The sequence below is a fragment of the Nonomuraea sp. NPDC048901 genome (genome assembly GCF_040649695.1).
In the GTDB taxonomy this organism is placed as follows: domain Bacteria; phylum Actinomycetota; class Actinomycetes; order Streptosporangiales; family Streptosporangiaceae; genus Nonomuraea.
In genome coordinates this window covers 1-44,875 of the sequence record NZ_JBEZFW010000039.1, presented here as the reverse complement: position 1 = coordinate 44,875, position 44,875 = coordinate 1, and the positions used below count along the sequence as shown (strand labels likewise).

The window sequence follows — 44,875 nt, the reverse complement described above, 5'->3', positions numbered from 1 at the left end:
AATGCACAGTCCCGTCACGTTCGAGAGCCTCTACCGGCCCTCAGACGCCACTGAGTGACCTCACCTCAGGTGTCCGTGCAACGGGGGGAACCTCAGAACGGCCATACCACCGCATCAAACCATCAATCCGGAAGCATCGTGTTATTTCTTTACGGCTTCGGTGGATCACACACGTCTGGACGATGGTGCGCGGCCAGACCGCCTCCACCGCCTGAGGCAAGCCCTTGAGGCCGTCGCAGACCAGCATGAGGACATCGTCCACGCCGCGGTTCTTCAACTCGGTCAGCACCGCCAGCCAGTGTTTGGCGCCCTCGCCGCCGTCGCCGGCCCAGATGCCGAGGATGTCGCGGTGACCGTCGACGGTGACGGCCATGACCAGGTAGATGGGCCGGTTGGCGACATGACCGTCCCTGATCTTGACGTTGATCGCGTCCACGAACAGGACCGGGTACACGCGATCGAGCGGCCGATTCTGCCATTCGGCCATGCCGTCCATGACCTTGTCGGTGATGGTGGAGATGGTCTGCTTGGAGACCTGGGCACCGTACACCTCGGCCAGATGCGCGGAGATCTCGCCGTGCGTGAGGCCCTTGGCCGACAGCGACAAGACCATCTCATCCACTCCGGACAGCCGGCGCTGCCGCTTGCGGACCAGCTGGGGCTCAGAAGGTGCCGGCCACATCGCGTGGTACCCGCACCTCCACCGGGCCGACGTCGGTCACCACGGTCTTGCTGCGGGTGCCGTTGCGGCTGTTGCCGCTGTTCTTCCCGGCCGGGTCGTGCCGGTCGTAGCCGAGGTGATCGGTGATCTCGCCTTCCAGCGCCGACTCCAGTACCCGCTTGGTCAGCTGCTGCAGCAACCCGCCCTCACCGGTCAGCTGCAGACCCTCGCTGCGGGCTCGACCCACCAGCATCGAGATCAGTTGCTCGTCCGTCATTGAGCGGTCCGGCTCGGCAGGCACTTCGTTCATAGACAGCGACTCCACGGCAGTCTCGGACATCAAGTGTGTCTCCCTTGATCATCAGATCCGCCGTTAGTTTTACAGTCCCCCTGGACAGCGTCCGCGCTGCGGTATCTGGCCCGACACGCGTTCGAGCGGGCCGGCGCATCCGGGGTAGCCGCCACCAGGCTCCCGGCGGGGAGACCGCGTGTTTCATTCACGCACGCATGCGGCGCGTCATCGACACCGTGACGACTCGCCACCCGGGCGCGACCATCGTGCTGGTCAGCCATGGGACGTTCTTGCACATCGGCCTTACCGAGCTCCTGCGAAACGTGTCCCCTGAGTGGGCCGAAGGATTCCCCCTCGTGAACGCGGGCACAATCGTGGCGCTGCACGGACCGGATGGCCTTCGGTGTGAAACATGGTGCGGAGCGGTGCCGCCCGGCGACTCCTAATCAGGTCGTTGTGGCGAACGGCCGATGCTCGGCCGGCTACATGGGCGTGTCAGTACGTTCCCGGACACCCCTTCGGCATCCTGGCCCCACTGGCCACGAGCGTTCTCAGCGTGGTGGTTCCTGGCCTGAAATGACCTCAGCACCTCAGCACGGCGCAGCTCCGGGCTGGCTTCTGGTCGGCCCGCGGGTTAGCCCAGGCGGAGTCGCGAGGATCCCGCAGGTGTCCCGAAGCATGTCCAGAACCAGGGACGCCCCGTGTGGCCGGAGTTATGCGGTGCGGTTGCCACCACATGGGGCATTATGACCGGCGACCGGAGCGGGTTGGCCGTAAGGCTGGGAACAAGCTGCGCACCCCGGGCAAGCGCTACCGCCAGGCCGGCCAGCGTGTGCGGACGGCGTGGGCCATCAGCCGTCGCCGGGCCGGGCTCCCCGTCGCGGTGCAGCAACTGGTCGTAGGCGGCGGAGTGGCAGTTGGTGGAGCCGTTCTTGCCGGTGGGTGAGCGCGGGCCCTACCCAGCTTTGCGTCGGCCGTTGATGCCGTGGTGTGGCGATTTCGGACCGGGAGCCCGTGGCGGGATGTGCCTGATCGCTACGGGTCCTGGTCAACCGTCTACAACCTCTTCCGGCTGTGGGTGACCGCGAGTACCTTCCAGGCGCTGATGGACGAGATGATCGCTGAGGCCGCGGCCCGGGAACAGGTCGACCTCAGCCTGGTCAGCGTGGACTCCACTGTTGCCCGCGCCCAGCACGCAGCCGGAATGGTCGTCGACTCTGAGCTGCAACAGGCGCTGGAGCAGGCCGTCGCAGAGGAAAAGGGGATCCACCAAAGAGGCAAAACGGGCCGTGAGCAGCGGTCGAGGACCCCGGTGAGGCGGTGCGGCGAAGAGCGCCGACGCCAAGCGCTCCACACCCACCGTAATACCGTCGAGCGCTGCATCAGCAAGATCAAGCAGTGGCGCGGCATCGCACCCGCCACGACAAGACTCCCGCGAGCTACCTCGCTGGCCTCCACCTCCGCAGCGCCATGCTGTGACTCCGCGACCTTCAATCCCCCACTACGGGAACTAGGAACAGGCCCAAGCGGCTCTCGGCGGACGGCCGCGAGCGCCACGGCCGCGCCCGGACGTGTCAGGCGGCGGTGTAGCAGGCGAGGACGGCGGTGACCCCCTCGACGTCGCCGAGCAGAATGCGTCGCACCAGGCGTACAGACTCACGGCCGCGACGCCCGCAGTGAGCCTGCAGGACGGCTCCGGCAACCGCCGCCGCCCTGCCCGCCACCGCAACCATCACCCGGACGCGGGCCGGCGCGCCGGGCGGACACCCGGGCCGGGCGGGGGTGCGCCGGCCCCAGACGGCACCCCGGCGACCGAGACCCGCATGATCGGCCAGTGCACCTGCAGGGCGATCGGTGGGTGCGGCGGAGTATGGATGACAGCCTGACCCTTCAACAGGAAGACACTCGCCGATGACAGAGAAAGTGACGTGACCGCCAACGCGGATGAGCAGGTGTCCGACAGCGATCTCGGCGCCCGCTTGCGGTCAGAGCCGGAGCTGTTCACGGTCGTGCACCATCGCTACTTCCAAGCCATCTACCGCTACGCCGCCGGGCGGCTGGATGCACAGACGGCCGAGGACATCGCCGCCGACACCTTTTTGACCGCCTTCGACCGGCGTGATCGGTTCGATCCAGGACGTGGCAGCCTGCGGCCCTGGTTGTTCGGCATTGCCACCAATCTGATAGCTGGGCACCGCCGCAAGGAGGCCCGCCACTACGCGGCGTTGTCGCGTATCGCGCCCGAACCGGACGTCGAGGGACCCGAGAACCGTGTCGTCACCTTCGTCGCCGCCCAGCGGATGCAGCCGCACCTGGTCAAAGCCATGGCCGCGCTGTCACCGGGAGAGCGCGACGCGGTGCTGCTCGTTGCGCTGGGCCAGCTCAGTCACGAGGAGGTAGCCGAGGCTCTCGGTATTTCCGTCGGCACGGTGAGCTCGCGGATCAGCCGCGCTCGAGCCAAACTCCACAACACCTTCGACAAGGAGGCACTTCATGGATGAACTGCAGACCCTTGCCACATTGCTGGCCGCGCCCGAGTCACCCCAGGCGGCCGAACGCAGCCTGCGCCGAATCCAGCAGCGGATGCGCCGTCCCTCGCGGCCGAGCCGCAGAGCATGGTTTGCAGCTGGCGTGAGCTTGGCAGCTGCCGCTGCCGCTGCCGTCGTGGTCGTCTCCGGTACGGCTGCACCCACGGCCGCTCCGAACGGCCCGCCGCCTACCGCGGCTCAGCTAACGGCCGGTGGGATACTGCTCGCCGCTGCCACCACTGCGGAACGCGAGCCTGAAGGCTCGGGCGCCTACTGGCATGTCAAGACAAGCTACAGCGGCAATGCATTGGAGAGCTGGACCGCTCGAGACGGACGCACCTGGTGGCGGGGCGACAAAACGGCTGGCAAGGTGGTCAAGCTCGCCAGATCTACCCCCTTCCGGCTCGGCGGCCTGGAGGTGAGCTTCGAGCAGCTGCAAAAGCTGCCCGCCGAACCCGACGCGCTGAAAACCTGGATCAGCGACGGCCTGGAGCACAGCGATGTCAAAACCAGCGCTGGGCGACTGGACGCCGCAGGGCAGGCCCGCTCGGTCTTCAGCGGACTGGTCTCCCTGGTCTCGCAACTCCCGGCCTCGCCCGAGGTCCGAGCCGCAGCCTTCCGGGCGCTGGCCTCCTACCCCGAGGTCAAGAACCTGGGCGCGGTCGATGGCGGGGAGGGTCTGCTGATCCCCTTTGCCGAATCACCAGTACAGCTGGTCGTCGATCCTGCGACCTCCCAGGTGCGCAACACCAACTTCTACGTCACCGCCGACGGAGCAGAAGTCACTGTCCAGGACAAGCCGGTGACGATCGACGCTGGATGGACCGACACGCTCCCCGCTGGCGACTAGACAGTGCCTGATAAATGATCAGCGCCGGTGCGGTTGAATGATCGGTCACGGTAAGGCGTGGCGAGCTGACCGATAAAGCCTGGCAGCGGATCGAGCCGCTGCTGCCCGTCACGGACGATCGTGGTCATCCGTGACGGGATCTTGTGGCGGTTACAGGCAGGAGCGACCCGGCGTGACATCCCCGAACGGTACGGTCCCTGGCAGACCTGCTACGAGCGGCTCACCCGCTGGGACCAGGACGGCACCTGGGCCCGCTTGCTGGAGGAAGCCCAGGTCAAAGACGACTCGATCGGCAACGTGGAGTGGAGTTTCACCATCGGCTCCACCATCGCCCAGGCACACCAGCACGTGGCCGGAGCTCGAAAAAGGGGGAGACGCGGAAGGGACGATGGATACGAAGCAATCACAAAACGGCAGCCGCTCGACCGGTCCCGAGCAGGGCTCACCACCAAGCTCCACCTGATCACCGACGCCTGCGGCCTGCCCATGACCCTCCACCTGACACGCGAAACGTCGTGGACTGCACCGCGTTCGAAGCGGCCATGGCCAAGCCGCGACTGCCTCGCAGCGGCAAAGGCCGACCTACGGGTGGCACCGGAATACGGCAGAAACGGGCCGCGAGCTTGATCACCGGTCGTTAGGATCTGAGGGTTCGCGCTGATTGGTGACGGTTTCCGGGGGTTCGGGTGGCGTCGATCGATCGGACGGCCTACCCGAGGTTCGCGCGGGCGGTGTCTGCTCGGGAGCTGGCGGAGGTGTTCACCCCGTCGCTGGCTGAGGTGGAGTGGGCGCGTGGCAAGACGCAGGACGATCAGCATCTGCTGGCGCTGCTGGTGTGGTTGAAGGCCTACCAGCGGCTTGGGTACTTCCCGAAGCTCGGGGACGTCCCGCCGGTGGTGGCCGAGCACATCTGTGGTGTGGTCGGATTGGCAGAGCAGGTCGTGCTGACCGATGCTGCGGAGCGGTCGGCCAAGCGGCATCGGAGCTTTGTACGCCAGCGCATGGGTGTGGTGTACGACGCGGCCGGCGTACGGGCGGTGGCGGCCGAGGCCATCCGCAAGGCGGTGCAGGCGAAGGACAACCCGGCCGATGTGATCAACGTGGCGTTGGAGGAACTGGTCCGCGCGCAGTGCGAGCTGCCCGGTTACACGACGCTGGACGAGCTGACCAAGAAGATCCGTACCGAGGTCAATCGCGGCTTCTTCACGCTCGTGGCGGGCCGGGTCGACCCGGCCGCACGCGCCAGGCTGGCCCGGCTCCTGGTGGTCGATCCGGTCACCCGGCGCAGCGAGTACGACGGCCTGAAGGACGTGGCGCAGGCCGCGTCCCTGGGCAAGTTCAAGGCACGCTTGGCGTTCTTGCAGAACCTGGACGCGCTCGGCCCGACAGAGAAGTGGGTGGAGGCGATCCCGCCGGGGAAGGTCGCGCATTTCGCGGGCGAAGCGCGAGTGACCGACGTCGCCGACCTGCGCAAGGTACTGGATGAGGACAAGCGGCTCACTCTGATTGTCAGCCTCTTGCACACGGTGCGGACCGGGGTCCGCGACGACGTGGTGACGATGTTCTGCAAGCGGATCGCCGCGATCCACAAAAGGGGCCGCGACCAGCTGGAAACGCTGCGGGAGACCCACCGTGCCGAGTCCGAACGGCTCCTGGGCGTGTTCGGCGACGTCCTGGACGGCGTCCGCGAGGCCATGACCTCCGTGGAACAGCAGAACAGTGAGGACGATGCCGTGGGCACACCGGACAACGGCGATGGCCGGGAGGCGGTGACCGAGCGGGCGGGCCGGTTGGTGCTCAAGGCCCTGGACCAAGCCGGAGGTCTGGAGGCGCTCAAGACCGCGCACGAGGCGGTCTCTGCCCATCACGGCAACAACTACCTGCCGCTGCTGGACCAGCACTACCGCTCGCACCGCTCAGCGTTGTTCACCTTGGTGGAGTCGATCGACCTGGAGTCGACCAACGCCGAGCGCAGCGTTCTGGCTGCGGTGGAGTACGTGATGGCCCAACGCGGCGCCCGTTCCGCGTTCGTCCCCGAACGCCTCACCGTGGAGCGGCAAGATTCCGATGGCGCCCCGGTGACTGTGACGCTGTCGGTGGCTGTCGACGCGTTCGCTTCGGGGATGTGGCGGAAGATCCTCAAGGATCCGGCCCGGCCAGGCATGCTGGTACGCCGCCATCTGGAGGTGTGCGTGTTCTCCTACCTCGCCGCCGAGTTGCGATCAGGCGATATCGCGGTGGCCGGGTCGGATTCCTACGCCAACCTGCACGACCAGCTCATGCCCTGGGAGGAGTGCGCGCCCCTGGTCGAGAAGTTCTGCACCGAGGCCGGGTTGCCGACCGAGGCCCGCGACCTGACCGGCCACTACAAGAAGCTCTTGGCCGACACCGCGGCGAGCGTGGACGCCGGCTATCTGGGCAACACCGACCTCCTCCTGGAGGGTGGCCGGCCCGTCCTGCGCCGCCGCAAGGGTGCCGAGCGGAGCGCAGAGGCACTCAAGCTAGAGGAGGCGGTGCATGATCGGCTGCCGCAGCGCGATCTGCTGGACATCCTCACCCGCACTGCCTACCAGCTGGGATGGCACCATCACTTCGGGCCGGCCTCCGGCTCCGACCCGAAGATCAAGGAAGCGCTCGGCCGGTATGCGCTCACGGTGTTCACCTACGGCACCCTGCTCGGTCCGGCCCAGGTCGCCGCGCACATGCGGGGAAAGGTCAGCGCCGCCGAGCTCGCCCTGGCCGCGAACAAACACGCCACCAGCGAAAAGATCGCCAAAGCCTCCACCACGGTGATCAACGCGTTCAACCAGCTCGACATCGCCTCGGTATGGGGTGACGGCAAGACCGTTGCCGCAGACGGCTCCCAAGTCGAGACATGGGAGAACAACCTGCTCGCCGAGTCTCACATCCGATACGGAGGCTACGGAGGTCTGGCCTACAGACACATCTCCAACACCTACGTCGCCTTGTTCAGCCACTTCATACCCTGCGGGGTGTGGGAGGCGGTCTACATCATCGAGGGCCTGCTGAAGAACGCCTCGGAGATCCAGCCGGACACCATCCACGCCGACACGCAAGGCCAGTCGCTGCCGGTCTTTGGCCTGGCCGCACTTCTGGGATTCGATCTGCTGCCCCGCATCCGCAACTGGCACGACCTGATCTTCTACCGGCCTGACACCGAGACCCGCTATGAGCACATCGACTCGCTGTTCGGCGACGAGGCGATCGACTGGCGGCTGATCGAAACGCACTGGACTGACCTGCTGCGCACCGCGATCTCCATCCGCCAGAACCGGATCTCCTCGGTCACCCTGCTGCGCAGGCTCGGCAACCACTCCCGCAAGAACCGCCTCTACCGCGCCTTTCGCGAACTCGGCCGCGCGGTGCGCACCATCACGCTCCTGCGCTATCTGTCGGATCCCGACCTGCGCGAGCAGATCACCCAGGTCACCAACCGCAACGAGGCCTTCCACGGCTTCGCCGACTGGCTCATGTTCGGCGGCAAGCTCATCGGCCACAATGACCCCGACTACCACGAGAAGATCGTCAAGTTCAACGAGTTGCTGGCCAACTGCGTCATCTATTCGACCTCCTGCGACATCACCGACGCCGCCAACGCCATCGCCGCCGAAGGCCGCCCCGTCGATCACGACGACCTGGCCACCATCTCGCCCTACATCACCCACGTGATTCGCCGGTTCGGCAACTGGATCCTCAACCTCAATACGCCAGCCGCTCCCACCACCCGCCTCGACCTTGAATCCCGCGTCCTGTTCGCCCCATGAGGGGACCGGCGATCATGCTTGGTCCACTTTCTGGATAGACGTTTCTGGACGGCATCGTGCCTGGTCGCTACGGTGTTCAGAAAGGTAGACGTTTCTGGACGCTGCTGGAGATAACCAGTGACAGTTTGGGCGTACGCACGAGTCTCGACGCGTGACCAGAACATGCAGCTCCAGCTCGACGCCCTGGCGGCCAGCGGCTACGACGAACTGGTCATGGAAAAGGAGTCGGGCAAGCGCGGTGTCGCGCGGCCGGCGTGGGAGGCGCTCATGGCGCTGCCCAGGCGGGCGACACACTGAAGTTCTGGAAGTCCGACCGGTGGGGCCGCTCAGCGGGACACGTGCTGGCCACCGTCAACGAGCTCCGCGACCGTAGCATCACGGTGGTGTCGCTGACGGAGAACTTCGATCTGGGCACCAAGGAGGGCCGGTTCATGTTCGCGGTCCTGGCCGCGGCCGCGGAATACGAGCTGGAGCTACGCGCCGAGCGCCAAGCCGAGGGGATTGCAGCCGCCAAGCGACGCCAGGCCGCTGGTGCCATGCTGCCCGGCAAGAAGAAGACCGGCCGGCCCCGCGCTATCGGCCCCGCCGAACTGGCCACACTGCGCCGTCTGGTCGACGATGGCGTCTCAGTCACCGAGGCCGCCCGTACTCTCAAGATCGGCCGCTCCACCGCCTACGCGGCACTCGCGAGACGCTGACCAGCAGCTATCCCACCCGCATCCTGCTCCCGCCCGTCGGCGTCCCTCATGGATGTGTTGAGCCTTCTGGATGATGGTGCCCACGTAGCAGTTGGCCGCTGAGCAGGACCGCGCAGGACCCGACGGTCAGCAGCCCGCCAGCGAGGAAGGTTCCCCGTACATCGGCGAGTGGCAGGACCAGTCCGCCAAGTGCGGCACCCGCCGCGATGCCGGCGTTGTAGGCGCCGGAGTTCGCTGCGAGGGCGATGTCCGTGCGGCCCGGCGCGCAGTGCAGCATCGCGTTCTGCGTGGTCATGAACACCGGCCCGAGTGCACCGCCCATCAGCATCAGGAACACCACCGCCGCCATCTGATGAGCGCCGAACGCGTACAGGCCGAGCATGCCCACCGCCTGCGAGGCGACGGCGGTGGCAAGCGCGGACTGCGGAAAGCGGTCCAGAAACGCCCCGGTAATGCTCACCCCGGCCAGACACGCGACACCGAAAACCATGAACAGGACGCTGACCGCGCTCGGGGAAAACCCGCTCACATCGCCCAGGAACGTCACGATGTAGGTGTATCCCGTGAACGCTCCGGTGGCGGACAAGGCTCCGGCCGCCAGCACCGTCCCGAACCGCCGTACATCGGGACTGCTCGCGTACGCGGCGGGCTCTTCTTCCGGGCGCGAAGTCGGCAGCAGGACGGCGATCGTCACCAGAGAGATGAGCCCCAGAGCCGCCAGCGTGGCGATGGGCACCTGCCAGTCACTCTGATTGCCTAGCCAGGTCCCAGCGGGAACGCCCAGCACGAGAGCCAGCGAACCAGCGACGGATAGCGCCCCCACCACCCTCCCCCGGACCTGAGGCACGAACAGACCCACCGCGACCGGCCCCATCACGGACCAAAAAAGCGCCTGGGCAAGCGCGGTCAGCAGCCGCGCCACGAGGAGCAGCCAGTAGGAGGCAGCCAGTGCCGCAACCAGACTCGACACCACGAGCGCAGCAAGCAGGCCCACCAGCACATAACGTCGGGGCACGGCCCGCACGACGTGGGCGAGTGGCACAGACGCGAGGGCCACCGTCACGCCGTAACCGGTAACCAGCAGACCAACCGCTGACAGGGACACCCGCAGGTCTTCGGAGATGAGCTCCAAGAGGCCGACCGGCAGGTTCTCCGCGGTGTTGAAGGTGAGAGCGGCCAGCATCAGGGCCCCGAGCACCGCCAGCCTGTGCCATGGAGCCGGTCGCCGCGTGCTCGTACTGTCTTGCCCTGTCCTCGTGCGTTGTACCTGCTCAGTAGCACCGTCCATGCAGGTACCCCACCAGGCGCGTCAGTCCCGCCGCAACTGGATTCATGTGGCTTCGCGGCCTTGCGGCCCGTTTCTGCCGTATTCCGGTGATACCCGACCTACACCCGCCCGGACCCAAGTACTGAAACGACATAAACCGTGACGGTATGAGATCGATGACCGCCTACCAGCCGGTACACCTAAACCGAGATCAACTCGTCCGCGACGCTCGGCCCGCAACTCCCTGACCTGCGGCGGAGGCTTATCGCTCAATTCCGACCTCACCAGTACCAGGCCCCAGCCGGCTGCGTGCTAGGTCAGCCGGGCCTCCAAGCCAGCGATCATCTGCGTCAGCAGGCTGGTCGGACTACCTGCGAGCCGACCTTGTCGAGACCGGCGACCTTGGTGATGCACTCGTCGGCGGCCTGGGCCATGGTGGCGAACTCCTGGCGCGCGATCGAGTGGGGGTTGGCAGCCTCGTAGGTGGTGGCGCGGTGCATGTCCTTGACCGAGGTCATCGCCGCGCGTGCGGCCGACATCGCGTCGCGGGCGCTGAATTCGTCGCCGTGCCCCTCGCGCATGTAGCGGGTGGTCCAGACCCGGCGCCGGGCAGAGTCACGCCGGGTGGGGTCGGCCGACGGCTGGAACCCTTCCAGGCGGTCGCCTCGGTTGGCCGCGATCACACGGACGACCTTGACGGCCCGCCGCAGGCGGGCGCCGTCCTTGCCGCCGGCGTCGGCGGCAATGTCGGCGTAGCTGAGCTCGCGGCCGTGGTTGCTGCGCAGCCAGATCATCACCTCGGCGACGTGGTCTCGGCGCGAGTCCAGCCCAGCTCATCACGGCGTCGGCTCACAGGAATTTCCCGTTCTCATCCATGAAAGCCGCGAGCGCGGCGTCGTCCAGAGCAGCGCCGGTGGCCATGTCACGGACGGCGGCGATAGCCGCTTCGGCGCCGTCACATAGCTCCGCGATGGCCTCCGCGCGGTCCGATGGCACCGGCACCATGCTGTGCTTCCTCTCGGTCGTGGCTGGCCCAATTTTGTTCGATCCGACAGTCCGAATGAATCGATATCCGACGAGAGATGTTTGCGCGGGCTTCATCAAATGTCCCTCACAGGACGCTGAGATCGAGTCGCGAAGTATGCCCTGCCCAACTGATGTAGGACGTTGAGGTCCGAAGATTCAACATTGGTTGCTTGTATAGCGGAGGCCAGCCGCGCAGGGTGTTCTCACCACTTCACGTGACCCTCTGGGCGCGGCGAGCAACTGGTTATCCGATCAACACGTGGTCATGCGACTGGAGCAGATCACCTATAGGCAACTGCAACATGGAGGGTGTCATGGAGAAGCCGGTTCCACCGGTGAGCGGAGAGCGCCTGATCCGGTTCGATCATGATTTTTCCCGACGAGACGCTCTGCGCCTGCTCGGTTGGGGCGGAGCGTTGTTCACTGTCCCCGGCCTGGTCGGATGTGGGGCCAGTGGTGGATCCGCTGCTTCGGACTCGCGCATCGCGCGACAAGGGTCGGACAAGCCCATCCCCAAGCTGACCTGGGCGGTGGAATCGGGTCCACGGAGCCTCGATTTCAACCACGCCTTCGACGGGTATTCCTGGGTCGTCTTCAGCGAACTGGCGGAGCCGTTGGTCGCCACCAGTCCCCAAGGAAAGCTGCTTCCGAAGCTGGCGGTCTCCTGGGAGCAGCCGAACCCGAACAGCATCGTGGTCACACTGCGCCAGGGCGTCAAGTTCTGGGATGGCAAGCCACTCACGGCCGAGGACGTGGTCTGGTCGCTGAACCGCACGGGGGATCCAAAGGTCGCCTCCGAATTCGGCCCGAACTGGCAGAACGTCGACTCGATGCAGGCCACGTCCGCAGACAAGATCACTATCAGGTTGAAGGAACCCGACAACACCTTCATCTACAATCTGCGCTTCCCGGTGATCTATCAGAAGGAGCACGGCATTGCCGCCGGCGAGAACTTCGGGAGCCCAACAGGTTTGATCATGGGCACTGGCCCATACCAGATCAAGGCTTTCTCGCCCGCCACCGGTGCAACCATGACCCGCTTCGCTGGGTATTGGGGGACTCGACCCCTTGCGGAGCAGATCGAGGTAAAGGTCATCTCCGACCCGGACACACTGCGCCTGGCGATCCAGTCAGGTGACGTCGCCGGGACGTTCAACGTTCCCCAAACCAATGCGTCCGCATGGGACACCATGACGTCGGCGAGCGTCACGTATGGGCCATCGCCCAGTGTCACCCTTCTCATCCTTGATCCCACCCAGGCGCCGTTCAACGACGTTCACGCGCGGCAGGCCATCGCCTATGCCTTGGACCGTCCTGGCATCGTCAGAGCTATCGGGCACGGTCACGGGTCGCCCGCCAACAGTGTCTCCAGCCCTTTCACGTGGCAGAACGCGGCGTCGGCGGCTGAGGTGGACGCGTTCTTCTCGACGCTGCCGAACCTGACGCTGGATCTGGCGGCGGCCAAGGCCGAGCTGGCCAAGTCCGCCACTCCCAACGGGTTCTCCGTTACGGTCCTGGTGCCCAGCAACGCGTTCACCGAACTCAGCTTGATCATGCAAACGCTCAAGGAGAACGTGAAGGGCCTGGGCATCACGATCGACGTCAAGGAGGTGCCGCTGGCGGACTGGGCCGGCTCGGTGCGCGGCAAGAAGAAGCCGCCGATGAGCATCGCCGGACTCAGCCCGCTTTCGCCGGACCCGCTTTCGCTGGTCGGGTCGCTCCTCACGGGCGGCTTCAGCACTTACGCCCCCTCGGGGATGACGTCGGATCTGGCCAAGTACAAGTCGGCTGCTCCCGCCCGCCAGCTGGAGATCGCCAAGAAGGTTGTCACGCAGTTGTCGGCGGAGATGCCCTTCGTGCCCATCGTCTACGGCACCGCCAGCATCGCCTTGGGCAAGGACTTGGTCTTCACCAGCGATATCACTGGCAATACGTCTACCGGCGGTGGGTGGGCCCAGTTCATCAAGTTGACCTCGTGATGCCGGTCCCGGTTCACGACACGATCGGCGCTGCCCGCTCTGTTCCCACCACCGACCAGTGGCGGGAACGGTGGGAGCCGTGGGCAGAGGGGGAACGTGAGTGAAGGGTCTGTGGTGGGTGGGGCGGCGGCTGCTGACCATCGCGGCACAGCTCCTGATGGTCTCAGTGGCGATCTTCGCGGTGCTGCACCTGACGCCGGGGAAGCCGGAGCAGATCCTGCTGGGCACACAGCCGTCCACCCCTGCAGCGCTTGAGGCGATTCGGGCGAAATATCACCTGAATGAACCGTTGGTGGATCAATACTGGTTGTGGCTGCAGAAGGCGGCCCATCTGGACTTCGGCCGGTCTATCCAGACCGGTCAGACCGTGACCGGCGTGATCGGCGAGCGTCTGCCCGTCACGCTCTTTCTCGCGGTCTACGCGTTGGCTCTCGTGGTCTTGGTCGCGGTACCTCTTGGTCTGGTCGCCGGGGTGCGTACTGGTACGGTCGTCGACCGGATCGTCACGACGATCACCACGGTGGGGTTCAGCGCTCCGGCGTTCGCGGTGGGTATCGCGTCGTTGTACGTCTTCGGCGTCACGCTGGGTTGGTTCCCGGTTTATGGCTCGGGCGATGGCTTTGTCGACAGAGCCTGGCATCTCAGTCTCCCGGCGGGAACGCTGGCCCTCACGGTCATCGCCCTGATCGCACGGCAGGCCAGGGCGTCGGCCATCAAGGTCAGCGATCAGGACTTCATGACCTTCGCCATGGCTCGGGGGCTGCCGCGCCACCAGGTGTGGGGGCGATACCTGTTGCGCAACAGCTCGCTGCCGATCGCGACGTCCATCGGCCTGGTACTCGGTTACTTCCTGACCGGGGCAGTGATCGTCGAACAGACCTTCGCGTTGCCAGGTATCGGATCGGTGATCTTGAGCTCTATCAGTACCAAGGATCTCCCGATGGTGCAGGGGCTGGGTTTGCTTGCAGCGCTGTTCGTCCTGCTCGCCAACCTGCTCGCCGATTTTTCCTACACGATTCTCGATCCGCGGTTGCGCAGGGAGATGTTCGCATGAACCTGAACGTCCTCACACAGAAACCGTCGAAGCCACCGGGATCGGCAGGACGGCGACTGCCGGTTCTCGTCCCGCTTTCGTGCTGTTGCGTGCTGGCTTTGGCGTTCGCCGCGGTGTTCGGGAGTTGGCTGGCGCCCTTGGATCTGTCCCAGCAGAACCTGCTCGAAGCGGGACTGCCTCCGGCGGGTGGACATCTGCTGGGCACCGACCAGTTCGGGCGCGACATTTTGTCACGGGTGCTGGTGGGCACAAGGGCGGCGATGGAGGGACCGCTGGTGGTCGCCCTGTGTGCGACCGCCGTAGCCGTCACACTCGGGCTGCTCGCGGGGTTCAAGGGCGGTTGGACCGACGCGGTCATCATGCGTGTGATGGACATGTTGTTCGCGATCCCGGGCTTGCTCGTGGTCACCGTGGTCGTGGGTCTGTTCGGTGGCGGGTACTGGCTGGCCGTGATCATGCTGGTCGTGTTGACGGCGCCAGGTGGGACGCGGGTGATCCGCTCGTCGGTGCTCGCGCAACGCAATCTGCCCTACATCGAGGCCGCGCGCACCCTGGGGGTGCCCACCCGAAAGCTGATGTTCATCCACATCCTGCCGAACATCCTGCCGAACGTGGTGGCTGCGGCTTTGCTTGACTTCGTGGGTGGGCTGATCTCCCTGTCGTCTCTGTCGTTCCTGGGCCTCGGCTCGCCCCCGGGGGCGTCGGACTGGGGGCGGATGCTCGCCGAGAACCGTGGCCTGCTGGGGCAGAACCCATGGGCCGCGATCGCTCCTGCCCTGCTGCTGATCGTGGCTGCGTTTTCGGTGACCGTACTGGGTGACTGGGCCTACGCCCGGCTGGAGGAGGGACGGAATGTCCGCGACTAGCGGGATGCGACCGGACGCCGCACAACAGGCAACACCACCGGGAGTGGAGCCGGACGAGCTGCTGAGGGTGCGGGACCTGAGGATAGCCAACACCCGCTCCGGGCGCACGCTGGTCAATGGCATCGGCTTCACCGTTCGGCGTGGTGAGACAGTCGCCCTGGTCGGGGAGTCCGGGTCGGGCAAGTCGCTGACGGCCAAGGCACTGGTGGGCCTGCTCCCCAAGGGACTGAGCTGCTCGGGTTCGGCGATGCTGGGAAACGACGACCTGCTCACGGCTTCCCCGCGACGGCTGCGGCAACTGAGGGGCAGCGGTGTCAGCATGTTGCTGCAGGACCCGTTCACCATGCTCAACCCGCTGATCCGGGTGTCAACGCTGCTCGGCGAGACGCTTCTCGCCACGCCCTCTGGCGCGCCGAGACGGTCCAGGACCAGGTTGACTGCCGAGATCGACAGACGGCTGGCCGAGGTCGGCATCACCGCCGCGGGCGCATCGCGCAAATATCCATGGGAGCTGTCGGGCGGGATGCGTCAGCGTGCGGGCATGGCCGCATCGATAGCGAAAGACCCAGGTCTGCTGATCGCTGATGAGCCCACCACGGCGCTGGATGCCACGATCCAGCGCGAGGTGCTGAGGCTGCTCCACCGCATCCAAAAGGACCGCGGGATGGGGCTTTTGCTGATCACACACGATCTTCGAGTCGCGTTCTCGATGAGTGACCACGTGCTGGTCATGTCGGACGGCAATCTACTCGAACAAGCCGACCCGCAGACTTTGCGCCAGCACCCCAAGACCGACTACACCAGGAAACTGCTCGCGGCCGATCTGCCCTTGCATCGCCGCCTTGAGCAACTGCACCGAGAAGCCCTCACCCCCGAACCGAGCAGCGGAGATTCAACCACGGTCTCTCCCACCACGAGAGCGCCTGACGCCGCCCCGATAGTGGCCAGCGGCCGGGACGACAACGGCCCCGGCGCCTTGCTCCAGATCCGAAATCTGAAAAAACGCTTCGGCTCGCCCTCGCCCGAAGACCAAGCTGAGAATCTGTGGGCGCTCAACGGCGTCGACATCGAACTACGCGACGGCACCAACGTGGGGATCATCGGCGAATCCGGCTCCGGCAAGACCACCCTCGCGCGATGCCTGCTCGGACTGGAGACACCGACATCGGGCAGCATCGAGGCCGCCGGGTTGCGACTGGACGACCGTTCCACACTTGACCGAAATCAGTCCGGCCGCGCGCGCCGCCTGATCCAGTGTGTCTTCCAGGACCCCTACTCGTCCCTGAACCCCGCCCACGGAGTCGGCTACATCCTCGGTGAGGCGATTCGTCTCCGATCGGGCGGCGAGCTGGACAGCAGGTCGGTAAAGGCGGAAATTGAACGACTACTCACAGAAGTCGGCCTGCCCGCCGATTTCGCTGGCAGACGGCCTGCGACGCTGTCGGGCGGTCAGCGGCAACGTGTCGCCATCGCCCGCGCGCTGGCGATGCGACCCAAGATCCTCATCTGTGATGAACCTGTGGCCGCTCTCGATGTCTCCGTGCAAGCACAGGTCCTGCAAGTCCTGCGCGATGTTCAAGCGCAAGGCGTCAATCTACTGTTCATCACCCACGACCTGGCGGTCGTACGGCAGATGACCCAAGAGCTTGTCGTTCTTTACCACGGCGAGATCGTCGAACGTGGCGCCACCGCCGAGGTGATCGACAGCCCTCGGCACGACTACACCCGGCGACTTATCGCGGCTGTTCCCACCGGAACCCCCGACTGGCTCGCCGACGACCGAACCACCAGCAGGTAGCCGCCGGCTCAGCCGAAACGGCGCGACGCGCACGTCGTGCCTTCTCCGAGAGGCCCGAGGCAGATGACTTCCACCGTCCACCACGACAGGAGCTATCCATGACCGCTTCGATGGAGCGATCACACGACTTCACCGATCTGACCGGCCTGCGCCATGCGCTGCACCAAGTTCCCGAAGTGGGCTTGGATCTGCCGCTTACCCAAGCGATCGTGCTGGACGCGCTGTCGGGCCTCGACCTGGAAATCACCACGGGGATCAATTGTTCATCGGTCGTCGGTGTGCTGCGAGGTGACAGGAACGTTCCCGATGCCGACCGGCGAACGATATTGCTCCGCGCAGACATGGATGGCCTTCCGCTTCGCGAAGAAGCGGATATCTCCTTCCGATCGCGGCACGACGGTGCCATGCACGCCTGCGGTCATGACGTCCACACCGCGATGCTGATCGGTGTCGCGCATGTCTTGGCTGCGCAACGGGATCGCCTACCCGGCGACGTCATCTTGATGTTCCAGCCGGGCGAGGAGGGCTTCGACGGCGCCAGCGTGATGATCGAGGAGGGTGTGCTGAGCGCAGCGGGACGGCACCCGGACGCGGCGTGGGCTCTCCACGTGATGTCCGGGCTGGTGCCTCGTGGTGCAGTCACCGCCCGGCGCGGGCCGATGCTGGCCTCAAGCAATGCGCTGCGCGTCACGGTCCGCGGAGCCGGCGGGCATGGATCGGCGCCGCACCGGGCCCGGGATCCGATACCTGCCGCGGCGGAGATGGTGACAGCTCTGCAGACACTCGTGTCGCGGACCACCTCTGCGTTCGATCCGGTCGTCGTGACGGTGGGAGAGTTTCATGCGGGAACCAAGGAGAACGTCATCCCCTCGCATGCCAGATTCTCGGCGACCATCCGGTGCTTCGATGGAGACGTCCTCAACCGGCTGGAAACAGATTGCACGCGCCTGTGTCATGGCATCGCCACCGCACATGGGCTCCAGGCGGATGTGCAATTCGAGCGCATGTACCCGGTGACGGTAAATGACCCGCACGCGGTCGGCCTTGCCGAGCAGCAGGTCGACAGGGTCTTGGGCGGCGAACGGTGGCATGCCATGCCGAATCCCGTCGCAGATGCGGAAGACTTCTCGCGAGTGCTCCAGGCGGTTCCCGGCGCCATGCTCTTCCTGGGCGCGTCCGTCACCGATGAGTGGAATGACGCGCCGGACAACCACTCTCCCCACGTGCTCTTCGACGACGCCGTCATGTCTGATGGCGTCGCTCTTCTCGGCGAGCTTGCGCGAGTGTCACTGTTCCGATCCCATGCGAGCGACAAGGTCTTGGGATAACCGTCCCGCGACCCCCATCTTGGGGTCCACTGGTCTGGAGACACAATGTCATCAACTACGGCTGACGTGGTCATCGTCGGCGCAGGCGTCATCGGTTCTTCCGCAGCCTTGGAACTGGCGAAGCTCGGACTACGTGTCGTCGTCGTTGACAAGGCCGGAGGGGTCGGTCATGGGTCGACCAGCGCCTCGAGCGCGGTTGTGCGTTTCAACTACTCCACCTGGGACGGCGTCGCGACCGCTTGGGAGTCCAAGCATTGCTGGGACGATTGGGCCGACTACCTCGAGTTCCGCGATGAGGTTGGCCTGGCGGCGTTCGTCCGCGCCGGCATGGTGATGCTCGACGCGCCGGTCGCGCCGCGCGGGCGCGTGACCGGATTGTTCACCACCATTGGTGTCCCGTACGAGGAATGGGACAGCAGAACCCTCAGCGTGCGTCTCCCGGCGATTGATACAGGAAAGTACTGGCCACCGAAGCCGGTGGATGACGAGAGCTTCTACGCCGATGCGACCGAACAACTCGGCGCGCTGTACACCCCTGACGCCGGTTTCATCGATGATCCTCAGCTGGCCGCCCACAACCTCGCCGCGGCTGCGCAAGCCCGGAATGCGATGTTCATCTTTAATCGGTCGGTGGTCAAGGTCGTCCGGGACGCCGGACGCGTCCGCGGTGTCACTCTGTCGGACGGATCCCGGCTTTCGGCCCCCGTGCTCGTCAATGCCGCAGGGCCCTGGTCGAGTGCGTTGAATAGGCTCGCCGGGGTCGGAGCCGAGTTCACCATCGGCGTCCGCCCGATGCGCCAGGAGGTGCATCAGGTCACCGCACCGCCGGACTACGGAGAAAACGGCGGGTTTGGGCCGTTGATCGGCGACCTGGATTTGGGTGTCTACCTGCGTCCGGCACCGGGTGGTCAACTTCTCGTCGGAGGGACCGAACCCGACTGTGACCCCCTGGAATGGCTTGATGATCCCGACCAGGCCAACCTGAATGCGACCGCGCCTCGCTTCGCGGCACAGGTCACCCGTGCCGCACGGCGCCTGCCCGGCCTTACTGTCCCGAACACCTTCACGGGAATCGCCGGTGTGTACGACGTCGCGGATGACTGGACGCCGATCTATGACCGCACCGACCTTGACGGCTTCTACGTGGCCATGGGTACGAGCGGAAACCAGTTCAAGAACGCCCCTCTCGTCGGCCGATTCATCGCCGCCCTCGTCAAGGGCGTCGAAGACGGCCACGACCACGATACTGAGCCGCTTCGCTACCGGGGCGAGCACACCGGGCACGACATCAATCTTGGTGCTTTCTCTCGAAAGCGGCCCGTCAATACAGATTCCTCGCAATCGGTTCTGGGGTGACGTGATGACAAGAACGCCGGGTGACCCCGACGCGGCGAGAGTCGCCAAGGCCGCCGAGGACTACTGGCAACTCCTCGCGGCGCATGAACCGGAGATCCGCTCGCGCGCGGGCCTGCCGGTGGAACGACTGCCCACCCGTAGCCACGCTGAGGTGACGAACCGGGCAGCCAGGCTACGCCAGATCGTGGAGCAAGTCGCTGATCTCGATCGAGCTCAACTCAGCGGAGCAGACGCGGACACCCTGAATTCGCTGGTTTTCCTGACCGATTCCGCCTCCGGTGAGGCGGACCATTTCTGGTTGACGCCCGCCGCCACGCCCTATCAAACCTACGAGCTATCGCGCTACCGCAGCACGGTCTTCGCCGCCCATCATTTCGCATCAGCGTTTGACGTGACCCGCTATCTCGATCTCGCGGCCCAATACGCCCGCCGCTTCCATGCGCTGGCCGCGACCCTGCACGGCCAGCGGACGCGAGGGATCTTGATCGCCAGGCCGGCACTTGGATCCGCCATTTCCACGATCAAAGCGCTCCGGGAATCCGCGGCTGAGACCCTGAACGTCAATGGGGCCCGATTGACCGAGCTGGATATCGCCGCCGTGGGGCGCCTCACCGGCGGCATCGCGCACCTGCTGGACAGAGAGGTAGTCCCGGCGATCGAACGAGTGCTGGCGATCATAGATTCGGCCGACTACGCGGATCGGGCACCCGCCGGCGTCGGCCTGTCCATCTATCCCGGTGGGGAGGAGGCCTATCGCTTCATGGTCCGGCGCGACACCAGCCTGGACATAAGCCCTGAAGAGCTGCATCGGCTCGGCCTGGAGCAGTGTCAGCAACTCGGCGAACGCATGAGAGGCATCCGGTCCGTGCTGGGATTTAACGTCGACGAGCCAGAATTCAGGAACATATTGAAAGCGCAGAGCCATCTCTATGCGAGCTCACCGGCAGAAATAGAGGAACGCTATAGCTCATACATGTCCCAGGTGGAACCACTGATCGGCGACTACTTCGGCGTCCTGCCATCCGCACGGTACGGAGTGACCCGCATGGAGGAGAGTCTGGAATCCGGATTGACTTTCGGCTACTACGAGTTGCCCACCCCCACACAACAACTGGGACGCTACCGATACAACGCGGCAAACCCGGCCGAAAGCTCCCTACTTTCCGCCGCAGCGCTGATCTACCACGAACTGGTGCCGGGGCATCACCTCCAACTTGCCCGGCAACTCGAAAACACCGAACTACCGCCCTTCAGAAGATATCCGCTGGACTTCACGGCATTCATCGAGGGTTGGGCCGAATACGCAAGCGGCCTCGGCTGGGAGATGGGGCTCTACGAGAACCCCTGGGATGCCTACGGCCGTCTGTCGAACGAGCGGTTCACAGCGGCAAGACTGGCTCTGGACACAGCTCTCAACTGCGGTTGGTGGACCGAAGAAGAAGCGCTCGCGTTCATGCGCCGCAACATGTCCGAGTCCGAGACCCAACTGCGGTCGGAACTGCTGCGCTACGCAACGGACAGACCTGCGCAGGCTCTCAGCTACCGCACCGGCTTCCTCGCGATCACCCGAATGAGCGCCGAGGCGGAATCACGGGCAGGTGGCCACTTCAAGATCCGCGAGTTCCACGACGCGATCCTCAGTGCCGGAGCATTGCCCCTCACCGCACTCGACAGCCGGCTGACGCGCGAGCTATGGCCGTTCGGCCGGTAACGACCGTAGATCCACTAACGACGTGAACGATCAAATGTGCCAAGCCAAGCGGCGGGAAACGCATCCACGGCATGGTGACCGCAGCCCTCAGTTGGCGAGCGCGACTGCGTCGTCGGACACCGTAGGCTTACGCCGTGGGGTCTGAACTGCAACGACTCGTCGAAAATCTCGGCAGGCGCCTCGGCCGATCGGTCGCGGTCGATGATCCGGCCCTGCATCTGCTGGCCTACAACCCCCATGCCGGCACCATAGACACAGCCCGTACCGAATCCATTCTCAAGCGCGCGGTCCCCCGTGAGGTCGTCCAATACGTCTATGACTGCGGAGCGGCCACAGCCGAGGATCTGTTCACCGTCCCTGCCCGTCCTGACATGAGCATGGACATAGCCCGGATCGGCATGCCCATCCGCCACCGGGGCGCGCTTCTGGGATTCATCTGGCTGCTGGCCTCCGACGGGCCCGTTGGCGATGATCACGCAGATGCCGTACGCCGATCAGCCGAGACAGTCGCCATGATCATGCATCGCGAATACCTGCTCGGCGAACTCAGCCGTGGTCGCGAACGCGAACTGACCCGCGATCTTATTTCTGGTCATGCCGAGGTCCGCACGCAGGCAGCCGATCAACTGGTCTCCGAGAATTTGTTCTCAGCCGGTCCTGCCCTGGCCTTGGTCGTCAGCTTGACGCGGACCGGTGCACCTCTCACCGATTCCGACCGGATCGCGCTGGCCGCAGGCGTCGACTTCGGCCGGAATCGTCGCCCGCAGCGCACAGCCCTCACGCTTGAACGTCCCGACCATGCCATTCTGTTGCTGGCCCAGCACGACGCTATCGAGCGCCAAGCGATCAAGGATCTCGCCGGTTCCATTCGCGAACGCGTGCTGGCCGAAACGGAGACCGGAGGACACTGCTGGGTCGGCATCGGTGAGGCCCGGGCAGCGCTCAGCGATGTCCACCACTCCTACGCCGATGCCCGCCGCGCGGCCGATGTCGCACGCATCGTCCATGTGCTCGGTACGGTCGTCCGGTACGGCGAACTCGGGGTGTACGGCATGCTCGCCGAACTTCCCGCCGACAGGCTCGCCGACAGCCTGCATCCAGGCCTACGGGCGCTGTTCGAACGGCACAGCGCCGGTGACGACGCGCTCGTCGAAACGATAGAGACGTTTCTCGACAACGCGGGCCATGTCAAAAAGACCTCCGACCGGCTGAGAATCCACCGCACAAGTCTGTATTACCGCCTCAGAAGGGTTGAAGAGATCACCGGGCTCGATCTGTCTCTGGGCAATGACCGGCTGACTCTGCACCTGGGCCTCAAGATGGCTCGACTCATTGAAATACGCTGATGCACGTTCCATCGCCTGCCGGACTCATCGCGGAGCCCCTCGTCTGAATCAGCTTCTCCTGGGCATCATCGGGTGAGCGCTTGTCGACACATGTCGAAGACAGCGGCGACCAATCCCATCGATAATCCGATGTGCCACGTGCTTACCGAATCTACTGTGTAGATGCCCGCCCCAACGGCCTCCACCGACGAATCACCATGCGTAAGCCACAAAAGGAAATCAACTAGTCCTCCCGGAATCTACGGCTTTCGCGAGGATCAGCTGAACCTCGGCCCGAACCTCGCCTGCCCGCATCATTGAGCATCCACATCTCGGGAACCACTATGACGTTGAGCGCATTTGACCTTTTCAGCATTGGCATCGGCCCTTCCAGTTCACATACCGTCGGCCCGATGCGAGCAGCGCTGCTCTTCATGGAGAGCCTGAGCCTGTCCGGCACACTGCAGCGAGTTGCACGAGTACGGGCAGAGCTGTTCGGCTCGCTCGGCGCGACCGGCCGCGGCCATGGCAGCGACAACGCGGTCCTGCTGGGACTCTTGGGGGAGCGACCCGAGGACGTGGACACCGATGCCGCCCCCGACCTCGTGGCCCAGATCCGCGCTCGAGGACGGATCCTCCTGTCGGGCGGGCACGAGATCGCCTTCAACGAGCACGCCGATCTCACCTTGCACCGCCGCAAAACCCTTTCGGCACACCCTAATAGCATGACTTTCCATGCCTTCGACAGCGAAGGCGGAATACTCGCCACGCGCACCTACTACTCCGTCGGCGGAGGTTTCGTCCTCGCAGATTCCCCAGCGAACAGGCCCATGATCGTGCCGGACCCGACCCCTGTACGTCACCCCTTCCGTACCGCGGCGGAACTGCTGGGACACTGTCGTCGAGAACAAGTTCCGATCAGCGCGGTGATGCGACGCAACGAACACTACTGGCGTGCAGACCAGGAGATCGATGCAGGCCTGATGCACATCTGGCAGGTCATGACCGACTGCGTACGGCGGGGTTGCGCCCGCGACGGCGTGCTGCCGGGAAGTCTGAAGGTCCCGCGGCGGGCCAAGACCTGGCACGACAAGCTCTCCACCGAGGACGTCGACGGCGATCCCCTGGCCGTGACGGACTGGGTAAGCCTGTACGCGCTCGCGGTCAACGAGGAGAACGCCTCCGGCGGTCGCGTCGTGACCGCGCCGACTAACGGAGCTGCCGGGATAATCCCCGCCGTACTGCACTACTACCGGCGGTTCGTGCCCCACGCCAACGACGAGGGGGTCGTACGGTTCCTGCTCACAGCGGCCGCGGTCGGTGTGGTACTGAAGGAGACTGGATCGATATCGGGCGCCGAGGTGGGCTGCCAGGGCGAAGTCGGGTCGGCCTGCGCGATGGCCGCCGCTGGCCTCACAGAAGTATGTGGTGGCAGTCCAGAACAAGTGGAGAACGCCGCCGAGATCGGATTGGAGCACCACCTCGGGCTGACCTGTGACCCTGTCGGCGGACTGGTGCAGATTCCCTGCATCGAACGTAACGCCGTGGCAGCCAACCAAGCGATCAACGCCAGCCGAATCGCCCTGCGTGGCAACGGTAGGCACATTGTGACACTGGACAAAGCCATCAAGACCATGCGCCAAACCGGTGCCGACATGAAAACCAAATACAAGGAAACCGCCCGCGGCGGGCTGGCAGTCAACGTCATCGAATGCTGACATCCAGCAGAGGCCAATGCCCACGCGGTCGCTATCCCCGCCCGTACGGCGCCTCAGTGCGGCCCCCCCGGACCCGACATTCGATGGATCCTGTGCACGAATGTCTCATCCAATGTCGGATAACTGCGGCCGGCCTGTTGGGCAAGATGAGCTGCGACAGCAGTGATGGAACATCAGAGGGAAGTGAAGAGTGGCGGCAACCCACGACTGGGAGCGATTTCGCCGATTCCTCACTTGGAACGAGCTAGTCGCCGGCGGCACCGTCACCCAGCCGTGCATCACCGGGAACGGAGCTGTCCGGTGGACAGACGGCGATGGCGTGACATGGCATCTAGACCCCATCACCGGTCGGCGTGGCGTCAGTGACGACCCCGACGGACAGAACCCGCAGCGGGATGCGCGGTGGGGACCACGGGAGATACGACCGCCCTCGTCCGAGGGGGCGCCGGCAGTGGGCGAGGCGCTTTCCCCTGACGGCATGCACGTCCTCACCGAGATCGACCACGAATTGGCCGTCCGTGATATCAGGACCGGCGCCACCCGCATACTCACCAGCGGTGGCAGCGCCGATCTGCCGTGGCGTGTCGACGCCCAGGCGGAGTCCCTGATCCCGGCACCTCCGGTGTGGTCCCCCGACGGATCGCGGGTCCTATCACTGCAGGCTGATCTGACCGGGCTCGACCAGTACCCACTCGTTGACTGGTCGACCTATCCCCCGGCGATCCAGATGCATCCATACCAGGTGGAAGGACGCCCCAGAAGAGCGCTCTCCCGAGCCGCTTTCGTGTCCGTCGCGACCGGTGAGATCGTGTTGGCCAAGGTGGAGGATGGAGCCCGGTTCCTGCCGTTGCGGTGGACTACCGATGGGGATGCCTTTCTCGCCATCACCTACATGCCCGACGGCATCCTCTCGGTGATCCGCCTGGACGCCGCCGACGGCACGAGCGAGACGATCGTCCAGGAGCGCATCATCGCACTCCACGCCTACCTGCCCGCGGCGTTGAGCGCTGCCCTCACACCAGTGCCGGATTTCGACGGGTTCGGCTGGACCTCAGACCGCGACGGCACGCTCCGGCTGTATGTGGCGCGCAGCGGTGGCGGCGACATGATCGCGGTGACCCCTGAGGGGACGCAGGTATCGCGGGTCGTCGGTCCCACCGCGGACGGCGGTGTCCTGCTGCTTGCACGCACCGATCCGAACCGGCCATACGACCTGCACATCTGCCGGACCGACGCGCGAGGCGCCTTCAAGGTGCTGACCGATCTGCCTGGGACACATGATGCCACCCTGCTCGGGGACGGCTCGCTCTTCCTGGACGCGCACTCGAGCCTGGACCGTCCACCGCGCACGGACCTGTGGAACGCCGATGGGACGCATGTCGCCGTCCTCGAAACGGCGAACATCGCCGGAGTGAAACAATTGGGGCGCGGCGCTGCCGAGAGTTTCGTGGTGAAGGCCGCCGATGGAGTCACCGACCTCTATGGGGTGTTGTTCCAGCCACCCGGATTCGATCCGCGCCGCAGCTATCCGGTGATCGACTGCATCTACGCCGGGCCGCAGACGATCTCGCATCTCAATCGCTACAGTGATCCGCCCAAGCCGAGCGGGTCGGTCTGGACCTCCGCCGCGACCCTCGCGGAGGCCTTCGCTCAGCTCGGCTTCGTCGGCATCGTCCTGGACGCGCGAGGAACACCTGGCCGTGGCCGCTCCTTCCAGGAAGCAGCCGCCGACGAGTTCGGCACCATCGCGGTACGCGATCACGTGGCCGCCATCACGGGCCTAGCCGCCGAGCGACCGTGGCTGGATCCGACTCGCTGCGGCGCCATCGGACTGTCCTTCGGCGGCTACCACGCCGCCCGCTGCGGACTGCTCGCACCGCAAGTCTTCCGCGCGATCGTCGCGGCCGCAGGTCCCTATGACCTCGAGGTCATCGCACCCGGATGGTTCGAACGCCTGCTCGGCGCGTCCTACTCGGCCGACCCGCAGCGCTTCGCCGACGCCGGCCTCGTAACGCACGCAGCGGATTTCCGGTCCGAGCTCATGCTCGTGCACGGAACTCACGACGTCAACGTCCCCTTGGTGCACACTATGAGGTTCTCCGACGCGTTGATGCAGGCGGGAAGGCAACACGAACTGGTCATCCTCCAGAATGAGTCGCACCAGATCACCGGCACTCACCAGTTGTACGCACTCGAATCAGCGGCCAGGTTCTTCCTGCGCCATCTTCTGGCCTGAAATGCCGCTGACGGAGGAGACGACATGCAACGCGGCTACCAAGAACTCTTCATCGACGTGGGCCATGGCATTCACATCGCGGTGCGCGACTACCCTAGCAACGGCAGGCCACTGGTGCTATTGCATGGTGCCGGACTGAACCTCGCCCTGTGGGATGCCGTCGCCGACGTACTCGCCCACCGCTACCACTTGGTAGCACTCGACTTCCTCGGGCACGGCGCGTCATCCGTACCCGAGGGATTCACCGTCGAGGCCGATCTCGCCGCGTTGGAGCGCGTTATCGCCGAGCTCGGGCTGTTCCGGCCAGCCGTGATCGGGCACTCCTACGGAGGGATGCTCGCCGTACGGTACGCCGTCGACCATCTGGAGTGTCCGATAGTCATCAACATCGACGGCCACGGCGACGGACGGGCCGAGCACTACGCCGGCAAGACCCCGGAGGAGGTAGGGCGGTTCTGGACACAGCAGTACGAGGCGCTGCTCGCCTACCTCGACGGCGAGGATTCCGGATCGCATGAGCTACGCGAGACGCACCTGGCCCGCATGGGAGCCTACGCCGAGGCGCACGGCGTCGCGCCGGAAACGATATCCGCGTTGGCGAAGCGTTCGATCCAACGCGATCGCAGGGGCGGCTGGAACCGTAGGCCCGGAGCCGACTTGAGCGTGGACATGTATCGGCAACTGTCCCGACTGGACATGTTCGGGCTCTACCTGAAGGTACGGTGCCCGGTGGTTCTCGTGCTCGCGTTGAAACCGCCGTTGATCCCCGAGCCGGATGCGGACTTCATACGCGCGCATCGAGCAGGAATCGATAAAGCCTTCACTGAAATGGCGGCGACCATGCCCAACCTGCGACTGCTCCGGACCGACGCTCGGCACCTGATGCCGATGGAGCGCCCGCACGAACTCTGCCAACTGATCGTGGACTGTTACCCCTAGCATCAATGTGCCCCCGTGGGTCCGCGGGCGGTCGGTATAGGCGCGGTCGACGGCGAGGGTGTCGGCGGGGAGGCCGAGCGGGGCGCCGGATGTGCGCCATAGCGGGCGGGTGTTCGCCGATCGCCGGATGCTCGTGCCGCCTTCTTCACGGCCGACAGTCGATGACGCTCGCCAAGTACGAGCTGATCGACGCGGAGAAGGCTTGCCATGCGATCGCCCGGATGTGCGCCTGGCCTGCTCCAGCCCGACGCTGTGTTCCACACCGACCGCGGCTCGAACTACACCTCGGATGAGTTCGGCCGCTTCCTGGCCGGCCTGGCATCCGCCGCTCGGTCGGCCGCACCGGCGTCTGCTACGACTACGCGATGGCCGAGTCGTTCTTCAGCGCGATCAAGAACGAATGGTTGCACCGCTTCGTCTTCACCACCCGAGCCAAAGCGAAACGGCAGGTCATCCGCTGTCCGGAATCACCATGGCCCCTCACCTCACCCGGGCACCACACCAACGCCGGCATCATCGCCAGCTGAGCCTGTGACGCAGCGTCGCAAAGGACCTGCTTGCAGGTGCCCTCGAACGGCCCGGCCGCGCAGTGCGGATCATTCGCGCGGCCGTTGCGCACAACGCCGATTATCGGCGTACGGATTCACGTGCACAGCCGCGTACCAATGACCATTCGTACGCGGCTCCGCACCTCGATATGTACGCCGACACCGATGGCAACTGAAGTCCGAGCAGTCCTGGCCCTGCACTCCTCGGAGCGGGAAAGAAGCCCTCGCCGGAGACGAAGGGATGGGGGCGGAGTTGATCCGCAGTCATGAGTCGATGGGGTTTAGGCCCGCCCGCGGAAACGGAACGATGGACTCTGACGCGTCAGGCTGTCGATCTTCGCTGGAAGGGAGCGTGCGATGGCCCGCAACGGTGGCGGTGACACAGTCCGACGAGCAACCGCCGAGGTAGACGCCGTTGAAGGGTTGTTCCCATACGCCGGAGCCCGGCCGCGATGGCCAGCAGCGTCGCGCTTGGTGACAAGGCCCAGAGCCTATCGACCGATCCCGGGCGACTTAGGCGGTCCCATTCGTCGTCAGGTGTGAACGCCGCGCTGGACCCCGGGCTTGTCCGGGGTCCAGCGCTTGTCGTGTCTGGAATCAGCCGGGATGTGCTTCGGCGTCGGCCTCACCGTGCTGCCTGCTCGGGGGGTCGAATCGGCGGGGGCGCAGAGGGGTGCCGAACGCCAATTCGCCGCCGATCCAGGCTGCCCTCGCGGTGAGGTCCTCATCCAGCCAGACCAGGTCGGCCTGCGCGCCGACCGCGATGCGGCCCAGGTCAGGGCGGGCAAGCAGGTCGGCCGGGCGCGTTGCGGCGGCGGTCACCGCGTCGGGAAGTGGCAGGCCCAGCCGGACTGCGTTGGCGAGCGCGCGGTCCAGTCGCAGCGTGGAGCCGGCGAAGGCCCCGTTGGCTGAGGTGGGTGGGCGGTCTGCCGTCGTGTGGATGGTCTGGTTGCCGAGTTGGTACCGGCCTGGCGTTGTGCCCGCTGCGGCCACGGCGTCCGTTACCAGGACCAGGCGTGAGGCCCCCGTGGCGAAGGCCAGCTGCGCGGCCTGAGGACTGAGGTGGTGGCCGTCGAGGACGAGGCTGAAGGACACTCGGGGGTCGACCAGGGTTTGGCCGATCACTCCGGGGTCGCGGTGATGAAACGGGCGTTGCGCGCTGTACAGGTGGGTGACGCATCGTGCGCCTGCGTCGATGGCGGCATGGGTTTGCGCCGCGGTCGCGTCGGTGTGCCCGAGCGAGACCAGGACGCCTGCCGAGGCGAGTTCTTCGATGGCTGTGAGCGCTGAGACCCTTTCGGGCGCGAGCGTGATCGCTGCCAGGGTTCCGGTCGGTGCGGCGTTGAGAAGAGCGCTGATTTGTTCCGGTTCGGGATCGCAGAAGAAGCTGGGGTTGTGGGCGCCCGCGTGCGCCGGGGAGAGAAACGGTCCTTCGACGTGGGCGCCGAGCAGGCGGGCCCGCGGAGTGCTCGACGGCGTGTTCATCGCCGTGTGGCACCGGCCGAGGGCTTGCGTCAGGTCCGGTACGGGCGCGCTCACGAACGCCGCAGCGAAGGAGGTCACGCCTGTCTCTGGCAGCCGCTGTGCGATGTGCTGCCAGCCGGCGGGGTCTGCGTGCGAGAAGTCGATGCCATGGTAGCCGTTGACCTGGAGGTCGATCAGGCCCGGGATCAGGGTTCCGTCTTCCAGTACCACATCCGCTTCTGCCGGATCGGCGGAGTGGCGTACTTCGGTGAAGGCGCCGTTTTCGATGGTCAGGGCCGTCGCAGCCCATTCTCGGCCGTCCACGATCGCGCGGCGGGCGAAGATCTTCTGCATGAATGCTCCTTCGTGGGTGGTCGCCCGGCTGGCTATTTGATCGCGCCTGCGGTCAGGCCGCCGACGAGGTGTTTCTCGATCATGGCGAACAGGATGACGACCGGCACGATCGCGATGACGGAGGCGGCGAAGAGCTGGTCCCAGTGTTGCTCGTAGCCGGTGACGTACGAGCTGAGTCCGACCGTCAGCGGCTTCTTGTCGTCGTCCTGCATGAGCGTGAGGGCTACCACGTACTCGTTCCATGCCGCGATGAAGGTGAAGGTGATCGCGGTCACCACGCCGGGCAGGACCAGCGGCAGCATGACGCGGAGAAGTGTCGCTGGGCGGCCGCAGCCGTCGAGCTCTGCGGCTTCCTCCACCTCCTGCGGGACCGAGGCGAAGAACCCGTGGAGGATCCAGATCGCGAACGCCAAATTGAAGGCGGCGTTGGTCACGATGATCGCGAAATAGGTGTTGATGAGGTTGACCTCGAAGTACTCGCGGTAGATCCCGACGACCAGGGACGCCGGCGAGAACATCTGTGTGACCAGCACTGTGAAAAGGAACGCGCCGCGGCCGGGGAAGCGGTGGCGGGCCGTGAAGTAGGCGGCCGGGACGGCGGCCAGGAGCACGATGGCGGTGGACGCGGCGGCGACGATGAGGGAGGTCTTGAGCCAGTTGCGAAAGCGTGCGTCGGTGGCTATGTCCGTGTAGGCCGCGAATGTCCAGTTGCGGGGAAAGAGGGTCGGCGGTGTCTGCAGCACGTCCGCGCTCGGGCGCAGCGAATCAAGGATCATGACCAGGTAGGGGCCGAGGAAGGCGACGGCGACGGCGAACCCGGTGACGGCGAGCACATAGCGGCGGGCCCTCTTCCACCCTCCTCTCGCCGGCGGGGCTGTGGGCGCGGCCGTCATGCCTCGGTCTCCTGCCATTTGACGATACGAAGGTAGGCCACGACCACGACGAGGATCAGCAGCACGTTGAAGACCCCGGCGGCGGCGGACTGGCCGATGTCGCGTTCGGCGCTCTTGAAGGCCAGCTTGTACATGAAGGTGATGGTCGTGTCGTGGGTGAAGCCGGGGTTGCGGTCGTTGAGTGTCCAGATGACGGGGAAGGAGTTGAAGAGGTAGATGACGTTGAGGACGATCGTGACGATCAGGGCCGGGCGCAGCAGCGGCAGCGTGATTCTGCGGTAGATCCTCCACGCGCCCGCCCCGTCGATGTGGGCGGCCTCGTACACGTCGCGGGGGATGGTGTTGAGCCCGGCCAGCAGCACGTACGTGCTGAACGGGATGGAGACGAAGACCCCGACGGCGATCATGGACGGCATCGTCCAGCGATCGTCGCCGAGGAAGTCGATCGGGCGGTCGATGATACGTGCGCCCATCAGCAGCCGGTTGAGGATGCCGTGGTAGTAGTCGTAGATCAACGTGAAGAGTCGGCCGGTGATCACCAGCGAGGCGGCCCACGGCACGATGACGGCCCACCGTACGAAGCGCCGGCCACTGAACTCCTTGGCGAGGAACTGGGCGAGGGCCAGGCTGATGACGATGGTGAGGGCGACGACGCCCAGGACCCAGACCACGGTGTTGGCCAGGACGGTGGGCAGAGCCGGCTGCTGGAGGACATGCGCGTAGTTGGCGGCTCCCGCGTCGCCGAGATGCAGTCCGGTGATCGAGTAGCGCGACAGCGATGCCCGGACCAGCTCGTAGGCGGGGTAGAGGACGACGCCGCCGATGAGCAGCAGCGCCGGTCCCAGCCAGAGAACCGATCTGAGCGGTGATACGCGACCTCGGGGCCGAGGTCGGCGCCGGCGGGCGGGCGGCGCCCGGTGCTCCTTCGGCCGATCCGTTGTGCGTGAGGCCTGGCCTGGCTCAGCCACCGGACTTGGCCAGCTTCTGCAGGTCGCCCAGCACGGCGGCGGGGTTGCCGCTCGGGGCGACCGCGGTTCCGATGTTCTGCTGTACCGCGATCTTGATCTTGTCCCACGTGGGGTCGTCTGTGGGGGTCAGGTGGATGTTGGGCAGGGTGTCCAGGTAGACCTTGAGGCCGGCGTCGGAGGCGAATGCCTTGAGTCCCGATTTGGTCACCGGGAGGAAGCCTTCGGCTTTGATCCAGGTGTTCACCTGGTCGGGCTGGTAGTACAGCTCGTAGAACTTCTTGACGGCGTCCTGGTTCCCGGCCTTCTTGAAGGCCATCAGGTAGTCCGTGACGCCGTAGGTCTGGGGCGGGCCGCCGTCCTTGGTCGGCATGGCCGCCACCCCGTAGTTGATCTTCTTGTCCTGGTCCAGGCTGGTGGCGAACTGCGAGAGCCCGACGACCATGCCGGCTTTGCCCGAGGAGAAGAGTGAGAAGGCGCCGTCGGTGCGGTTCGTCTTGCCGGGGTTGTTCTGTGTGACCCGGTTTTTGGTCGACAGGTCCTTGAGGAACTGCAGTGTTTCGACGTTCCTGGCCGAGTTGATCGTCCAGTTGCCGTCGGTTTTCCAGGCACCGCCGTTGTTGAAGGCCCAGATGGAGAACTCCGCTTGCGCCTCTTCGGGACCGAGAGGCAGGGCGTAGCCGACTGTTCCGTCACCGATGGCGGTGATCTTCTCGGCCGCCGACACGAACTCCGTCCAGGTGGTCGGAGGTGCCGTGATACCGGCCCGCCGGAACAGGTCCTTGTTGTAGAACATCGCTCGACTGGACGCGAGGTCGGGGAAGCCGTACATCTTGCCGTTGTAGGTTCCGCTCTTGACGAAGGCGTCGATGAGATCGGCCTTGGTCGCGGCGGGCAGTACCTCGTCGGAGTTGTAGAGCAGCCCGTCCTTGGCGTAGCTGGCGTAGGCGTTGAGGTTGAGGATGTCCGGCGGGCTGCCGTTCTGAATCATGGTGCTGGTCTGCTGGTCGATGTTGTCCCAGCCGATGATCTGCAGATTGATCTTGATGCCGGTCCGGGTCTGGTATTCCTTGGCGAAGGCGTCCCAGAACGTCTTCGTGTGGTCCTTGCTGTATTCCGCGATGACGACCTTCAGTTCCTTGACGCCGGCATCGCTGCCCGCGGGTGAGACATTGCCGGATCCGGTGCCGCCGCTGCACGCGGTGAGCAGAACCGATGCCGCGGCTGCGGCGAGCAAGGGGATGGCACTCTGCTTCTTCATCTGTTTCTCCTGTTCAGTTACGGGGGTGCTGCCGGGTGAGGGCGGCTGCGCCGGCGATGCCGGCATCGATGCCGAGGGCTGCGGGGACGATGTCGACCGCCGTCGTGCTTGGCAGGCCGCTCCCGTGGAAGGCATCGCGCAGTGGCGCCCAATAGGCTGGGCCGATCTGGGAGACGCCGCCGCCGACCACGACCCGTTGCGGGTCGATGACCGTGGCCAGCCCGGCCAGGGTTCTGCCCAGAGCTTCGGCCCCTTGGTTGAGCACAGTGATCGCGGCGGTATCGCCGCGACGTGCACGTTCGGCCACGTGCCGCAGGTCGAGAGGGGGGTTGCGGCGGGTCAGCCGGGCGTACGCGGCAGCCATCGCCGGGCCGGAGGCGACGGTCTCCAGATGTCCTGTCCGTCCGCAACTACAGGCATCGCCGCCCGCTGCGGAGACCGGGACGTGACCGAGTTCGCCCGCGCCGTGATGAGCGCCGGTCAACAGGCGGCCGTGGAGCACGAGTCCGCCGCCGACACTCGTTCCGACGCTGGCATACAACACGTCGGATGCGCCGCGGCCGGCTCCGTAGCGGTGCTCCCCCAGGGCGAAGGCGTTGACGTCGTTGTCGACGACGACGTATCTTCCCGAAGCCCGGCCGAGATCGTCGGCGAGCTCGGTTCCAGCCCAGCCGGGCATGGTGTCCGTAGCGGTGACGACGGACCCGCGACGGGAGTCGATCACGCCCGGGCTGCCGATACCGATCGGCAGGTGCGAGCCTGCGGCTCCGGCGCCAAGAGTGCGGCACGTGTCGGCGATCAGGCCGATGATCGCCGATGGCCCCTGTCCGTGGGGTGTAGGAAGAGACATCCGGCGATGTACGAGGCCGCGCTCGTCCACGAGTCCCGCGGCGATTTTGCTGCCGCCGAGATCGACACCGATCGCGAACACGTCAGCCATGCGACCTCCCGTTCCGCCGGCCCACGACCGATGCCAGGGCACTGGCCAGGTGGTGCAGGCGTTATGCACGATTGCGTGCATCGCAGCATGCAGTCGGCGGATAATGTGCGTCAAGTGCTACATTGTGTGCATTTCTGGGTGCACGTAGGGAGAAGGTCATGCAGTCTGCGGCTCGTCGGCGTGCCTTGCTCGAACAGCTTCGGGCAACCGGTTACGTGGCGACGGGCGGGCTGGCACGCCAGTTCGGCGTCGACGGCTCCACCATCCGCCGCGACCTGGCGCACCTGGAGCGGGCGGGACTCATCAGACGCACGCGCGGCGGACTGCTCCCGGCCGAGCCGGCCGCCGCCATCGACGTGCCCTACGACGTGCGGCGTACAGCGGATCTGGCGGAGAAGGCCGCCATCGCCGAGGCAGCGGCCGATCTTGTCGAGAACGGCCAGTCCGTGATCCTGGACAGCGGTTCGACGGCTTACCAGCTTGCTCTGGCACTGCGCCGGCAGAAGAAGGCGATCTTCGTCGTCACCAACGATCTGATGATCGCCGTATGTCTCGCCAACGACCCCACGATCCGCGTACATGTGACGGGCGGATCTCCCATCGACACGGCGTACACGCTGGTCGGCCCATCCACAGTGACGGAGCTCGAAGGCCTGCACGCGGACTGGGCATTCCTCGGTGCCGAGGCGGTACATCACGAGGCCGGTATCACGAACATCAACATGGTCGAACTCCCGGTGAAGCGCGCCATGGTCAACGCCGCCGAACGGGTCGCCGTCATCGCCGCCAGCCCCAGATTCGGCAAGCGGGCCCTGGCGCCGGTGTGCTCTCTTGACGCCATCTCCTTGTTCATCACGGACGACGGGATCGCCGACGACGAGCGCGCGCACTATGGATCCCGGCTGCGCATGGCTCCCGTAGCCACCGGACACGCCGACACACCTGCAGAGGGGTAGTGACCTCCGGGAACGCAGACGATCATGATGCGTGCAGCCGAAAGTGCACGCATCTGCCTTATTGACGCACGCTTCCGTGCATGATGTGGTGTTCACGCTGACCAAGACCGGTCGCTGGTGACGCCCACCGCGCTCGCATACAGCCACAGCGCGCAGTGGGCCACATACCCGAGGAGACAGCCCACATCGTGTCCCAACACATTCGTCTCGGCGTCATCGGATGCGGACGCATCTCCCAAGCCGCTCATCTGCCGGCCATCGCGAAAGCCGAGAACGTCGAGCTCACGGCAGTGTGCGACGCGAGCGTCGCGGTGGCGGAGGCCATGGCCCGGCGCTACAGCGCGAGAGCCTTTTCCCGGCTTGACGACTTGCTCGACGCGGGTGTCGACGCCGTACTGATCGCGATCCCCGACCGATTCCATGCCGAAGTAGCGCAACTCGCGCTGCGGGCCGGCAAACACGTCCTCATCGAGAAGCCCATCGCCGGCACCATCGCCGAGGCCGAACAGGTGCGAGACCTGGCCGCTTTGACGGGCCTCGAGCTGCAGGTGGCGAGTATGAAGCGGTTTGACCCCGGCGTGCAGTACGCCGCCGAAGCGGTCGCCAAGATCGGCCCTCTGCGCAGCGTCGTCGGCTGGTACCGCGTGATGTCACGGCTACGCGCGCCGATCGAAGCGACCCTCTTCCCTCCGTTGATCGTCGACCCCGCCGTGCAGTCACGCGAGCTGGAGTACAAGGCGGCCCACCGAGCCGAGCATCTGCTGGCTACCCATGGCATCCACACCGTCGACCTGCTGCGTTACCTGGCGGGCGATTACGAGATCCACAGCGCGGTTCTGTCCACCAACGAGCGGGACTACAGCTGGCATGCCCTGGGCCGCCTGCACGACGGAGCCGCGGTGAGCCTGGAGGTGACGGCCAGCGTCCATGCCGAATGGTCCGAAGGTTTCGACCTCTACGGCGACCGCGGTCATGTCCGGCTGCGCTGCCCCTTCCCCTTCACCAAGCAGCCCAGCACCGTCAGGACCTTCGACGAGGCCACCCAGACCTACTCCGAACCGGTGTTCGGCGACAGCGACCCGTACGAGCGCCAGGTCGAGTCCTTCGCCCAGGCCATCCTCCTGGGCAGAAGTGCCGACCCCACCGCCGGCGATGGCATCGAAGCCCTCAAGATCATCGAGGCGATCCGGGACGCCGCCGGCCAGCCTGAGGACCATCGATGACACTCCGCGAGCCGCAAGGGGCGGCGCTCCCCGAGGTCGGCGTCTTCGCCCGCACGTTCCCCCGCGACACCGCCGCCGAGGTCGCGGACGCCGTCGCGGCGGCCGGCTTCACCCTCGCCCAGTTCAACTTCTCCGCGGTCGCAACGCCAACTCTCGCACCGGATGTCTCCGCTGCGACCGTCGCCTCCGTGGGGCAGACCTTCCGTGACGCAGGAGTCAGCCTGTGGGGGCTGTCGGCCACCTACAACATCATCAACCCCGATCAGGCCCGCCGCGCCGAGCAAACCCATGACGCGGCACGGCTGATCAGACTCTCACCCGCGCTCGAGGTCACCGCGGTGACGCTGTGCAGCGGAACGCGCAACGCCGACAACATGTGGGCAGACCACCCGGACAATCGATCCCCCGCAGCCTGGGCCGACCTGCGCACCACCCTCGACACCCTCCTGGAAGCCGCCGCCGAGGCGGGTGTCACACTCGGCATCGAACCGGAACCAACCAACGTCATCGACTCCGCCGAACGCGCCCTGCGGCTCATCACCGAACTCGGAGCGGACGCCCGCCACGTCGGCATCGTCCTCGACCCCGCCAACCTCGTCACGGCGCGAACCCTCGACCACCAGCGCGACATCTTCGACGAAGCCTTCGACCTGCTCGGCGAGCACATCATCGGCCTGCAGGCCAAGGACCTCACCGCCGCCGGGCCCGCACCGCTGGGCCGCGGTGACCTCGACCACTCGCTCATCTGCGACCGCGCTCTCCAACTCGACCATCCGGTACCCATCATCATCCAGGACACCGCCGACCACGACGCCGCCCGAGCCGGGACCTACCTCCGCGAACAGCTCGACGCCGCAGGTCGAACACGGAGAGATCCGTGAGCACGCTCTCGTCCGCAGACAGCTACGTCCAAGCAGCCCAGGTGACACATATACCTGCAAGCGCGCCGACTGCCGGCACCATCGTGCTGGTGCACGGCCTGGGCGGCGACACCACACAGTTCGACGCCTTCCTCCCCCATCTGACCAGGCTCCCCTACGATGTGCTGCTGCCGGACCTGCGCGGCCACGGCAAGACCACGCTGACCGGAGACGCGGGCGACTTCACCTTCCAGCAGTTCAGCGCCGACCTCGCGGCGCTGCTGACCGCCCGCTCCATCCCCCGGCCGCTCGTCGGCGTCGGCATCTCCATGGGTGCCGGAGTCCTGGCCGCGCTGGCGATCCAGGAGCCCCAGCTGTTCGGTGGGCTCGTCTTCATCAGGCCCGCCTGGGAGGACCGGCCCGACCCCGGCAACCTGCGCGCGTTCAGGGTCATTGCCGACCTTCTCGCCACGCGCGACAATGCCGCCGCCGCTGCGGAATTCGCCCGATCCGCCGTCTACCAGGCCATACGCCGGGAATCCGAGACCGTTGCGAACAGCCTGATGGACCAGTTCGCCGCCCCGCACGCAGCCGCGCGGCACGTTCGGCTCGCGCGGATGCCCATGTCCGCCCCCTTCGCCGACCTGGCCGATCTCCAGCGCATCCGGGCGCCTGTCGCGGTCATCGGAACCCGGCACGACCCGCTGCATCCGCTGGATATCGCCCGCGACTGGGCCGATTCGTGCCACACCACGCTGCACGTCGTACCGCCGAAACAAGCGTCCGACGACCGTTACGTCACCGAATCCGCCGCGATCATCGCGACCGTCGCCGGCCAAGTCCGCGACTGCTCTTCGAAAGGACCCCTGTCGTGACTTCCAGGTTTCACGCCATCTTCGGACCGGGAACGAAGCCCCTCATCGCCATGGCCCACGTGCCGGCGCTCCCCGGAACCCCGCTGTACGACGAGAAGGAAGGCATCTCCGGCCTGATCCGCCGTGTCCGCCAGGATGTGGCGGTCCTGGTCGACGCCGGCTTCGATGCGATCCTCTTCTGCAACGAGAACGACCGCCCCTACGAGCTGAACGCCGGACCCGAATCCGCGGCGGTCATGGCCCGCGTCGTCGCCGAATGCCGCCCCGAAGGGATTGCCTTCGGCGTCGACTTCCTGTGGGACCCGCGCATCGCACTCGCCGCCGCCATCGCTTGTGAAGCCTCATTCATCCGTGAGGTGACCACCGGCGTGTGGGAATCCGACATGGGACTCTGGAACACCAACCCTGCGCACACGCTACGTGAACGCCGTCGGCTCCACGCAGACGGCCTCGGGATCTTCATGAACATCACACCCGAGTTCGCCTCGCCCATCGGAAATCGCCAGGCCCCGGAAACAGCTCGTTCAGCTGTCATCTCCAGTCTCGCCGACGCGATCCTGGTGTCCGGTCCCATGGCAGGAGCAGGCCCCGACCTGTCCACCGTGCAGGCCGTGCGTGAGGCGGTGCCGGCTGACGTTCCGGTCCTTCTCAATACCGGCGCCAAGCGGGGTACCATCCGAGAGTTCCTCTCCGTCGCGGACGGCTGCATCGTCGGCAGCGACCTCAAGATCGACGGCTACACCTGGAATGCCGTGGACCCGGCCCGGGCCACCGAATTCGTCAAGATAGCCCGCTCTCTCTGAGGATTACCTTTATGCGGTGTCTTGCGGGGTCGCCCCGGACAGTTCGGTAGACCCGGCGACTGCGCCGGGTCCCTCGTTCACGATCAGGAACTGGGCAGCGACTCTCCTGGTAAAAGGGTGTGGCCGGTGGCGGCGCGATCGTGCTGCTATGGTCCGCCCGTCGCGATCCGGGCACTGCGATGAGCACCATGACCGCCACCGCGTCCCGCCTCAGAGCAGCTCGCCTCGGTTGCGCAGGAGCGGGGCCTCGGCATCACCAGAAAGGGGTGGCGACGCTCAGCCAACCTGGTGGAGGTCAAGGCCGTCGCACACATATCGAGCAGGACATGATTACCCTTTCTCCTCCTGCCGCACCAATTCCAATTGGAGTCGTGGACATAGACGAGCTGCCGGGCACCCACGACCTTGTAGATTAACTGAGCAGCTGGCCGCTTGCGCGGATGCCACCGTGGTGAGGCTGTCGGCGAAAGCCATCGGATAGCCATCGCCGCGATCGAAGCCGGGGCCCCATCTGGTTCCCTGAGCATTCTTGCATTCGGTTTCTCCTTCGTTTCGATGCTCGGGTTTCGGCTGCGTGCTGGACAGCGACGAGTTCAGGATGTGCGAGGGCCACCTTCTCCCTCACCCTGGAGCGCGCGCACATCGACGGTTGAGGCCCCGCCCTTCAGGAAGCCCCGTAGTTCAACACGTCCTGGGGAAGGGACTCCGTCGACGTGGCCGTCGCGCCGCGCCCGTGTGGTGGCGTGTCCGAGCCAGACGCCTGACCCACACCTCGGCCGCGGACACCTCTGGCTTCGAACCGGCGATGCGCATCGGCCGCATGCTCGGGCGGGTGGCACGTCGGCCACCCGCAAATGTGAGCACGCCCTGCTCGGCCTGCTTACGCAGGCGATCCAGGCATGGCGGTGTCTTTGGCGTGGTCCGGGACGCGCACACGATGCAGGGTGAAGCGGGTCTCCGCATCCCAGGCCCGGGAGTTGGGCACCCACCATCTGGCCGCCGTCCCGGACTCCGGGCGCCACCAGTTCGTCCCGCAACGCCCCGTCGACTCCGCCGGTGACAATTGCCTGAAACCGGTCGGCGACATCGTCGCCGCGACGGGCCACTGCACCGGCTCCGAGCTCGCGAATCAGGTCCCGTCGGCGGCCAAGGCGTCCACGATCACCGTATGCCATCAGCCTTGGCCCGTTGGATCACCTAGCCGGCGAAGGACCTTGCTGGTCCGGTGACGGCCAACGTCTGCCCTGGGGCGAGCCCCAGCCGATCGAGTGCGATCCCTGCGGTCAAGCCCGTTCATCGGCGGCGTGCAGGAGGCAGGCAGCACGGGTGCATCAAGCGGTGGTGCACCCGAGGCCGTGAGATTATCCAAATTCGTCTGTGTGCTGTCGAAAGAGATTTGCTAGGTCCGATCGGCGAACGTGCCGGTCATGTGATGGGCGAACGGTTGTCTCGGTCGCGATGATTGTGGCCAGTCGAGCGCCCTGGACCCACGACATATGATTCGCCAAGCCATAGAGCAGCCCCGCGTTGAAGCAGTCGCCGGCACCCGTCGTCTCAGTGGACGGTAGCGCTCGCGCGGGGACAGCGAATTCCTCTCCGGGGCCAACACCTATGCAGCCTGCGGGGCCAAGCTTGGCGATGATCCAACCGCCCGATGATGCGTGAAGGGCTCTGGCCGCTGCCCATGGATCCGAGTGGCCACCGATGACGGACAGCTCCTGCGCATTCGGCAGGAAGACGTCCACGTGTGGGAGCAAGGATCGCAGCCGGTCAACAGTGCCCGGTTTCCATCCATCCGGGTCTGATCCCGGGTCGAAAAGGGTACACCCGTCGTTGGCCTTGACCGCGCGCAACATGTCCTCGGTGGGCTGCCCGTGCAGGGCTGGCGTGGTGAAGTACCCCGTCAAGAGCACGAAGTCGGCGGTCAGGGCATCGTCGGGAAGGATGTTCCGGTCGAAGTGCCGCAGATGTCCTTCCACTGTCAGGAATCCCCGGTCGCGGAACTGGCTCTCGACGGCGATGGTGGCGGATGTAGGGCTCTTCGGGGTTCGAAGGATATGAGAGCAATCGGCGCCGGCCCGCTCAAGCAGGTCGGTGACCAAGGCCGCAACGGCGTCGTCGCCGAGCGATCCGTAGAGTTCGTGCCGCACGCCGAGGGCAGCCAGGGCCATGGCGGTGTTCCCCGCCCCGCCGCCGGGACGCACACTTATACTGTCGATCACTACCTCTGTTCCCGGAGGAGGCAGGCGATCAACGGAGGAGGCGATGATGTCGAGTCCCACGTTGCCGATGATGCTGATTCTGGACATGTCAGGGTCCTCTGCGTTGTGTTACCGGGCCTCAGTCGGTGATTGGATCCCCTCGCAGCCGACCGGGCGCGCGTAGCCTGACGACAACCGCGTAGGCAACGAATATCGCCAGCGTGGCGAGCGCGGCGATGACCACGCTTTTCCCCAGACGAAAGTCTGAGTCCCACAGCGCCAGGAAGAAACTGCGGTAGATGACGTAGAGATTGAGGACGATGCCCGCCACCGGGAGGATCGCATTACTGAGCCAGCGCCTGCGCGCCCGCGCGATCCTGGCGAAGAACAGCAGATTGGCAAGGTTGACAGCGCTGTAGAGGATGAGGGCGAGGAATACGACGACCTGGGACCACCAGACGAATGCGTCCACGGCGTTCCCAAGGAGGACGAGCATCCCGCCGGCGCCGGATGCGCTCACCAGGTAGACCAGCGTCATGGCGTTGTGAGGTACGCGTGAACGGGGGTGGAGGCGTGCCAGCGGGCTGGGAAGCAGGTCCTGTCGCGCGATCGCGTAGATCATCCGCGAGGCGCCCAGCACCGTCGCCACATAAATGCCGGTCAAGGCTGTCATCGCAGTGATGATGATCAATATGTGACCCCATCCCCAGTAGTCGCGGGCCATGGGCGTTACCGCGGTCAACCCCATGGCGTTGTACTTGCTCACGGTCGACGGGGGCTCGGAGAGCGCGAATGCCCAGGTCGCGAAGACCCACACCAAGCCCACGAGGCTGACGGCCAGCAGCGTGGCCTTGGGGAGAAGGCGCCTGGGTGTGTGTGCTTCCTCCGCTAGGGTGGAGATGACGTCGAAGCCGGTGAAGGACAAGACGCCCAGGAGCACCGCGGTCCAGAACGCCGGCAAGCCACCCTGCCCCTCGGAGACCAGGAACGGGCTCAGACTGAGTTCGTGATCGATTCCTCGCGTGATGAGGATCGTCGCACACAGAGCGAGCAGTACCGCCGTCTCGATGATCAGGAAGGTGACCGCTGACTTGGTCGATGCCTGGATGCCTCGGTAGGTCATCATGCAGACGACGACGGTGACGAGTGCGGCTCCGAACAGCAGGGTCCAGGTCCCTGTTTCCACTCCGACAGCCCGCAGTAGGTCATTGAAGAAGAGACCGAACAGCAGCGGCTGCAGGATCACTTGAGTGATGTAGTACGCGATTGCCACCAGGCCCACCAGCAGTCCGGCGATCGGACTCGACGTTCGCCACGTCCAGGTGAAGGCCGCGCCGGTGGAGGGCATCTCTCGGTTGACGATGATGTAGCTGAGCGCATTGGGCAATGAGATGATCAATGCGGCCAGGAAGACAAGTGGGACAATCTGCCCAACCATGCCCTCCATTGGGCCCCATGTGCCATAGATCCCCATCGCCGGTGACATCATCACCGCGCCAAGGACCGTCAGCCCGACGAGTCCGACGGCGTCAGGCCGCAGGCCTCCAGATCTCGCGGGGTGTGAGGTTTGCGGGCTGTCGGGCGAGGATGAATAGGTCATCGCTCGGCCTCTCTTTCGGCCGTTCTGCGTGTCAAGCGCCAGCGCACGAAGCGCATGCGCGAATGCGCTCAACTATGATGTTCCAGGAGCTTGTATCGCACGGAATGCGGTGTCAATGCACGAAAGCGTGCGGCGATAAATGCACGCTTTCGAAGGGAGGCCTGATGTCCTCAACGGATCGCCGAAGGGTACTGCTCGAGCGCGTGCAGGCTGAAGGGTATGTCAGCGTCAAGGGGCTCGCTCGCGAGCTGTGTGTGGATAGCTCGACGATCCGCCGAGATCTGGCCCATCTCGAGCGAGCTGGTCTGATCAAACGCACCCGAGGCGGGCTGCTGCCAGCCAGTCCGGCTGAGGCGATCGACGTTCCTTACAATGTGCGGCGCGTGGAGCGCGTATCGGTCAAGAAGGCACTTGCCCAGGCGGCGGCCGAGCTGGTCGACGACGGGCAGTGCGTGATCGTCGACAGTGGTTCGACGATGTACCAGATAGCCTGTGCGCTGTGGGGAAAGCGCAACCTCACAGTGGTCACCAATGACCTGATGGTGGGTGTGCGCACGGCCGGGCATCCGACGAACCGCCTGCACGTCACCGGCGGCTTCCTGGTCGACACCGTCTATACCCTCGTCGGGCCCCTTGCCGTCGACAGCCTTACCCGCCTGCACGTCGACTGGGCATTCATCGGAGCCGAGGCGGTCCATCCGCAGGCGGGCATCACCAACATCAACCTCATTGAGGTGCCGGTCAAGCAAGCGATGATCGCCGCCGCTGACCGTGCTGTACTCGTGGCCGACAGCTCCAAGTTCGGCCACCGGGCCCTCGCCCATGTCTGCCAGCTTTCAGAGCTTGCGATGATCCTCACCGACGATGAGCTCGCCGCCGGCGAGCGAAGCTCCTACGGCGCAGGGCTGAGGTGCATCCCTGCCTCATCTCCGTGCAATCCGTGATGCACGCTCGCGCGTATTGACTGCGCGAATTAGCGCATGCTGTGCTTGATACGTGCAGAAGTATAGAGCTCGGGATCGAGCAGACCGGCGGCAGCAGGATCGCTCTGGCTGCTGCCTGTTCGGCCCCGACCAAGGCTGAGGGTGTACAGCTAGCCCTAGTGGAGAACCGCCTCTCCAACGAGGTCGCTTGACGGCATCGGGTTCAGGCCCATTCTTCGCTGGAGTCGCTCGGATACCGGCGCCCTGCTTATCGCAGTTCGCTCGGCACAGGTATCTGGACAACGAGGGAAACTCACCCCGGTAGGAAAAATGTCCTTACCGGTCTCTGAGACAGCATTCACCGGGCTTCTGCTGAAAGCCGTGCTCAGGGGAGGACCCTATGACTACAACTTGCGCTAACTGCGACATCGCTAGCCTCATGAGCAACATGGTGGAGCAAGTGCACGCACAGCAGCGGCAATTCGTCACCGATGCCTCACACGAACTGCGTACCCCTCTCACAGGGCTCCGACTGCGCCTTGAGGAGGCGCGGATGCATCCCAGCCAGACAGATCTTTGCGAGCTCATCCGCCACACCTTGCGGCAGGTGGACCGAATCCAGGACATCATCAGCGACCTGCTCGTGCTCGTAAGGCTGGACGTCGGCGCCAATGACGTGCCTGTGATCTTCGACTTGGCCGACTTCGTTGTGGACGAGGTCGGTAAGCGAGCCGACGGCCTACCCATTCACCTGAATCTGGAGCAGGGCTTGATCGTGGATGGCATGATAGGCGATCTTGCCCGTTTGCTGGGCAACCTGCTGGACAACGCGCAGCGACACGGAAGATCGGCAGTGCAGGTGACGGTCCGCAGCGAGGAGGACAAGGTCGTCGTCACCGTTGACGATGACGGGCCAGGCATACCCGCCGAGGAGCGCGACAGGGTATTCGGCCGCTTTTCTCGGACCGATAGCGCTCGCAGCCGCCAGCTCGGCGGGGCTGGGCTTGGACTGGCGATCGCCCAGGGCATCGCACGCGCTCACAACGGCACCCTGACCGTCCGGGCCTCTGATATGGGAGGCGCTCAGCTCATGCTGCAGCTTCCACGCTTCAGCTCATCAAGATGACAGAGACGAAGCGGCGGCACCCCAGTCAGACGTCAGAGCCTGTGCGCCACATCGTACGTGGTAGGTCTGAATCGCTCCGGTTTCGGTGGAGACCTCCACCGAAACCGGAGCACACCAAAAGTCTCCACCGAATCCGGAGCGATTCACATCCTCTTTCCTGACTTCCTGAAATGGAGGGCTCCCCAATGACAGAGATGCGAGGGGCCGCCACCCTGACCGCGGTCACGACCACCATCGACCGGCTCGACACCGCCCGGCCAGCAGGAGAGATCAGATCGTTCACACGAGGATTCAAAGGACCGAGACCATGTGCCGGCACCAGCCACCCTGTCCATCCGCAGACGCCATCGATCATGACGCGGCGCGTCTGGTGGCCTACCACCCAGAGCAGGGTTGGGGTCTGCTCTGCAACGGTGTCATCGTCTTCGACGACACCGGCGAACTGCTGCCCGACGGACGGAGCATC

39 protein-coding genes and 2 pseudogenes are annotated in these 44,875 nt (G+C 65.5%); 28 read left to right on the top strand and 13 right to left on the bottom strand.

The window, feature by feature from the left end; translation table 11 throughout:
• Positions 1-160: 160 nt before the first annotated feature.
• Positions 161-938: pseudogene (locus AB0C30_RS57875) on the bottom strand (IS256 family transposase); the annotation flags it as partial.
• A gap of 68 nt (positions 939-1,006) precedes the next feature.
• Between AB0C30_RS57875 and AB0C30_RS57870 the strand changes: the two are divergent.
• A complete protein-coding gene (locus AB0C30_RS57870; RefSeq protein WP_357961661.1) occupies positions 1,007-1,399 on the top strand; it encodes a histidine phosphatase family protein in 393 nt (130 codons plus the stop codon).
• A gap of 539 nt (positions 1,400-1,938) precedes the next feature.
• Complete coding sequence (locus tag AB0C30_RS57865; RefSeq protein ID WP_357961658.1) at positions 1,939-2,562, top strand: transposase; 624 nt, start codon at positions 1,939-1,941, stop codon at positions 2,560-2,562.
• On the opposite strand, the gene AB0C30_RS57860 is transcribed toward AB0C30_RS57865, so the two are convergent.
• Positions 2,528-2,686 carry a hypothetical protein gene (locus AB0C30_RS57860; RefSeq protein ID WP_357961667.1) on the bottom strand — a complete coding sequence of 53 codons (159 nt, stop codon included), beginning with the start codon at positions 2,684-2,686 and terminating at the stop codon, positions 2,528-2,530. The two genes, AB0C30_RS57865 and AB0C30_RS57860, sit on opposite strands and share 35 nt — an antisense overlap.
• Positions 2,687-2,881: 195 nt before the next feature.
• On the opposite strand from AB0C30_RS57860, the gene AB0C30_RS57855 reads away from it, so the two are divergent.
• Together AB0C30_RS57855 and AB0C30_RS57850 are read left to right on the top strand one after the other, a co-directional pair.
• Positions 2,882-3,454 carry an RNA polymerase sigma factor gene (locus tag AB0C30_RS57855; protein ID WP_357961655.1) on the top strand — a complete coding sequence of 191 codons (573 nt, stop codon included), beginning with the start codon at positions 2,882-2,884 and terminating at the stop codon, positions 3,452-3,454.
• Positions 3,447-4,331, top strand: a complete 885-nt coding sequence (locus AB0C30_RS57850; protein WP_357961652.1) for a CU044_5270 family protein — start codon at positions 3,447-3,449, stop codon at positions 4,329-4,331. Before AB0C30_RS57855 ends, AB0C30_RS57850 begins: the two co-directional genes overlap by 8 nt.
• On the opposite strand, the gene AB0C30_RS57845 is transcribed toward AB0C30_RS57850, so the two are convergent.
• Entirely contained in the window at positions 4,328-4,459 is a 132-nt protein-coding gene (locus AB0C30_RS57845) for a hypothetical protein (protein WP_357961649.1), read from the bottom strand. The two genes, AB0C30_RS57850 and AB0C30_RS57845, sit on opposite strands and share 4 nt — an antisense overlap.
• Here AB0C30_RS57845 and AB0C30_RS57840 point away from each other — a divergent pair.
• The 4 genes and pseudogenes from AB0C30_RS57840 to AB0C30_RS57825 all read left to right on the top strand — a co-directional run bounded on the left by AB0C30_RS57840 (position 4,452) and on the right by AB0C30_RS57825 (position 8,814).
• Positions 4,452-4,958, top strand: a complete 507-nt coding sequence (locus AB0C30_RS57840; protein WP_357961646.1) for a transposase — start codon at positions 4,452-4,454, stop codon at positions 4,956-4,958. The two genes, AB0C30_RS57845 and AB0C30_RS57840, sit on opposite strands and share 8 nt — an antisense overlap.
• A 59-nt stretch (positions 4,959-5,017) precedes the next feature.
• A complete protein-coding gene (locus tag AB0C30_RS57835; protein WP_357961643.1) occupies positions 5,018-8,116 on the top strand; it encodes a Tn3 family transposase in 3,099 nt (1,032 codons plus the stop codon).
• Between the two features lie 162 nt (positions 8,117-8,278).
• Positions 8,279-8,580, top strand: a pseudogene (locus AB0C30_RS57830) (recombinase family protein); the annotation flags it as partial.
• A gap of 72 nt (positions 8,581-8,652) precedes the next feature.
• Positions 8,653-8,814, top strand: a complete 162-nt coding sequence (locus tag AB0C30_RS57825; RefSeq protein ID WP_357961666.1) for a helix-turn-helix domain-containing protein — start codon at positions 8,653-8,655, stop codon at positions 8,812-8,814.
• A gap of 46 nt (positions 8,815-8,860) precedes the next feature.
• Here AB0C30_RS57825 and AB0C30_RS57820 read toward each other — a convergent pair whose 3' ends face one another.
• From AB0C30_RS57820 to AB0C30_RS57810, 3 genes are all read right to left on the bottom strand, one after another.
• Positions 8,861-10,012, bottom strand: coding sequence for an MFS transporter (locus tag AB0C30_RS57820; RefSeq protein ID WP_357961640.1), 1,152 nt, complete (start codon positions 10,010-10,012; stop codon positions 8,861-8,863).
• A gap of 419 nt (positions 10,013-10,431) precedes the next feature.
• Positions 10,432-10,875, bottom strand: coding sequence for a hypothetical protein (locus tag AB0C30_RS57815; RefSeq protein WP_357961638.1), 444 nt, complete (start codon positions 10,873-10,875; stop codon positions 10,432-10,434).
• A 55-nt stretch (positions 10,876-10,930) separates the two neighbouring features.
• On the bottom strand, positions 10,931-11,182 hold the full coding sequence (locus tag AB0C30_RS57810) for a hypothetical protein (RefSeq protein WP_357961635.1): 252 nt from the start codon (positions 11,180-11,182) through the stop codon (positions 10,931-10,933).
• 239 nt (positions 11,183-11,421) lie between these two features.
• On the opposite strand from AB0C30_RS57810, the gene AB0C30_RS57805 reads away from it, so the two are divergent.
• The 12 genes from AB0C30_RS57805 (at position 11,422) to AB0C30_RS57750 (ending at position 27,944) form a co-directional block, all read left to right on the top strand.
• Positions 11,422-13,086: an ABC transporter substrate-binding protein gene (locus AB0C30_RS57805; RefSeq protein ID WP_357961632.1), complete on the top strand. Its 1,665-nt coding sequence runs from the start codon at positions 11,422-11,424 to the stop codon at positions 13,084-13,086.
• 100 nt (positions 13,087-13,186) lie between these two features.
• Positions 13,187-14,140: an ABC transporter permease gene (locus tag AB0C30_RS57800; protein WP_357961629.1), complete on the top strand. Its 954-nt coding sequence runs from the start codon at positions 13,187-13,189 to the stop codon at positions 14,138-14,140.
• Entirely contained in the window at positions 14,137-15,006 is an 870-nt protein-coding gene (locus AB0C30_RS57795; protein WP_357961627.1) for an ABC transporter permease, read from the top strand. The genes AB0C30_RS57800 and AB0C30_RS57795 overlap by 4 nt, the downstream gene beginning before the upstream one ends.
• The gene (locus AB0C30_RS57790) at positions 14,993-16,804 is read left to right on the top strand and encodes an ABC transporter ATP-binding protein (protein WP_357961624.1); all 1,812 of its coding nucleotides are present in this window, start codon (positions 14,993-14,995) and stop codon (positions 16,802-16,804) included. Before AB0C30_RS57795 ends, AB0C30_RS57790 begins: the two co-directional genes overlap by 14 nt.
• 98 nt (positions 16,805-16,902) lie before the next feature.
• On the top strand, positions 16,903-18,132 hold the full coding sequence (locus AB0C30_RS57785; protein ID WP_357961621.1) for a M20 family metallopeptidase: 1,230 nt from the start codon (positions 16,903-16,905) through the stop codon (positions 18,130-18,132).
• A gap of 66 nt (positions 18,133-18,198) precedes the next feature.
• The gene (locus tag AB0C30_RS57780) at positions 18,199-19,488 is read left to right on the top strand and encodes an FAD-binding oxidoreductase (RefSeq protein WP_357961619.1); all 1,290 of its coding nucleotides are present in this window, start codon (positions 18,199-18,201) and stop codon (positions 19,486-19,488) included.
• Positions 19,489-19,492: 4 nt separating this feature from the next.
• The gene (locus tag AB0C30_RS57775) at positions 19,493-21,199 is read left to right on the top strand and encodes a DUF885 domain-containing protein (RefSeq protein ID WP_357961616.1); all 1,707 of its coding nucleotides are present in this window, start codon (positions 19,493-19,495) and stop codon (positions 21,197-21,199) included.
• A gap of 134 nt (positions 21,200-21,333) precedes the next feature.
• A complete protein-coding gene (locus AB0C30_RS57770; RefSeq protein WP_357961613.1) occupies positions 21,334-22,545 on the top strand; it encodes a helix-turn-helix domain-containing protein in 1,212 nt (403 codons plus the stop codon).
• 323 nt (positions 22,546-22,868) lie between these two features.
• The gene (locus AB0C30_RS57765) at positions 22,869-24,242 is read left to right on the top strand and encodes an L-serine ammonia-lyase (RefSeq protein ID WP_357961611.1); all 1,374 of its coding nucleotides are present in this window, start codon (positions 22,869-22,871) and stop codon (positions 24,240-24,242) included.
• A gap of 190 nt (positions 24,243-24,432) precedes the next feature.
• Positions 24,433-26,478: a prolyl oligopeptidase family serine peptidase gene (locus AB0C30_RS57760; protein WP_357961609.1), complete on the top strand. Its 2,046-nt coding sequence runs from the start codon at positions 24,433-24,435 to the stop codon at positions 26,476-26,478.
• A 24-nt stretch (positions 26,479-26,502) separates the two neighbouring features.
• Positions 26,503-27,417, top strand: a complete 915-nt coding sequence (locus AB0C30_RS57755; RefSeq protein WP_357961606.1) for an alpha/beta hydrolase — start codon at positions 26,503-26,505, stop codon at positions 27,415-27,417.
• Between the two features lie 365 nt (positions 27,418-27,782).
• Positions 27,783-27,944, top strand: coding sequence for a hypothetical protein (locus tag AB0C30_RS57750; protein WP_357961603.1), 162 nt, complete (start codon positions 27,783-27,785; stop codon positions 27,942-27,944).
• Between the two features lie 618 nt (positions 27,945-28,562).
• Here AB0C30_RS57750 and nagA read toward each other — a convergent pair.
• The 5 genes from nagA to AB0C30_RS57725 are packed head-to-tail and all read right to left on the bottom strand — an operon-like array spanning position 28,563 to position 33,842.
• Positions 28,563-29,783 carry an N-acetylglucosamine-6-phosphate deacetylase gene (gene nagA, locus AB0C30_RS57745; protein WP_357961600.1) on the bottom strand — a complete coding sequence of 407 codons (1,221 nt, stop codon included), beginning with the start codon at positions 29,781-29,783 and terminating at the stop codon, positions 28,563-28,565.
• Between the two features lie 32 nt (positions 29,784-29,815).
• Positions 29,816-30,676 (bottom strand): carbohydrate ABC transporter permease, encoded by an 861-nt coding sequence (locus tag AB0C30_RS57740; RefSeq protein ID WP_357961597.1) that lies wholly within the window; start codon positions 30,674-30,676, stop codon positions 29,816-29,818.
• Positions 30,673-31,644, bottom strand: coding sequence for a sugar ABC transporter permease (locus tag AB0C30_RS57735; protein WP_357961595.1), 972 nt, complete (start codon positions 31,642-31,644; stop codon positions 30,673-30,675). The genes AB0C30_RS57740 and AB0C30_RS57735 overlap by 4 nt, the downstream gene beginning before the upstream one ends.
• On the bottom strand, positions 31,637-32,902 hold the full coding sequence (locus AB0C30_RS57730; RefSeq protein ID WP_357961592.1) for an extracellular solute-binding protein: 1,266 nt from the start codon (positions 32,900-32,902) through the stop codon (positions 31,637-31,639). Before AB0C30_RS57730 ends, AB0C30_RS57735 begins: the two co-directional genes overlap by 8 nt.
• Before the next feature lie 13 nt (positions 32,903-32,915).
• Complete coding sequence (locus AB0C30_RS57725; protein ID WP_357961589.1) at positions 32,916-33,842, bottom strand: ROK family protein; 927 nt, start codon at positions 33,840-33,842, stop codon at positions 32,916-32,918.
• A gap of 158 nt (positions 33,843-34,000) precedes the next feature.
• Here AB0C30_RS57725 and AB0C30_RS57720 point away from each other — a divergent pair, with 158 nt between their 5' ends.
• The 5 genes from AB0C30_RS57720 to AB0C30_RS57700 all read left to right on the top strand — a co-directional run bounded on the left by AB0C30_RS57720 (position 34,001) and on the right by AB0C30_RS57700 (position 38,559).
• The gene (locus tag AB0C30_RS57720) at positions 34,001-34,798 is read left to right on the top strand and encodes a DeoR/GlpR family DNA-binding transcription regulator (RefSeq protein WP_357961586.1); all 798 of its coding nucleotides are present in this window, start codon (positions 34,001-34,003) and stop codon (positions 34,796-34,798) included.
• A gap of 188 nt (positions 34,799-34,986) precedes the next feature.
• Positions 34,987-36,021, top strand: a complete 1,035-nt coding sequence (locus AB0C30_RS57715; RefSeq protein ID WP_357961583.1) for a Gfo/Idh/MocA family oxidoreductase — start codon at positions 34,987-34,989, stop codon at positions 36,019-36,021.
• A complete protein-coding gene (locus tag AB0C30_RS57710; RefSeq protein WP_357961580.1) occupies positions 36,018-36,902 on the top strand; it encodes a sugar phosphate isomerase/epimerase family protein in 885 nt (294 codons plus the stop codon). Before AB0C30_RS57715 ends, AB0C30_RS57710 begins: the two co-directional genes overlap by 4 nt.
• Positions 36,899-37,756 (top strand): alpha/beta hydrolase, encoded by an 858-nt coding sequence (locus AB0C30_RS57705; RefSeq protein ID WP_357961575.1) that lies wholly within the window; start codon positions 36,899-36,901, stop codon positions 37,754-37,756. The genes AB0C30_RS57710 and AB0C30_RS57705 overlap by 4 nt, the downstream gene beginning before the upstream one ends.
• Positions 37,753-38,559: a BtpA/SgcQ family protein gene (locus AB0C30_RS57700; RefSeq protein ID WP_357961572.1), complete on the top strand. Its 807-nt coding sequence runs from the start codon at positions 37,753-37,755 to the stop codon at positions 38,557-38,559. The genes AB0C30_RS57705 and AB0C30_RS57700 overlap by 4 nt, the downstream gene beginning before the upstream one ends.
• A gap of 1,361 nt (positions 38,560-39,920) precedes the next feature.
• On the opposite strand, the gene AB0C30_RS57695 is transcribed toward AB0C30_RS57700, so the two are convergent.
• Together AB0C30_RS57695 and AB0C30_RS57690 are read right to left on the bottom strand one after the other, a co-directional pair.
• Positions 39,921-40,868, bottom strand: coding sequence for a carbohydrate kinase family protein (locus AB0C30_RS57695; protein ID WP_357961570.1), 948 nt, complete (start codon positions 40,866-40,868; stop codon positions 39,921-39,923).
• Positions 40,869-40,899: 31 nt separating this feature from the next.
• Positions 40,900-42,360 (bottom strand): APC family permease, encoded by a 1,461-nt coding sequence (locus tag AB0C30_RS57690; RefSeq protein WP_357961566.1) that lies wholly within the window; start codon positions 42,358-42,360, stop codon positions 40,900-40,902.
• 164 nt (positions 42,361-42,524) lie between these two features.
• On the opposite strand from AB0C30_RS57690, the gene AB0C30_RS57685 reads away from it, so the two are divergent.
• The 3 genes from AB0C30_RS57685 to AB0C30_RS57675 form a co-directional block, all read left to right on the top strand.
• Positions 42,525-43,304 carry a DeoR/GlpR family DNA-binding transcription regulator gene (locus AB0C30_RS57685; protein ID WP_357961563.1) on the top strand — a complete coding sequence of 260 codons (780 nt, stop codon included), beginning with the start codon at positions 42,525-42,527 and terminating at the stop codon, positions 43,302-43,304.
• 418 nt (positions 43,305-43,722) lie between these two features.
• Positions 43,723-44,409 (top strand): HAMP domain-containing sensor histidine kinase, encoded by a 687-nt coding sequence (locus tag AB0C30_RS57680; protein ID WP_357961560.1) that lies wholly within the window; start codon positions 43,723-43,725, stop codon positions 44,407-44,409.
• 307 nt (positions 44,410-44,716) lie between these two features.
• A partial coding sequence (locus AB0C30_RS57675; protein WP_357961664.1) for a DUF5999 family protein occupies positions 44,717-44,875 on the top strand: 159 nt, incomplete at its 3' end.

Coding starts and splice junctions, on each gene's coding strand:
- AB0C30_RS57860 (WP_357961667.1), bottom strand. CDS start 2,686: ATGGTTGCGGTGGCGGGCAGGGCGGCGGCGGTTGCCGGAGCCGTCCTG.
- AB0C30_RS57725 (WP_357961589.1), bottom strand. CDS start 33,842: ATGGCTGACGTGTTCGCGATCGGTGTCGATCTCGGCGGCAGCAAAATC.
- AB0C30_RS57810 (WP_357961635.1), bottom strand. CDS start 11,182: ATGAAGCCCGCGCAAACATCTCTCGTCGGATATCGATTCATTCGGACT.
- AB0C30_RS57750 (WP_357961603.1), top strand. CDS start 27,783: ATGGCCGAGTCGTTCTTCAGCGCGATCAAGAACGAATGGTTGCACCGC.
- AB0C30_RS57710 (WP_357961580.1), top strand. CDS start 36,018: ATGACACTCCGCGAGCCGCAAGGGGCGGCGCTCCCCGAGGTCGGCGTC.
- AB0C30_RS57795 (WP_357961627.1), top strand. CDS start 14,137: ATGAACCTGAACGTCCTCACACAGAAACCGTCGAAGCCACCGGGATCG.
- AB0C30_RS57790 (WP_357961624.1), top strand. CDS start 14,993: ATGTCCGCGACTAGCGGGATGCGACCGGACGCCGCACAACAGGCAACA.
- AB0C30_RS57850 (WP_357961652.1), top strand. CDS start 3,447: ATGGATGAACTGCAGACCCTTGCCACATTGCTGGCCGCGCCCGAGTCA.
- AB0C30_RS57690 (WP_357961566.1), bottom strand. CDS start 42,360: ATGACCTATTCATCCTCGCCCGACAGCCCGCAAACCTCACACCCCGCG.
- AB0C30_RS57765 (WP_357961611.1), top strand. CDS start 22,869: ATGACGTTGAGCGCATTTGACCTTTTCAGCATTGGCATCGGCCCTTCC.
- AB0C30_RS57730 (WP_357961592.1), bottom strand. CDS start 32,902: ATGAAGAAGCAGAGTGCCATCCCCTTGCTCGCCGCAGCCGCGGCATCG.
- AB0C30_RS57740 (WP_357961597.1), bottom strand. CDS start 30,676: ATGACGGCCGCGCCCACAGCCCCGCCGGCGAGAGGAGGGTGGAAGAGG.
- AB0C30_RS57845 (WP_357961649.1), bottom strand. CDS start 4,459: ATGACCACGATCGTCCGTGACGGGCAGCAGCGGCTCGATCCGCTGCCA.
- AB0C30_RS57825 (WP_357961666.1), top strand. CDS start 8,653: ATGCTGCCCGGCAAGAAGAAGACCGGCCGGCCCCGCGCTATCGGCCCC.
- AB0C30_RS57680 (WP_357961560.1), top strand. CDS start 43,723: ATGAGCAACATGGTGGAGCAAGTGCACGCACAGCAGCGGCAATTCGTC.
- AB0C30_RS57685 (WP_357961563.1), top strand. CDS start 42,525: ATGTCCTCAACGGATCGCCGAAGGGTACTGCTCGAGCGCGTGCAGGCT.
- nagA (WP_357961600.1), bottom strand. CDS start 29,783: ATGCAGAAGATCTTCGCCCGCCGCGCGATCGTGGACGGCCGAGAATGG.
- AB0C30_RS57805 (WP_357961632.1), top strand. CDS start 11,422: ATGGAGAAGCCGGTTCCACCGGTGAGCGGAGAGCGCCTGATCCGGTTC.
- AB0C30_RS57775 (WP_357961616.1), top strand. CDS start 19,493: ATGACAAGAACGCCGGGTGACCCCGACGCGGCGAGAGTCGCCAAGGCC.
- AB0C30_RS57695 (WP_357961570.1), bottom strand. CDS start 40,868: ATGTCCAGAATCAGCATCATCGGCAACGTGGGACTCGACATCATCGCC.
- AB0C30_RS57785 (WP_357961621.1), top strand. CDS start 16,903: ATGACCGCTTCGATGGAGCGATCACACGACTTCACCGATCTGACCGGC.
- AB0C30_RS57720 (WP_357961586.1), top strand. CDS start 34,001: ATGCAGTCTGCGGCTCGTCGGCGTGCCTTGCTCGAACAGCTTCGGGCA.
- AB0C30_RS57755 (WP_357961606.1), top strand. CDS start 26,503: ATGCAACGCGGCTACCAAGAACTCTTCATCGACGTGGGCCATGGCATT.
- AB0C30_RS57815 (WP_357961638.1), bottom strand. CDS start 10,875: ATGATCTGGCTGCGCAGCAACCACGGCCGCGAGCTCAGCTACGCCGAC.